The organism is Streptomyces sp. NPDC004721 (assembly GCF_053601495.1).
The window spans coordinates 57,672-113,426 of record NZ_JBSGBZ010000029.1; the positions used below are offsets into that span (position 1 = coordinate 57,672).

The window sequence follows — 55,755 nt, forward strand, 5'->3', positions numbered from 1 at the left end:
CCCGCATCTCGCTGGGCGCGACCATCGCCGAACTGCGCGAGGAGGGGCTGCTGCCGAAGAACGGCGACGGCGGCACGCTGCCGCTGGACGCGCCGATCTCCGTCAAGGAGGCCGTGCTGCCCTGGAGCCGCTTCCGGGACACCTCCGGACGCGGTGTGGACACGGTCCTCGGCCCCGAGATGCGCTCCACCGGCGAGGTCATGGGCATCGACTCCGTCTTCGGCACCGCGTACGCCAAGTCGCAGTCGGCGGCCTACGGTCCGCTGCCGACCAAGGGCCGAGCCTTCATCTCGGTCGCCAACCGGGACAAGCGGTCGATGATCTTCCCGGCCCGTGAGCTGGTCGCCCACGGCTTCGAACTGCTCGCCACCTCCGGCACGGCCGAGGTGCTCAAGCGCAACGGCATCAACGCCACGGTCGTGCGCAAGCAGTCCCAGGGCGCCGGGTCGAACGGCGAGCGGACCATCGTCCAGCTCATCCACGACGGCGAGGTCGACCTCATCGTCAACACCCCGTACGGCACCGGCGGCCGCCTGGACGGCTACGAGATCCGTACCGCGGCCGTGGCGCGCTCCGTGCCGTGCCTGACGACGGTCCAGGCGCTGGCCGCGGCGGTCCAGGGCATCGACGCCCTCCACCGCGGCGAGGTGGGTGTCCGTTCCCTCCAGGAACACGCGGGATTCCTGACCGCGACCCGCGACTAGCGGCCCCGAGGGGGACACCGGAAACGGTGTCCCCCTTCGCACGAGGACCCATGGGGACCCATGAGGCCCCGAGGACACCCGAGGACTCAGTGATGTACAAGCTCTTCTTCCGTCTGTTCTTCCAGCGGATGGACCCGGAACAGGCGCACCACCTGGCCTTCCGCTGGATCCGGCTCGCCGCCCGTGTCCCGGTGCTGCGCACCTTCGCGGCCGCCGTGCTCGCCCCCCGCCACAGGGAACTGCGCACCGAGGCCCTCGGGCTGCGGATGCACGGCCCCTTCGGGCTCGCCGCCGGCTTCGACAAGAACGCCGTGGCGATCGACGGGATGTCGATGCTCGGCTTCGACCACGTCGAGATCGGCACGGTCACGGGGGAGCCGCAGCCCGGCAACCCCAGGAAGCGGCTCTTCCGGCTGGTCGCGGACCGCGCGCTGATCAACCGCATGGGCTTCAACAACGAGGGCTCGCTCGCCGTCGCGGCGCGCCTGGCCTCGCGCACGCCCGTGTTCAGGACCGTCGTGGGCGTCAACATCGGCAAGACCAAGGTCGTCCCGGAGGAGGAGGCCGTCGGCGACTACGTGAAGTCCGCCGAGCGGCTGGCCCCGTACGCCGACTACCTGGTCGTCAACGTCTCGTCACCGAACACACCCGGACTGCGCGACCTCCAGGCCACCGAGGCGCTGCGCCCGCTCCTTGCCGCCGTGCGCGAGGCCGCCGACCGGGTCGTGCCGGGGCGCCGGGTGCCGCTGCTGGTGAAGATCGCGCCGGACCTCGCCGACGAGGACGTCGACGCCGTCGCCGACCTCGCCGTGGAACTGGGCCTGGACGGGATCATCGCCACCAACACCACCATCGCGCGCGAGGGACTCGGGCTGACGTCCGCGTCCTCGCTGGTGAAGGAGACCGGCGGGCTCTCGGGCGCGCCGCTGAAGGCGCGCTCCCTGGAGGTGCTGCGCCGCCTCTACGCGCGCGTGGGCGACCGCATCACCCTGGTCGGCGTCGGCGGCATCGAGAACGCCGAGGACGCCTGGCGGCGCATCCTGGCCGGCGCCACCCTGGTCCAGGGCTACAGCGCCTTCGTCTACCAGGGGCCCTTCTGGAGCCGCGCGATCCACAAGGGGCTTGCCGCACGCCTGCGGACCAGCCCGTACGCCACCCTCGCCGACGCGGTCGGCGCCGACGTAAGGAAGGCAGGGGAGACGGCATGAGCCCGATGGAAAACTTCGGCGCGCGTCTGCGCCGTGCCATGGACGAGCGCGGCCCGCTGTGCGTCGGCATCGACCCGCACGCCTCGCTGCTCGCCGAGTGGGGCCTGAACGACGACGTGGCCGGTCTGGAGCGGTTCAGCCGCACCGTGGTGGAGGCGCTGGCCGACCGGGTGGCCGCCCTGAAGCCGCAGAGCGCCTTCTACGAGCGTTTCGGCTCGCGCGGCCTCGCCGTCCTGGAGAAGTCGGTCGAGGAGGCCAGGGCGGCCGGTGCGCTGGTCGTCATGGACGCCAAGCGCGGCGACATCGGCTCGACCATGGCCGCCTACGCCGAGTCGTTCCTGCGCAAGGACGCGCCGCTGTTCTCGGACGCGCTCACCGTCTCGCCGTACCTCGGCTACGGGTCGCTGAGGCCCGCGGTCGACCTGGCGCGGGAGAGCGGCGCGGGCCTGTTCGTGCTGGCCCTGACCTCCAACCCGGAGGGCGCCGAGGTCCAGCACGCCGTGCGGCCCGACGGCCGCTCCGTCGCCGCGACCGTGCTCGCGCACCTCGCCGAGGAGAACGCGGGGCAGGCCCCGCTCGGCTCCTTCGGCGCGGTGGTGGGGGCCACGCTGGGCGACCTGTCGTCGTACGACCTGGACATGGGCGGGCCGCTGCTCGCGCCGGGGATCGGTGCGCAGGGAGCGACGCCGGCCGACCTTCCGCGGGTGTTCGGCTCCGCGGTGCGCAACGTGGTCCCGAGCGTCAGCCGGGGTGTTCTGCGTCACGGTCCCGAGGTGGGGGCGCTGCGCGGCGCCGCGGAGCGCTTCGCGGAGGAGATCAGGACCGCGGTGACCGGCGGCTGAGTCACCGGGAGGGCGGCCCGGGGCCCGCCTGAGTCTGGATACATCCTCAAATCCAGGGCATTATGTCCTAAATGCCCGGCCTGGCGGAGGCTGACCAGGACTTTTCCGCTGTTCTCGCTGACTCTGGCGGACGGGACCGCTAGTCTCCGTCGAGTGGGGGCGCCTCCCACGCCCTCCAGGTAGTGGGGGAGAACGGGCAAGCGTGTTGCTCGCAGCTCCCCAGGTGTGGGGCGACTAGGTTCCTCACCGGTCCGTATCCGACAGTTCGACATCCGAGGTGACGTAGGCGTGGCTCTTCCGCCCCTAACCCCTGAACAGCGCGCAGCCGCGCTCGAAAAGGCCGCCGCGGCTCGCCGGGAGCGGGCCGAGGTCAAGAATCGACTCAAGCACTCCGGCGCCTCCCTGCACGAGGTCATCAAGCAGGGCCAGGAGAACGACGTCATCGGCAAGATGAAGGTCTCCGCCCTTCTTGAGTCCCTGCCGGGCGTGGGCAAGGTCCGCGCCAAGCAGATCATGGAGCGGCTCGGCATCTCCGAGAGCCGTCGCGTGCGCGGCCTCGGGTCCAACCAGATCGCCTCCCTGGAGCGCGAGTTCGGCAGCACCGGCTCCTGAATCCGGGGGCTTGGGGCCGGAGTCCCGGGCACCGTGCGATTGCTGGAATAATCGGCGCATGGCTGTAACACCCCGGGGCGCGACCCCCGTACCCCCGGACGCACGTCCGCGGCTGACCGTGCTCTCCGGCCCCTCAGGGGTCGGCAAGAGCACGGTCGTCGCCCATATGCGCAAGGAACACCCCGAGGTCTGGCTGTCGGTGTCCGCGACGACCCGCAAGCCCCGCCCCGGTGAGCAGCACGGCGTCCACTACTTCTTCGTCACCGACGAGGAGATGGACAAGATGATCGCCAACGGCGAGCTGCTGGAGTGGGCCGAGTTCGCGGGCAACCGCTACGGCACGCCGCGCGCCGCCGTGCTGGAGCACCTGGAGTCGGGTGTGCCGGTGCTGCTGGAGATCGACCTCCAGGGCGCCCGGCAGGTCCGCGAGTCCATGGCCGAGGGGCGGCTGGTGTTCCTGGCTCCTCCCTCCTGGGAGGAGCTCGTGCGCAGGCTCACCGGGCGGGGGACCGAGCCGCCCGAGGTCATCGAACGGCGGCTGGAGGCGGCGAAGGTCGAACTCGCGGCCGAGCCGGAGTTCGACGAGACCCTGGTCAACACCTCCGTCAAGGACGTGGCTCGCGAGCTGCTAGCCTTGATGGACGTTGTGTGATCGTGACAGTGACCGTGACGGTCGCACCGACTGATTCTTTCCCATCCATCGGAAGGTAGAGCGTGTCCTCTTCCATCTCCGCGCCCGAGGGCATCATCAACCCGCCGATCGACGAGCTCCTCGAGGCCACCGACTCGAAGTACAGCCTCGTGATCTACGCGGCCAAGCGGGCCCGCCAGATCAACGCGTACTACTCGCAGCTCGGCGAGGGCCTCCTCGAGTACGTCGGTCCGCTCGTCGACACCCACGTCCACGAGAAGCCGCTCTCCATCGCCCTGCGCGAGATCAACGCGGGTCTGCTGACGTCCGAGGCCATCGAGGGCCCGGGTCAGTAATTTCTGCGGTTCTTCATATCTGCGGATCGCAGTAGGTTTTTCCACAGGCCCGGCAGCGCGACTGCCGGGCCTGTGGTGTGCTCGGGGGGTGCGGGAGCCGATCCCGCGATGATGCAGCATGGACGCGTACGCCGACGAGCCGCGGCGTGCCGGTTGTCGAGTGCGGGGAGGCCCGGTGAGCAAGCCCAAGGTCGTTCTGGGGGTCGGTGGCGGCATCGCCGCCTACAAGGCGTGCGAGCTGCTGCGCAGGCTGACCGAGTCGGGTCACGACGTGCGTGTGGTGCCGACCGCCTCCGCGCTGCACTTCGTCGGCGCCGCGACCTGGTCCGCCCTGTCCGGCCACCCCGTCTCCACCGAGGTCTGGGACGACGTCCACGAGGTCCCGCACGTCCGCATCGGGCAGCAGGCCGACCTGGTGGTCGTCGCCCCCGCCACCGCCGACATGCTCGCCAGGGCCGCCCACGGCCTCGCCGACGACCTGCTGACCAACACCCTGCTCACCGCCCGCTGCCCAGTGGTCTTCGCCCCCGCGATGCACACCGAGATGTGGGAGCACCCGGCCACCCAGGACAACGTGGCGACGCTGCGCCGCCGCGGCGCCGTCGTCGTCGAACCGGCGGTCGGCCGGCTGACCGGCGTCGACACCGGAAAGGGCCGGCTGCCCGACCCGGCGGAGATCTTCGAGGTCTGCCGCCGAGTGCTCGCGCGGGGCGCGACCGAGCCCGACCTCGCCGGGCGGCACGTCGTCGTCAGCGCCGGCGGCACCCGCGAGCCCCTCGACCCCGTCCGTTTCCTCGGCAACCGTTCCTCCGGCAAGCAGGGCTACGCCCTCGCGCGGACGGCGGCGGCCCGCGGGGCCCGGGTCACGCTCGTCGCCGCCAACACCGCCCTGCCGGACCCGGCGGGCGTGGACCTGGTCCGGGTCGGCACGGCCGTGCAGTTGCGGGAGGCGGTGCTGAAGGCCGCCGCGGACGCCGACGCGGTGGTCATGGCCGCAGCGGTCGCCGACTTCCGCCCCGCGGCCTACGCGGCCGGCAAGATCAAGAAGAAGGACGGCGAGGACCCCGCGCCCATCGCGCTGGTACGCAATCCGGACATCCTCGCGGAGATATCAGCCGAACGGGCGCGGCCCGGACAGGTGATCGTGGGCTTCGCCGCCGAGACCGACGACGTCCTCGCCAACGGGCGCAAGAAGCTCGCGCGCAAGGGCTGCGACCTGCTCGTGGTCAACGAGGTGGGGGAGCGCAGGACCTTCGGCGCGGAGGAGAACGAGGCCGTGGTGCTGGCCGCCGACGGCGGCGAGACCCCCGTGCCGCACGGTCCGAAGGAGGCGCTGGCCGACACCGTGTGGGACCTGGTGGCCGCCCGGCTGGGCTGAGCGCCCCCTGCCCCCGCCCGGCCGGCCCCCTCGAACGTCGAAGCCCGGCGCGTGGCGACTCTGGTCAAGGTCGCCGGGCTTGGGCAGAATGCCCGTGCCGCAGGTCACAGCGCTCCCGAGAGGCGAGACAGGTGGGCCGGTGGCCGAGCGCGACCGATAAACTGTTCTCGGACGACGCCGGGCGCAGCCCCGTGCCCGTCCGCCAATGATCAGCCAGCAGCCGCTGCAACCCCAGGGAGCGTTGTGTCCCGTCGCCTCTTCACCTCGGAGTCCGTGACCGAGGGTCACCCCGACAAGATCGCTGACCAGATCAGCGACACCATTCTCGACGCGCTTCTGCGCGAGGACCCGACCTCCCGGGTCGCCGTGGAGACACTGATCACCACCGGCCTGGTGCACGTGGCCGGTGAGGTCACGACCAAGACCTACGCGGACATCGCGACCCTGGTCCGAGACAAGATCCTCGAGATCGGCTACGACTCCTCCAAGAAGGGCTTCGACGGCGCCTCCTGCGGCGTGTCCGTCTCGATCGGCGCGCAGTCCCCGGACATCGCACAGGGCGTGGACACGGCGTACGAGTCGCGGGTCGAGGGCGGAGCCGAGGGCGACGACTTCGACGAGCTGGACCGGCAGGGCGCGGGCGACCAGGGCCTGATGTTCGGCTACGCCTCCGACGAGACCCCGACGCTGATGCCGCTGCCGATCTTCCTGGCGCACCGGCTGTCCAAGCGCCTGTCGGACGTGCGCAAGAACGGCACGATCCCCTACCTGCGCCCGGACGGAAAGACCCAGGTCACCATCGAGTACGACGGCGACAAGGCGGTCCGCCTGGACACCGTGGTCGTCTCCTCGCAGCACGCCTCCGACATCGACCTGGACTCGCTGCTGGCGCCCGACATCCGCGAGTTCGTCGTCGAGCCGGAGCTGAAGGCGCTGCTGGACGACGGCATCAAGCTGGACACCGAGGGCTACCGGCTGCTGGTCAACCCCACCGGCCGGTTCGAGATCGGCGGCCCGATGGGCGACGCCGGACTGACCGGTCGCAAGATCATCATCGACACCTACGGCGGTATGGCCCGCCACGGCGGTGGCGCCTTCTCCGGCAAGGACCCGTCCAAGGTGGACCGCTCGGCCGCGTACGCGATGCGCTGGGTCGCCAAGAACGTGGTGGCGGCGGGCCTGGCCTCCCGCTGCGAGGTCCAGGTCGCCTACGCGATCGGCAAGGCCGAGCCGGTGGGCCTGTTCGTGGAGACCTTCGGCACCCACAAGGTGGAGCCCGAGAAGATCGAGAAGGCGATCGACCAGGTCTTCGACCTGCGTCCGGCCGCCATCATCCGCGACCTCGACCTGCTTCGCCCGATCTACGCCCAGACCGCCGCCTACGGCCACTTCGGCCGCGAGCTGCCCGACTTCACCTGGGAGCGCACCGACCGCGTGGACGCGCTGCGCGAGGCGGCGGGGCTGTAGGACCGGGGCCGCAGGACCCCGTCCGCCGCGAGACCTGAGCGAGGCCCGGACCCCATGAGGGTCCGGGCCTCGCTCGCCGTCGGTTGTCGGTCCCGTTTGGTAAGAATGCAAGCGTGAGCAGCGAGAACGGGACGGGGGACGGCGGGGCCGAGGGGGCGCCGCCGGAACAGCTTGCGCTCATCCGGGAGAGCGTGCGCAAGGCGAAGGAGCCGCGGGCCAAGCCGCGCACCTGGCGCGGTGCCGCGCTCGCCGGGGAACTGCCCGTGGCGCGCGTACTGGTCGACAAGGGCGCACTGCACCTCGACCGTTACTTCGACTACGCCGTGCCCGCCGAACTGGATGCCGACGCGCGGCCCGGGGTGCGGGTGCGCGTGCGGTTCGGAGCCGGACGGCACCGGGTGCGCGAGGGACGGCGCGAGGGCGGCGGGCTCATCGACGGGTACCTGATAGAGCGCCGGGCCGAGTCCGACTACGCGGGACCGCTCGCCGCGCTCGCCCAGGTCGTGTCGCCCGAGCCCGTGCTCAGCGAGGAGCTGCTCGGCCTGGCACGGGCCGTCGCCGACCGGTACGCGGGCAGCGTCGCCGACGTACTCCAACTCGCCGTGCCGCCGCGCAGGGCCCGCGCCGAGGAACGGCCCTCGCCCGCACCGCTGCCGCCGCCGCCCGTACCCGACGCGGGCTCCTGGGCCCGCTACGAGCGGGGGGCCGCGTTCGTGCAGGCCCTGGCCGCGGGCGGCTCGCCGCGTGCCGTGTGGAACGCGCTGCCCGGGCCCGAGTGGAGCGAGGAACTGGCCCGCGCCGTCGCCGCCGCGCTCGCCTCGGGACGCGGTGCGCTCGTCGTCGTACCGGACGGGCGGGCCGCCGCCCGGGTGGACGCCGCGCTGACGGCCCTCCTCGGCGAGGGACGGCACGCGCTGCTCACCGCCGACGCGGGGCCCGAGAAGCGGTACCGGCAGTGGCTCGCCGTGCGCCGGGGGTCCGTACGGGCCGTCGTCGGCACCCGGGCCGCCATGTTCGCGCCGGTGCGGGATCTCGGGCTGGTCGCGCTGTGGGACGACGGGGACGACAGCCACAGCGAGCAGCACGCGCCGCAGCCGCATGCCCGCGAGGTGCTGCTGCTGCGCGCCGCGCAGGACAAGTGCGGTTTCCTGCTGGGCGGTTGGAGCTGCACGGTGGAGGGGGCACAGCTCGTCGAGAGCGGCTGGGCCCGGCCGCTCGTCGCCGCGAGGGAGCAGGTGCGGCGGGCGGCTCCGCTCGTGCGCACGGTGGGCGACGCCGAACTCGCCCGGGACGAGGCCGCGCGGGCGGCCCGGCTGCCCTCGCTGGCCTGGCAGGCGGCCAGGGAGGGACTGCGGCACGGGCCCGTGCTGGTGCAGGTGCCCCGCCGGGGCTACGTACCGCGGATGGCCTGCGCGCAGTGCCGGGCGCCCGCGCGGTGCCGGCACTGCTCGGGACCCCTCCAGGGGCAGGACGCGGGGGCGCTAGCCTGTGGCTGGTGCGGGCGGGAGGAGTCGGCCTGGCACTGCCCGGAGTGCGGCTCGTTCCGGCTGCGGGCCCAGGTCGTCGGGGCCCGGCGGACCGCCGAGGAACTGGGCCGGGCGTTCCCGTCCGTACCCGTGCGGACCTCGGGACGCGAGCACGTGCTGGACACGGTGCCGGGGACACCCGCGCTGGTGGTGAGCACCCCGGGCGCGGAGCCGGTCGCCGAGGGCGGGTACGCGGCGGCCCTGCTCCTGGACGGCTGGGCCATGCTCGGGCGCCCCGATCTGCGCGCCGGCGAGGACGCGCTGCGGCGCTGGATCGCCGCGGCCGCGCTCGTCCGGCCGCAGCCGGCGGGCGGCACCGTGGTCGTCGTCGCCGAGCCGACCCTGCGGCCCGTGCAGGCGCTGGTGCGCTGGGACCCCGTCGGTCACGCCCTGCGGGAGCTGTCCGAACGCGCCGAGCTCGGGTTCCCGCCGGTGTCCCGGATGGCGGCCGTGTCGGGTCCGGAGGAGGCGGTCTCGGACTTCCTCCCCACCGTCGAACTGCCGCGGGAGGCGGAGGTGTTGGGCCCTGTCCCGTTGCCGGTCACGCCTCCGGGCCGCCCCCGCCGCTCCGGTGCGCCCCCGCCCGGTGAGCACTGGACCCGGGCCCTGATCCGCGTCCCGCCCGGCAGCGGGGCGGCGCTGGCCTCCGCCCTGAAGTCCGCCCAGGCGGCCCGTATGGCCCGCGGAAACCACGACCCGGTGTGGGTACGCGTCGACCCACCGGACATCGGCTGACTCGGCGACGCCCGCGTGGTGAGGGGGCTGCGAACTCCGGCCGCCTGTAGTGCCGTTCACCGGAGGCGCGCGTCCCGGCCGGGACGCGGGCGCGCAGCGGTCCGAGTCTCCGTGCGGCGCGGGTGAGTCGGTGCCCCGCGGTGGACGGATCGCCGGTCAGGTCGGGCGGTTGGGGCTGTGGGGCCGGTGTGCCTGGAGGTGCGCCCGAGGGCTCGGCGCGGCGGCGGAGGCCGTTTCACGTCGTACCGGCACGGGCCTCGCCGGGGTGCGCGGCGGCTGTCGGGCGGGGGCGGGTGAGCGGGCCGCATGGTGTCCGGCTGCGCCCGGGACCGCGTGAGAGGCGGGCCGACGGGCGTCGTCGAGGCCCGGTCGGCGGGGGTGTCAGAACCCTCCCGGATGCCCGCCGGGAGGGGACACGGGAAGGGGTCGTCAGCCGTTGCGGGGGCTGGGGAAGGCGGTGGGGCGGGGCTCGTCGCGCAGGACCGGGCTGCCGGACATCGGCTGGGTCGGCATGGAGCGGGCCGCGGGGACCGTGGCGATGCCGGTGCCGACGTTGACCGTACGGCTGCCCGCCGGCTCCGGGGTCCGCTCGGTCTCGGTGGCCGCCTGGGCCGCCGCACGGCGGGCGCCGTAACGCCGGTGGACCGCCTGCTTGGTGACGCCGAGGGCCGAGCCGACGGCGTCCCACGAGAAGCCGAGCGAGCGGTCGAAGTCCACGGCGGCCGTGACCAGGGTCTCGACGCTGTCCCGCAACTCCTGCGCGAGACGGACGGTCGGGGCTGGGGCGCGTCCGTAGACGACGAAGCCCGTGGAGGGGCCGGAGCGGCGTGGGCGGTAGACGTTGCCCAGCTGGGCGGTGAGCGTGCGCAGCGCGTCCACCTGCCGGCGGACCCGCTCGATGTCCCGCACCAGCAAGTGCAGGCTCGCCCGGGCCTGGGCGTCGTGGGTTGCGTGGTCGGCCATGAACAAGCCTCTCGAACCGGCGTTGAAAGGAATCGGGCCGAGCAGGCGGCCCGCTGTGGTCAACTCTTCCTTGACCAACGCGCTTGCCCTCCACGGGTCACGGTATGGGGGCGTAGGGAAACATTCGTACGCCCCCGGCGCGCCGGGGGCGCGCTGCACAGCCGTCCGACGGCCTCCCCCCGTCATCCGCCGCCCGGCCCCGTCACCTGCTGCCCGGCTCCGTGGTCGCCCGTTCGACCTGTCGTCCGCTGCCTGGCCCGGTCGTCTGCGGCTCGGCTCTGCGGTCCGCCGCCTGCCGCCTGGCCTGGTCGTCTGCGGCTCGGCTCTGTGGTCCGTCGCCTGGTCTGTCGTCCGCTGCCCGCTCCGTGGGCCGCCGCCCGCCGCCCGCCGCCCGCCGCCTGGCCCCGTGGCCCGCCACCCGCCCCGGTCATCTGCCGCCGGGTCCGTCACCCGCCGCCCCGCCCGTCAGCCGCGGCCTTCCGTCCGTGGTCATAGACTGGTGCGCTGCCCGCCGTCCAACCCGCCCGAGAGGCCCAAGCCACCCCATGAAGCTCGTCTTCGCCGGTACCCCCGAGGTCGCCGTTCCCGCTCTGGACGCCCTGCTCGCCTCCGGGCGGCACGAGGTGGCCGCCGTCGTCACCCGGCCCGACGCGCCGGCGGGGCGCGGGCGCAGGCTGGTCGCGAGCCCGGTCGCCGAGCGGGCGGAGGAGGCCGGGATCGAGGTGCTCAAGCCCCTGAAGCCGCGGGACCCGGAGTTCCTGGAGCGGCTGAAGGAGATCGCCCCGGACTGCTGCCCGGTCGTCGCCTACGGTGCCCTGCTGCCCAGGGCGGCCCTCGACATCCCCGCCCGCGGCTGGGTCAACCTGCACTTCTCCCTGCTGCCCGCCTGGCGCGGCGCCGCCCCCGCGCAGCATGCCCTCATGGCCGGGGACGAGATCACCGGCGCGTCCACCTTCCTCATCGAGGAAGGACTCGACTCCGGCCCGGTCTACGGCACCGTCACCGAGCGGATCCGGCCCACCGACACCAGCGGCGACCTGCTCACCCGGCTCGCCCTCGCCGGGGCCGGACTGCTCGCCGCGACGATGGACGGCATCGAGGACGGCACCCTCGAGGCCGTGCCGCAGCCGGCCGAGGGCGTCACCCTCGCCCCCAAGATCACCGTCGAGGACGCCAAGGTCGACTGGACGGCGCCCGCCCTGCGCGTGGACCGCGTGGTACGCGGCTGCACACCGGCGCCCGGCGCCTGGACCACGTTCCGCGGCGAGCGGCTCAAGCTGATCCAGGCCGCCCCGGCGCCGCAGCGCACCGACCTCGCCCCGGGCGCGCTCGCCGTCGGCAAGAACGACGTCCACGTCGGCACCGGTTCGTACGCCGTCGAGCTGCTGTGGGTGCAGGCGCAGGGCAAGAAGCCGATGCGGGCGGCGGACTGGGCGCGCGGGGTGCGCATCGCCGAGGGCGAGACGCTCGGCGGCTGACCGGGCGGCCCGTACCGGGACGTAGGCTGGGTGCACCGCGTGTCCGAGCGCGGCGCACCCAGACAACCGGAGCACCTTTTCCGTGAGCGACTCCCGTCGGCCCCGCAGGCCCGCCAAGCCCTACCGCCGACCCCAGAAGGACCCCGTCCGCATCCTCGCCTTCGAGGCGCTGCGCGCCGTGGACGAGCGGGACGCCTACGCCAACCTGGTCCTGCCCCCGCTGCTGCGCAAGGCACGCGAGAAGGGCGACTTCGACGGCCGGGACGCCGCGCTGGCCACCGAGCTGGTGTACGGCACGCTGCGCCGCCAGGGAACGTACGACGCGATCCTCGCGGACTGCGTCGACCGCCCGCTGCGGGAGGTCGACCCGCCCGTCCTGGACGTGCTGACCCTCGGCGCCCACCAGCTCCTCGGGACGCGCATCCCGACTCATGCCGCCGTGTCCGCCACCGTCGAGCTCGCCCGGGTCGTCCTCGGCGACGGGCGGGCGAAGTTCGTCAACGCCGTGCTGCGCAAGGTCGCGCAGCACGACCTCGACGGATGGCTGGAGAAGGTCGCCCCGCCCTACGACGAGGACCCCGAGGACCACCTCGCCGTCGTCCACTCCCACCCCCGCTGGGTCGTCTCCGCCCTGTGGGACTCCCTCGGCGGCGGACGCGCCGGCATCGAGGACCTGCTGGAGGCCGACAACGAACGGCCGGAGGTGACCCTGGTCGCCCGGCCCGGACGGGCCGGCACCGAGGAACTGCTGCGCGAGGAGGCCGCGGTGCCGGGCCGCTGGTCGCCGTACGCCGTGCGGCTGACCGAGGGCGGCGAACCGGGCGCCGTGGACGCCGTACGGGAGGGCCGGGCCGGCGTGCAGGACGAGGGCAGCCAGCTCGTCGCGCTCGCCCTGGCGAACGCGCCCCTCGACGGCCCCGACGGGAAGTGGCTCGACGGATGCGCGGGCCCCGGCGGCAAGGCGGCCCTGCTGGCCGCGCTCGCGGCCGAGCGCGGAGCCGTCCTGCTCGCCTCCGAGAAGCAGCCCCACCGGGCCGGTCTGGTGGCGAAGGCGCTGGCCGGCAATCCCGGCCCGTACCAGGTGATCGCCGCCGACGGCACGCGCCCCGCCTGGCGGCCGGGCAGTTTCGACCGTGTCCTCGTCGATGTCCCCTGCACCGGGCTCGGTGCCCTGCGCAGGCGCCCCGAAGCGCGGTGGCGGCGCCGCCCGGAGGACCTGGACGGCTTCGCCCCGCTCCAGCGCGGGCTGCTGCGCACGGCCCTGGAGTCGGTGCGCGTCGGCGGCGTGGTCGGCTACGCGACCTGCTCTCCGCACCTCGCCGAGACCCGAGCCGTGGTCACCGACGTGCTCAAGCAGTTCCCCGAGGCCGAACTGATCGACGCCCGCCCGCTGCTGCCGGGAGTCGGGGCCCTCGGCGACGGTCCCGACGTACAACTGTGGCCGCATCTGCACGGGACCGACGCGATGTACCTGGCCCTGATCCGTCGCACCGGCTGACCGGCCCCCTCGCGGGTCCGGCCCGCGCCACCTCGCGAAGCGTCCGTGGAGCGGGCCGGCGGGTCCGCCCCCGGCCGCACCCACGTACGGCGGCCCCGCCCGCGCCCGTGCCTCATGATCGCCGGCATCCTGGCGCCCAGCCGGGTACCGGGGGGAGCCGGCGGGCCCGGGCATGGCACGCTTGGGTCATGGCCGTGCAGATCAACCCCAGCATCCTGTCCGCCGACTTCGCGCGCCTCGCCGAAGAGGCGAAGGCGGTCGAAGGGGCCGACTGGCTCCACGTCGACGTCATGGACAACCACTTCGTCCCGAACCTCACGCTCGGCGTGCCCGTCGTGGAGTCCCTGGCCCGGGCGACGGACACCCCGCTGGACTGCCACCTGATGATCGAGCAGCCCGACCGCTGGGCGCCGCAGTACGTCGAGGCGGGTGCCTCCTCCGTGACCTTCCACGTCGAGGCTGCCGCCGCCCCCGTCCGGCTGGCCCGCGAGATCCGCGCCAAGGGCGCCCGGGCCTCGATGGCCCTCAAGCCCGCCACCCCCATCGAGCCGTACGAGGACCTGCTCCCCGAGCTCGACATGCTCCTGATCATGACAGTGGAGCCGGGCTTCGGCGGCCAGGCCTTCCTGGACATCATGCTGCCCAAGATCCGCCGCACCCGGGAGCTGATCGGCAAGCACGGCCTCCAGCTGTGGCTCCAGGTCGACGGCGGAGTGTCGGCCTCGACGATCGAGCGGTGCGCGGAGGCGGGCGCGGACGTGTTCGTCGCCGGCTCGGCGGTCTACGGTGCGGAAGACCCCGCCGAAGCGGTGCGTGCCCTGCGCGGTCAGGCGGAATCGGCCACCACCAAGGCGTCCTGGGCGTGCGGCCACTGAACAACGGCTACGTGAACGGCTCCTTATCAGGGCTGATCAAGCGCGCCGGATCTGCAAGGATGAACGGTGAATCCAGAATGTGAACAGCAGTGAGGAGATCGCCGTGTCGGGTATGTCGGCGGGCCGGTCAGCCATGCGGATGGGACCCGCTGAGCTGGTGCAGGCGGCGGCCATGGCCCGCCGTTTCTACCTCGAGGGCAAATCGAAGATCCAGATCGCCGAGGAGTTCGGCGTCAGCCGCTTCAAGGTGGCCCGGGTCCTGGAAACCGCTCTCGAACGGGATCTCGTGCGCATCGAGATCCGCGTGCCGGCCGAGCTGGACGCCGAGCGCTCCGACGCGCTCCGCGCCCGCTACGGCCTCAGGCACGCCGTCGTGGTCGAGTCCCCGGCCGAGGCAGAGGAGACGCCCGACCCCGAGAACCTCGGCGAAGTAGCCGCCGATCTGCTCGGCGAGCTCGTCGACGAGGGAGACGTGCTGGGTCTGGCCTGGGGCCGTTCCACCATCCACATGGCCGCGGCGCTGAACCGGCTGCCGCCGTGCACGGTGGTGCAGCTGACGGGGGTGTACGACGCAGGGACCTCCGAGCGCGGTTCGGTGGAGGCCGTGCGCCGCGCCGCCCAGGTCTCGGGCGGCGACGCCCACCCCATCTACGCGCCGATGCTGCTGCCGGACGCGGCCACCGCGGCGGCGCTGCGGCACCAGACCGGGATCGCGCGCGCCTTCGAGTACTTCGACAAGGTCACGGTCGCCTGTGTGTCCATCGGTTCCTGGGAGCCGGGCATCTCGACGGTGCACGACATGCTCAGCGACGAGGAGCGGGCCCACTACGCCTCGCTCGGTGTCTCCGCCGAGATGGCCGCGCACCTCTTCGACGCCGAGGGCCGCCGGATCGGACGGGACCTGGGGGAGCGGTGCATCACGGTCAAGGCCGACCAGCTGCGCCGTATCCCCGAGGTCGTCGCGATCGCGGGCGGGCAGCGCAAGGCGGCGGCGATCGACGCGGTGCTGCGGTCCGGGCTGGTCACCAGCCTGGTCACGGACACCTCGGCCGCGGACTACCTGATGACGGCGGGACCCACCCCCAGGCCCGCTCTCAACAGGGCGGACCCGGACGGCCCCTGACGAGTGCGCGCGGGACGGCCGTGGGAGCATCGACGGCATGCTGCTGCGGTTCGTCCCCCGTGTGCTCGCGGGGCTCCTCGTCACGCTCGCCGTCCTTCTGACGGGCTGCTCGCCCTCCGGGCAGACCGGCTCCGACCCCTCCGCCCCGTCGTGGGCCCGCGGAATGGCCACGATCAGCCAGTCCCGGCTGCCGGCCGAGGCCCGGCAGACCCTGGACCTCGTCGACAAGGGCGGCCCCTACCCGTACCGGCAGGACAACACCGTGTTCGGCAACTTCGAGGGGCGGCTGCCCAAGGAGCCGCGCGGCTACTACCACGAGTACACGGTGCGGACCCCGGGGTCGCGCGACCGCGGGGCCAGGCGCATCGTCACCGGCCAGGGCGGGGAGTTCTACTACACCGATGATCACTACAACACGTTCCGGGCGGTGCTGAGATGAGCGAAGACCTGGCGGGCCGGGTCGTGGTCACGCTGGACCTCGACGGTGTCATGGACAAGGCGGGACTGATGGACCGCGCCGCCCGCGCCCTCGCACTGCCCGGCTGGTTCGGACGGAACTGGGACGCGCTGGCCGACAGCCTCGGCGACGAGACCCTCTGGCCCGCGGAGGCCGTGGAGCGCGGGATGCTGATCGTGGTACGGGGCTGGCAGGCGTACGCGCAGGCCAGGCCGGAGGAGTGGGAGATCGCCGAGGAGGTCTTCGCCGCCTCGGCGGGCGGGCGGCCGGCGCTGGACGTCGCCCTCGCGCTTGGAGGTTCCTCCTAGGGGGCGGGCGGCCGGCCTGGACGTTCCGTCCGGGCATGGCACGGCCCGCGCCATGGGAGAATGAAGTACGTGCTCTTTCCCCCTGACGGACCTGTCCGGGGGTCACCTCTGATCGACTGGGATGTGCGGCACGTGCGTTTCCTCAATGACATCCAGCCCGCGTACGACCTGACGTACGACGACGTCTTCATGGTGCCGAGCCGCAGCGCGGTCGGTTCCCGTCAGGGCGTGGACCTCAGCTCACCGGACGGCACGGGCACCACCATTCCGCTCGTCGTCGCCAACATGACCGCGATCGCCGGGCGCCGCATGGCCGAGACCGTGGCCCGCCGCGGCGGACTGGTGGTCATCCCGCAGGACATCCCGATCGACGTCGTCACCGACGTGATCTCCTGGGTCAAGAGCCGCCACCTGGTCCTGGACACCCCGATCGTGCTGGCCCCGCACCAGACCGTCGCCGACGCCCTGGCCCTGCTGCCCAAGCGCGCGCACAACGCCGGCGTGGTCGTCGACGAGCAGCACCGGCCGGTCGGCGTGGTCACCGACCGGGACCTGACCGGTGTCGACCGCTTCACCCAGCTCGAAGTGGTCATGAGCAAGGACCTGCTCCTGCTGGACGCGGACATCGACCCGCGCGAGGCGTTCAACACCCTGGACGGGGCCAACCGCCGCTACGCGCCCGCCGTGGACGAGGACGGCAGGCTCGCCGGCATCCTCACCCGCAAGGGCGCCCTGCGCGCCACGCTGTACACCCCGGCCACCGACGCCCGGGGCAAGCTGCGCATCGCCGCCGCCGTGGGCATCAACGGCGACGTGGCCGGCAAGGCCGAGCAGCTGCTCGACGCGGGCGTCGATACTCTCGTCATCGACACCGCGCACGGCCACCAGGAGTCGATGATCAGCGCCGTCAAGCTGGTGCGCGACCTCGACCCGCGGGTGCCGGTCGTCGCCGGCAACATCGTCTCCGCCGAGGGCGTCAGGGACCTGATCGAGGCGGGCGCCGACATCGTCAAGGTCGGTGTGGGTCCGGGCGCCATGTGCACCACCCGCATGATGACCGGCGTGGGCCGCCCGCAGTTCTCCGCGGTCCTGGAGTGCGCGGCCGAGGCGAGGAAGTACGGCAAGCACGTGTGGGCCGACGGCGGTGTCCGCCACCCGCGCGACGTGGCGATGGCGCTCGCGGCCGGAGCGTCCAACGTGATGGTCGGCTCCTGGTTCGCCGGCACCTACGAGTCGCCCGGCGACCTCCAGCACGACGCCAACGGCCGCCCCTACAAGGAGTCGTTCGGCATGGCCTCCGCGCGCGCGGTGCGCAACCGCACCTCCGAGGAGTCGGCGTACGACCGCGCCCGCAAGGCGCTGTTCGAGGAGGGCATCTCCACCTCCCGGATGTTCCTCGACCCGGCCATGCCGGGCGTCGAGGACCTGATCGACTCGATCATCGCGGGCGTCCGTTCCTCGTGCACCTACGCCGGGGCCGGCTCCCTGGAGGAGTTCGCCGACAAGGCCATCGTCGGCATCCAGAGCGCGGCGGGCTACGCCGAGGGCAAGCCGCTGCACGCCAGCTGGAACTGAGCCGCCGAGTCCCGAGAAAAGATCCACCCACAGTGCTGAACGATCTCGACGAACGCATCGTGCACGCCCTCGCCGAGGACGCCCGCCGCTCCTACGCGGACATCGGGCAACTGGTCGGCCTGTCCGCGCCCGCAGTGAAGCGGCGCGTGGACCGGTTGCGCGCCACCGGGGCCATCACCGGTTTCACCGTGCGGGTGGATCCGGCCGCGCTCGGCTGGGAGACCGAGGGGTTCGTCGAGATCTACTGCCGGCGCCACACCTCGCCGGAGACCATCCAGCGCGGCCTGGAGCGCTACCAGGAGGTCGTGTCCGCCTCCACCGTCACCGGTGAGGCGGACGCGATCGTCCAGGTCTTCGCCGCCGACATGCGGCACTTCGAGCGGGTCCTGGAGCGGATCGCCGGCGAGCCGTTCGTGGAACGGACGAAGTCCGTGCTGGTGCTCTCGCCCCTGCTGCGCCGCTTCTCCTCCGGCGCGCCGGGCTAGTGCTGTGACCGGAAAGGTTTCCGGAAGGCTCGCGGCGTCCGGTGCGGTGCATCGCAAGGCGGAGTATCGCCCGCGTACTGGATGTACTCGGGTGATGCGACAACGCGGCGTGGGGGTACCCCCGGCCGAAGGCTGGGGGAGTGCCGTGCCGGGCGTCGCGAGCCGGTGAACCTTTCCGGTCGCAGCACTAGATCAAGGGCGGCAGCGCGTCGTCGACCTGCGGTCGATCGCCGACAGCAGGCGCCGCATGCCCATCGCGTGCCCGCCCGTGGCGATCACCAGCCGCCGGTAGAGGCCGCCGGCCGGGCCGGGGAAGGCGGCCCGGGTCTCGGCGCGCAGCCGCGAACGCCCGGGGCCGGCCGGTTCGAGGCGGAACGTCAGCGCGTACGACGAGAAGCGATGGCGTCCGGTGAGCACCAGTTCCCGGCCCGGGTCGGCGGCGACCACCCGGAACCCGGGGAGAGCCGAGCCCTCCGCGAAGGGGCGCGGTCCTGGCGCCGCGCGGTCGGCGCACCCGACCAGGCGGGCGTAGCGGGCCGCACCGGGACCGCGGAACGATTCCTCCAGCGCGGCGCCGAGCCCGCGCCACACGGCGTCGGTGTCCGCCGCTACGACGGTCGTGTGCTCGTCGACGTAGGGCAGCGAGGTGATTCCGGCGGCGTCCATGAAGGCCCCCTTCAGCCGGCCGTCTTGCGTGCCAAGGCGTTGTTCCCTATCGAATTGTGCACGCTGAAACTCACCGCGTCCGGACGGTAGCGGTCGTCCGACCACTCCACGGGGCGCCCCTCACGCGTCGTCGTCACCCGGCGGACCCGCAGCAGCGGGCTCGTGCGGCGGATGCCGAGCAGTTCGGCGTCCTGGGCGCCCGCCGCGACCGCGTCGATGAGGTGTTCGCCATAGGCGAAGACCAGGCCGGTGTCCTCGTAGAGCCGTTGGGTGACGGACGCGCAGTCGGGCTCGATCGCCTCGACGGCGGGGGCGACCCAGTCGGCGTACACGGTCCGCTCCACCAGGACCGGCTCGCCGTCCAGTCCGCGTACCCGCAGAACGTGCAACACCGGTGTGCCCTCGTCCAGTTGCAGCCGGACGGCGTCCTCCTGGGTTGCCGGGCGGTACTCCTGGGCCGCCACGTGCCCCGTCGCCTCCCGCCCCATGGCGCGGGCCCACTGGGCGAAGCTGCGCAGTTCGGCGAAGCTCTGGCTGCGACGGCTGGCCAGCACGACCCGGCGGGCGCCCTGCCGGGAGCCGATCAGCCCCTCGGCGGTGAGGGCCGCGACGGCCTGGCGGACCGTACCGCGTGCGACGCCGTACTGGGCGGCCAGGGCCGTCTCGGTCGGCAGCCGGCTGCCGACGGTGTACTCCTCGCGGTCGATGGCCCGCCGCAGGGCGTCGGCGATCTCCTCGTGTCGTGCCGTCATGCTTCCCCTCTCAGTCGACAGCTGTGTACAGCGTAGGCAGCCTAATCGAGTTTCAGCGTCGATCCGGCCGGACGAAACTGTGCAGGCGAAAGGTCTTCGAGGTTTCGTCGGCGTTCACTTACAGGACATCATCGACGGGCGTACTGAGGCCAACTTGTTCAGACAAGTTCTCCGCTCTGCCTCACCCCTCGTGCGCACCCTTGGAGAGACCGTGACCGTGTTCTTGCCGAGAACAGCCCTCCTGGGCGGCTCCCTCGCCGTCGTCGCCGCGCTCGCCCTGAGCGCCTGTGGCGCCGCCCCCGACAAGGCGTCGGCGACCGCCGACGGCAAGAGCGCCGCCACCGCCACCTCCGCCGCCGACCTCGGCGGGATGGACGCGCTGGTCGCGGCGGCCAAGAAGGAGGGCAGGCTGCACGCCATCGCGCTGCCCCGCGACTGGGCCAACTACGGCGCCCTGATCGACGGCTTCGAGAAGAAGTACGGCATCAAGATCGAGGTCGAGAACCCGGACGGCTCCAGCCAGGACGAGATCAACGCCGTCACCTCCCGCAAGGGCCAGGACCGCGCCCCGGACGTACTGGACCTCGGCAGCTCCTTCGCACTCAGCGCCGCCGCGCAGGGCCTGCTCGCCCCGTACAAGGTGGTCGCGTTCGACGACATCCCGGCCGGCCAGAAGGACCCGCAAGCCCGCTGGTACAACGACTACGGCGGCTATGTCTCCATCGGCTGCGACGCCAAGCGGGTCAAGGAGTGCCCGACCACCTTCAAGGACCTGCTCAAGCCGGAGTACAAGGGTCAGGTCGCCCTCAACGGCAACCCGACCAAGGCCGGCGCGGCCTTCGGCGGCGTCTACGCGGCCGCCCTCGCCGCCGGCGGCTCCTTCGACGACGTCCAGCCCGGCATCGACTTCTTCGGCAAGCTGAAGAAGAACGGCAACTTCACCCCCGTCGAGTCCACCCCCGCCACCGTCGAGCAGGGCGAGACGCCGATCAGCATCGACTGGGACTACCTCAACGCCGGGTACGCCGACGAGTTCAAGTCCAAGGGTGTGGACTGGAAGGTGGCCGTCCCCACTGACGGCCGGTATGCCCAGTACTACTCCCAGGCCATCAACAAGGACGCCTCGCACCCGGCCGCCGCGCGGCTGTGGCAGGAGTACCTCTACAGCGCCGAGGGCCAGAACCTGTGGCTCAAGGGCTACGCCCGCCCGGCCCTGATGCCCGCCATGGAGAAGGCCGGCACCCTCGACCAGGCCGCCGCCGCCAAGCTGCCGGAGGTCGACGGCACGCCCACCTTCCCGTCCGAGGCGCAGCAGGGCAAGGCCAAGGACGTCCTCGCGCAGGGCTGGGGGAAGGCCGTCTCGGGATGACCACCGCCCTCACGCGGGCGGACGTGGCGCCCGCCGCTTCGGTGAAGCGGCGGCGCCGCGTCCCGGGGTGGCTCGCCGTCGTCCCTCTGCTCGCCTTCACCGTGCTCGCCTTCGGACTGCCCGCCCTGGCGATGCTGAACGGCGCGTTCACCGTCAAGGACCCGGCGACGGGCGCCGAGTCCCACACCGCGGCCAACCTGACGACCTCCCTGCACGGCGCCTACCTGACCGCCCTGCTCGGCAGCGTCAAGCTGTCCGCCGTCGCCGCCGGGCTCGCGGCCCTGCTCGGACTACCGCTCGCGCAGGCGGTCGTGACCTCCCGCTCCCGCGTGCTGCGCGAGGCCGTGCTCACCGCCTCCGGAGTGCTCGCCAACTTCGGCGGCGTCCCGCTGGCGTTCGCCTTCGTCGCCACCCTCGGCAACGCCGGTGTGCTGACCCGGCACCTCGGCCTGACCGAGAAGGGCTGGGACCTGTACAGCTTCTGGGGCCTGGTGATCGTCTACCTGTACTTCCTTATCCCGCTGATGGTGCTCACCATCACCCCCGCGCTGGACGGCCTGCGCTCCCAGTGGCGGGAGGCGGCGCAGAACAGCGGCGCCACCGCCGTGCAGTACTGGCGGCACGTCGCCCTGCCCGTCCTCGCGCCGTCCCTGCTCGGCGGGCTGATCCTGCTCTTCGGCAGCGCCTTCGCCGCCTACGCCACCGCCGCCGCCATGGTCGGCAGCTCGGTGCCGCTGGTCACCCTGCAGATCGCCGACGCCCTCTCCGGCAACGTGCTGGTCGGCCAGGAGCACGTGGCCCTCGCCCTCAGCCTCGACATGGTCCTGGTGGCGGGCCTGGTCATGGCCGTGTACCTGCCCCTGCAACGCCGGAGCGCCCGATGGCTCGCCTGAACCCATGGCGGTGGGCCGTCCTCGGTCTCGCCGCGCTGTACTTCCTGATCCCGCTGGCCGCGTCCGTGGTGTTCACGGTCGACGTACCGGGCCGGGGCGTCACCTTCGACGCCTACACGCGGATCGTCTCCACCGAGGGCTTCGTCTCCAGCCTGCTGCTGTCGCTGGAGCTGGCCGCCGCCACCATCGCCGCGGTTCTGCTGCTGATGGTCCCCGCCATGGTCGCGCTCCGGCTCGGCGCGCCCCGACTGCGGCCCGTCGTCGAAGTGGTGTGCCAGCTGCCGCTGGTCGTGCCGCCGATCGCGTACGTCGCGGGGATCGCGACCGTGCTGAAGTGGGGACCCGAGCACCTGTCCCGCACCCCGCTGTTCCAGACGTTCGTGGCCCTGCAGGACCCGGACTTCCCCGTCGTGCTCGTCCTCGCCTACGTCGTACTGGCGCTGCCCTTCGTGTACCGGGCCCTGGACTCCGGGCTCCGCGCGATCGACGTGCGGACCCTCGTCGAGGCCGCCCGCAGCTGCGGGGCCTCCTGGCCGCAGGCACTGATCCGGTCCGTGCTGCCCAATCTGCGCGGGGCGCTGCTGAACGCCGCCTTCCTCACCCTGGCGCTGGTCCTCGGCGAGTTCACCGTGGCCCAGCTGCTGGGCTTCCGGCCCTTCGCTGTGTGGATCTTCAGCATCGGCGGCTCGCAGGCCCAGATGTCCGTCGCCGTTTCCGTGCTCAGTCTCCTCGTGACCTGGGCACTGCTCCTCGCGCTCGCCGGTGCCGGCGGACGCACCCGAACCGCTTCGTCCCGGGGATGAACCATGACCGCCACCACTCTTGAGAAGACCGCCACGACGCAGGCCGCCACCGTCGAATTCCGCGGACTGCGCCGGGAGTTCGGCGCCACCGTCGCCCTCGACGGACTCGACCTGACCGTGCGGCCGGGGGAGTTCCTGGCGCTGCTCGGGCCCTCCGGCTGCGGCAAGACCACCGCGCTGCGCATGCTCGCCGGGTTCGAACACCCCGACTCCGGTGAGGTGCTGGTGGACGGCGCCGACGTCACCCGGGTCCCGGCCCATCGCCGCGACGCCGGGATGGTCTTCCAGTCGTACAGCCTCTTTCCGCACCTGAGCGCCCGCGACAACGTCGCCTTCGGACTGCGGATGCGCAAGGTGCGTACGGTCGAACGCCGGTCCCGTGCCGCCGAGTTGCTGGAGCTGGTCGGCCTCGCCGACAAGGGCGACCGATTCCCGCACCAGCTCTCCGGCGGTCAGCAGCAGCGGATCGCGCTGGCCCGCGCGCTCGCCCTGCGCCCCCGGGTCCTGCTCCTCGACGAGCCGCTGTCGGCCCTCGACGCCAAGGTCCGGCTGACCCTGCGCGAGGAGATCCGCAGGCTCCAGCAGGAGCTCGGCATCACCACCCTGTTCGTGACGCACGACCAGGAGGAGGCCCTGTCGATCGCCGACCGGGTCGCCGTGATGCGCGCAGGGCGGCTCGAACAGTGCGCACCTCCGGCCGAGTTGTACGGCCGCCCCGCGACCGCTTTCGTCGCCGAGTTCGTCGGCACGATGAGCCGGATCCCGGGCCGGCTGTCCGACGGCGGCGTCGAGGTGCTCGGGCAGCGGCTGCCGGTCGACGGCGCGGCGCCCGCCGCGAGCGAGGTGGACGTGCTCGTGCGGCCCGAGGCCGTCCAGGTGCGGGCGGCCGAGGACGGCGGCGCGCGGGTGGTCGCCACTGCCTTCCTCGGTGCGACCGTCCGGATCACCGTCCGGCTGGCGGACGCCACCGAGGTGAAGGCCGACCTGCCCGCGCACGAAGCCGCCGGGCTCGCGGCAGGCACCGCCGTGAGCGTGTCGCTGCCCGGGCGGCCCGTCCTGGTGGCGGAGCGCCCGCAGGGGTCGTGAAGCCCCAGCCGTGAGACAGCCAGTCGTGAAGAACCGGTCCTGAAGAACCCGCTGTGAAAGAGAACCACGTGACCCCCTGCCCCCGGCTCCCCCTCCAGGCCGTCCTCTTCGACATGGACGGCACGCTCGTCGACACCGAGCGGCTGTGGTGGGAGGCGGTGGAACACGTCGCCGGCAGACCCCTGACCGAGGCGGACCAGCCCGAGGTGCTCGGCCGCCCCGTCGAGCACACGGCGGGCTGGCTGGCCGCGGCCTCCGGCGCACCGGCCGCGGACGTGGCCCGGGAACTGCACCGGGAGTTCACCGACCGGGTCCGCACCGGTACCGTGCCCCGCCCCGGCGCCCTCGACCTGCTCGACGCCCTCGCCCGGGAGGGCGTATCCACCGCCCTGGTGACCGCGTCGCCCCGCACCGTCGCCGACATCGTGCTCGACGTCCTCGGCCCCGGGCGCCTGACGGTGTCCGTCACCGCCGACGACACCGACCTCACCAAGCCCGCCCCCGACCCCTATCTCGCCGCCTGCCGCGCCCTTGGTGTCGACCCCGCCGCCTGCGTGGCCGTCGAGGACACGCAGACCGGCGTCAGCTCCGCCGAGGCGGCCGGGTGCGCGGTGCTCGCCGTGCCGTCGCTCGCCCCCATCGACGCGGCACCCGGACGCAGGCTGCGCGAGAGCCTGACCGGGGTCACACCCGAGGAGCTGTCCGCCATGGTGAGCGGCGAACTGCGGGTGATGAGCTGGAACCTCTGGCTGGGCGGGAGCAAGGTCGACGACCACCGGGCCAAGCAGCTCGAGGCGATCCTGGAGTGCGGTGCGGACGTCGTGGGCCTGCAGGAGACCGGGGGCACCGCGGCCCAGGAGCTCGCCGGGGAACTCGGCTGGTACCACCACCGGGCCGGCGAGAACCTCGGCGTCATCAGCCGCCACCCGATCACCGCGCACCTCGGCGACCCGGACGTCGGCTTCTACGGCGCCGCCGGGGTCCGTATCGCGCTCGGGCCGGGCCGCGAGGTCGACGTCTGGACGGCCCACCTGCACTACACGCCCTACGGCCCGTACGAGTCGGCCTTCGACGGGCTCGCGGCGGACCGGCTGATCGCCCACGAGGAGGTGCGACTGGCGCAGATGCGGGACGCCCTGCGCCGGATCGACGAGGAGGGCGACCCCGCCGTACCGGTCGTCCTGGTCGGCGACTTCAACTGCCCCTCCCACCTGGACTGGCCGGACGTCGCCTGGCCGGTGACGAAGGCGGCCGAGGAGGCGGGCCTGCGCGACTCCTACCGAGAGGCCCATCCGGACCCGGCCGTCGACCCCGGGCACACCTGGTCACCGATCCACCCGGTGCACGAGGACGGCAGCGGGCGGCCCGAGCCGCAGGACCGCATCGACTACGTGCTGCACCGAGGGCTGCGGGTGCTCGACTCCCGGACGTACGTCAGGGGCACCCCGCGTCCCTGGCCGGACGTGGCCGGCAACGACTGGCCCTCGGACCACGCGGCGGTCGTGACCGCCTTCGGCGTGCCAGGGTGCCACCGAGACCGGCCCGGCGCGTAGCGAGCGCCCGGGCGGTCGGCCCGGAGCCGCTGAGGGAGGCCGCGGGGCGGCTGCGGGACCTGTGCTGCGACCCCGTCCCGCGGGGCGCAACGAATCGCTGCCCATCCCGGGTTGTACGCAACGAATCGCTCACCGGCGCGCAACGGCTCCGGCTTGTCCGCCGGAGACGGCCGAACGTACGGTCTTACCGACCCCCGAACGCCCCGTACCGCTGAGGAACATCCATGCGCACCGCCCTGCTCCAGAGCTCCGGCCGCCCCGGCTCCGTCGCCGAGAACCTCAAGGTGCTCGACGACGCCGCCGGCCGGGCCGCCGCCGCGGGGGCCGGGCTGCTGGCGACGTCGGAGCTGTTCCTGACCGGGTACGCGATCGGCGACGGCATCGGCCGCCTGGCCGAGCCCGCCGACGGCGACTCGTCGGACGCGGTCGCGGAGCTGGCCCGCCGGCACGGGCTGGCCGTCGCCTACGGCTACCCGGAGCGGGACGGCGAGACGGTCCACAACTCCGTGCAGCTGATCTCCGCCGACGGCACCCGACTCGCCAACTACCGCAAGACCCACCTGTTCGGCGACTTCGAGCACGGCCAGTTCACACCGGGCGAGCAGCCGGTCGTCCAGGCGGAGCTGAACGGACTGACCGTCGGCCTGATCATCTGCTACGACGTGGAGTTCCCGGAGAACGTGCGCGCCCACGCGCTGGCCGGCACCGACTTCCTCGTCGTCCCGACGGCGCTCATGCACCCGTTCCAGTTCGTCGCCGAGTCCCTGGTCCCGGTGCGCGCCTTCGAGAACCAGATGTACGTCGCCTACGTCAACCGGGTCGGTACCGAGGGCGAGTTCGAGTTCGTCGGGCTCTCGGCCCTGGCCGGCCCCGACGGGGTGGCCCGCACCCGCGCCGGCCGGTCCGAGGAACTGGTCCTCGCGGACGCCGACCCCGCCTTCCTCGCCGCCTCCCGCGAGGCCAACCCGTATCTGGAGGGCCGCCGCCCCGGCCTCTACGGGTCCCTCGTCTGACCCCCGGACCTCCCCTCCCTCTCTCCCCACTCCAGTTCTTTCGCGCAAGGAGTCCGCACCCCATGACGTCCACGGTGCCCAACGCCGTCGAGCACGCCGACGAGCAGCAGCCGCCGATCACCATGTTCGGCCCGGACTTCCCGTACGCGTACGACGACTTCCTCGCCCACCCGGCGGGCCTCGGCCAGGTCCCCGCGACCGAGCACGGCACCGAGGTCGCGATCATCGGCGGCGGCCTTTCCGGCATGATCGCCGCCTACGAGCTGATGAAGATGGGCCTCAAGCCGGTCGTCTACGAGGCCGACCGGATCGGCGGCCGACTGCGCACCGTCGGCTTCGAGGGCTGCGACGAGTCGCTGACCGCCGAGATGGGCGCCATGCGCTTCCCGCCGTCCTCGACCGCCCTCCAGCACTACATCGACCTGGTGGGCCTCGAGACCCGGCCGTTCCCCAACCCCCTGGCCGAGGCGACCCCGTCGACCGTCGTCGACCTCAAGGGCGAGTCGCACTACGCCGAGACCATCGACGACCTGCCGCAGGTCTACCGGGACGTGGCGGACGCCTGGAACAGGTGTCTGGAGGAGGGCGCCGACTTCTCCGACATGAACCGCGCCCTGCGCGAGCGCGACGTGCCGCGCATCCGCGAGATCTGGTCCCGGCTGGTCGAGAAGCTCGACAACCAGACCTTCTACGGCTTCCTGTGCGACTCCGAGGCGTTCAGGTCCTTCCGGCACCGCGAGATCTTCGGCCAGGTCGGCTTCGGCACCGGCGGCTGGGACACCGACTTCCCCAACTCCATCCTGGAGATCCTGCGCGTCGTCTACACCGAGGCCGACGACCACCACCGCGGCATCGTGGGCGGTTCGCAGCAACTGCCGCTCAGGCTCTGGGAGCGCGAGCCGGAGAAGATCCTTCACTGGCCCTACGGCACGTCGCTGAAGTCCCTGCACGTGGACGGCGAACCGCGCCCCGCCGTGACCCGGCTGCACCGCACCGCGAACAACCGGATCACGGTGACGGACGCGAACGGCGACATCCGCACCTACGAGGCGGCCGTCTTCACCGCCCAGTCCTGGATGCTGCTGTCCAAGGTCCAGTGCGACGACGCGCTCTTCCCTATCGACCACTGGACCGCGATCGAGCGCACCCACTACATGGAGTCCAGCAAGCTCTTCGTGCCCGTCGACCGGCCGTTCTGGCGGGACAAGGCCGTCGACGACAAGGGCGAGCCGACCGGCCGGGACGTGATGTCGATGACGCTCACCGACCGCATGACCCGCGGCACCTACCTGCTCGACGACGGCCCGGACAGGCCCGCCGTCATCTGCCTCTCCTACACCTGGTGCGACGACAGCCTGAAGTGGCTGCCGCTGTCCGCGAACGAGCGGATGGAGGTCATGCTGAAGTCGCTGTCGGAGATCTATCCGAACGTCGACATCCGCAAGCACATCATCGGCAGCCCCGTGACCGTCTCCTGGGAGAACGAGCCGTACTTCATGGGCGCGTTCAAGGCCAACCTGCCCGGTCACTACCGCTACCAGCGGCGCCTGTTCACCCACTTCATGCAGGACCGGCTGCCCGAGGACAAGCGGGGCGTCTTCCTCGCCGGCGACGACATCTCCTGGACGGCCGGGTGGGCCGAGGGCGCCGTGCAGACCGCGCTGAACGCGGTCTGGGGCGTCATGCACCACCTCGGCGGCGGCACCGACCCGGCCAACCCCGGCCCCGGCGACGTCTACGACGAGATCGCTCCGGTCGAACTCCCGGAGGACTGACAGGAGTCCAGGGCGGTCACACCCCGGCCGCCCGTGCCTTCTCGAACACCTCCGCCGCGACGTCCTTGAGTTCCTCGGCGTCCCGCAGGCGGCCCTGCACGTCGATGAGGATCTCCTCCAGGCCGATCGCCGCGTACGGGAGGAGGTCCTCGACGATCTGGTCCGCGTCGCCCTGGAAGGGCCGGCGGCCGGTGCTTTCGTACGCCTTCGCCGAGTACGCCGCGTTCACCCGCAGCACCGTCTGGATCGGCTGCTGCCGGCCCCGCTCGGCGGCCAGGTCCCGCAGCGCGTCCCACTGGCTCGCGACCTGCTCGGCGCCCATGGCCACCGGCAGCCAGCCGTCGGCGTGCTCGACGAGCCGCTCCCGGGCCTTGCGGGTGCTCGCGGCCAGCAGGATCGGGATCGGCCGGGCCGGCTTGGGGCCCACCACGGCCGACTCGATCTTCGTGATACGGCCGTCGTAGCGCACCGGGTCGGGCCCCCACACGGCCCGGCAGACGTCGATCACCTCGTCCAGCACCCGGCCGCGCTCCTTGATCGGCCGGATCCCCGCCGCCGCGTACTCGTCCAGGGACCAGCCCGTGCCGAAGCCGGCGATCACCCGGCCGCCGCCGGCCGCGTCCAGCGAGGCGAGGGACCTGGCGAGCTGGAACGGCACGTGCAGCGGCGCGACCAGCACGCTGCTGCCCAGCCGGACCCGCTCGGTGACCGCCGCGGCCAGGGTGAGCGTGACCAGCGGGTCGGCCACGTGCCGGTACGAGTCGGGCCAGGGCACGCCCTCGATGCCGTACAGCCCCTGCGTGGCGGGTTCCGGGAACAGGGCCCGCTCGTACACCCACACGCTGTCGTAGCCGATGCGCTCCACGGCGCGTGCCACGTCGGGCACGTCCCTGCCGAGGTCGTACTGCCGGTTCTGCGGAAGACCGATTCCCAGACGGGTCGCCATGACGGTGCGCTCCTTCGTGATCGTCCGTGTTCCACGGTCAACGTACAGTGATCGCGGGAGAGTTCCGTGAAGGTGCCGGGCGGATGTCCGGGATCAGTCCGGCAGCGGCGTGAGCATCATGCGGCAGTCGAAGCCGACCGCGGCGTCCAGCCGCCGGCCGAACTCCTCGGCCACGTCGGGCAGTCGGCGCAGCGCCCACAGCGCCCGCGCGGCCGACCAGCTCGCCTCCCGGGCCCGCTCCAGGTCCCACGAGCCGAGCAGGTGGGTGAGCGGATCGGTGATGCGGAGCAGTTCGGGGCCGGGCGTCAGGTCCTCGCGGACACGCTCCTCCAGCGACAGGAGGAAGTCGCCCAAGCGGTCGAACTCGCCCTCCAGTTCGGACGGTTCGCACTGCGCCTCCCGGCAGGCGTCCACCACGGCGAGGGCCAGGTCGTGGCCGATGTGCGCGTGGATGCCCGCCAGCGCGAACTGCGCCGGCCGGACCCCGGGATGGCGGCGGAACTGGAACACCGGCCGCCAGCAGGCGGGCGGCCGCCGCCCTTCGGCGGCCGCGTCCACGGCGGCGAGGTACCGCCCGGCGAGCGGTGCGTCCAGTGTGGTCGCGGGCCACCGGCCGGCCGCCTCGGCGGCGGCGAGGTAGACATGGTGGAAGACCGCGACCCCGTCGCGCTCGGGCAGCCCGGCGGCCAGTTCGCGCATTGTGGCGGCCAGCGCGTCCACGGTGTCCGGGCCATGGGTGAGTTGTGCCGATTGCCCCATGGGGGCAGCGTCCCAGGCCCGGGACGGCCCGGGCGCCGACGGGCCCGGCGCTTCCCCGGAACGGGGGAACGCGCCCGCCGGCGAACGGGGCGGAGGGGGCCTGCGAGGCAGGCCGGGCGGAGGGGGACCTACGAAGCCGGCCCGGTGCCCTGAGCCTCCCCGCCGTACGACGACGTGCCCTCGTCCAGCAGTGGCTCCTGCTTCTTGAGGTGGGCGGGCGCGAACGCGCGCAGCGCGTGGTAGCCGGTGATGACGACCAGGGTGCCGAGTGCGATGCCGCTGAGGGAGAAGGTGTCGCTGAACTTCAGGTTGACGTTGCCGACGCCGATGATGATGCCCGCCGCGGCCGGCACCAGGTTCAGCGGGTTGCGCAGGTCGACCTTGGCATTGATCCAGATCTGCGCGCCGAGCAGGCCGATCATGCCGTACAGGATGACGGTGATGCCGCCGAGGACGCCGCCCGGGATCGCGGCCACGATCGCGCCGAACTTGGGGCAGAGGCCGAACAGCAGCGCGAAGCCCGCGGCGGCCCAGTACGCGGCCGTCGAGTAGACGCGGGTCGCGGCCATCACGCCGATGTTCTCGGAGTAGGTGGTGTTCGGCGGGCCGCCCACCGCGGTCGACAGCATGGAGGCCACACCGTCGGCCGAGATCGCGGTGCCGAGCTTGTCGTCCAGCGGGTCGCCGGTCATCTCGCCGACCGCCTTCACGTGCCCCGCGTTCTCCGCGACCAGCGCGATGACGACCGGCAGTGCCACCAGGATCGCCGACCACTGGAAACTGGGCCCGTGGAAGGACGGCAGCCCGATCCAGTCGGCCTTGCCCACGCCCGAGAGGTCCAGGCGCCAGTGGTCGGTGATCCTGCCGCTCGCGTCGACCGAGTGGATCCTGCCGAAGACCTGGTCGAAGACCCAGGAGGCGGCGTAGCCGAAAACCAGGCCGAGGAAGATCGCGATCCGGGACCAGAAACCGCGCAGGCACACGACGGCCAGCCCGGTGAACAGCATCACGAGCAGGGCCGTCCACTGGTCCTGCGGCCAGTAGGTGGAGGCGGTCACTGGAGCGAGGTTGAAGCCGATCAGCATGACGACCGCGCCGGTGACGATGGGCGGCATCGCGGCGTGGATGATCCGAGCCCCGAAGCGCTGCACGGCGAGGCCGACCAGGAACAGCGCGACACCGACGACGAAGACCGCGCCGGTCACGGTGGCGCTGGTGCCGCCCTGCGCCCGGATGACCGCGGCGACGCCCACGAAGGAGAGCGAGCAGCCCAGGTAGCTGGGCACCCGGCCGCGGGTGGCGAGCAGGAAGATCACGGTCGCGACGCCCGACATCATGATCGCGAGGTTGGGGTCGAGACCCATGAGCACGGGGGCGACGAAGGAGGCGCCGAACATGGCCACGACGTGCTGGGCGCCGAGTCCTGCCGTGCGGGGCCACGAGAGCCGTTCGTCGGGCCGGACCACTGCTCCGGGTGCGGGCGTGCGCCCGTCACCGTGCAGCTTCCAGCGCACGCCGAGGTTCATGGTGGGATTTCGCTTTCTCTGTACGTGGAGCTTGTCCGCACCATTGTCGGGGGTGCCCGGAGGTCCCGTACCCACCCGCCCCTGCTCAGACGCCGCTCAGGCCCTGCTCAGGGGCGTGGGTCGGGAACCGCGGTGCTCGTGGGGCCGACCTTCGTCCGGTCCCGGTCGCCCGCCCTGAGCACCCCCGCGAAGGCGACCAGACCGCACGCCAGCAGGGTCACCAGACCGAAGGACACCACCAGGCTGGTCGCCTGGGCCAGCCCGCCGATCGCGCTCGGGGCGACCAGCCCGGAGGTGTACGTGATGGTCGCGACACCGGCGATGGCCTGGCTGGGGTTCGGGCCGCTGCGGCCGGCCGCGGCGAAGCACAGCGGTACGACGACGGCGATACCGAGGCCCATCAGCGCGAACCCGGTCATCGCCACCGCCGGATGGCCCCCGGCGACGACGAGCAGGCCACCCACGACCGCCAGCACGCCGCTCGCCCGCACCGTGCGCACGGCGCCGAACCGGTCCACCACCCGGTCGCCCGCGATCCGCGCGACCGCCATGGTGAGGGTGAAGCCCGTGGTGCAGGCCGCCGCGAGGCCGGCCGAGGTCTCCAGTTGGTGCCGCAGGTAGACCGCCGACCAGTCCAGGCTCGCGCCCTCCGCGAACACCGCGCAGAACCCGATCGCGCCGATCAGCAGCGCCGACTTCGGCGGCAGCGCGAACCGCGGCGGCGGCTCCTCGTCCTGGGCGGGCTGGAGGTCCAGCACCCAGGTGCAGGCGGCCACGCCCAGCACGGTCAGCACGGCGGCCGCCAGCAGGTGGTGCAGCCGCGCGTCCGAGCCCAGGTGCGCGGCGACCGTGCCGGCCGCCGAGCCGACCAGGGCTCCCGTGCTCCACATGCCGTGCAGTCCGGACATGATCGAGCGGTCGAGCCGGTTCTCGACCTCCACCCCGAGGGCGTTCATCGCGACGTCCGCCATGCCCGCCGTGGCGCCGTAGACGAACAGGCTGAGGCACAGGGTCAGGAGGTTCGGCGCGAGGGAGGGCAGGACGAGGGCGAGCGTCCACAGGGCGATCAGGCCGCGCAGCGCGTTGCGGGCGCCGAAGCGGTGGCTGATGCCGCCCGCGAGCGGCATCGCGACAGACGCGCCGAGCGCCGGGAAGGCCAGCGCGAGCCCCAGCTGCCCGGGGCTGACCCCGGCGTGGTCCTGGATCCACGGCACGCGGGTCGCGAACGAGCCGGTGACGGCGCCGTGTACGGCGAAGACGGCCGCCACGGCGTACCGGGCGCGCCGCACCTCGCGCTGTTCGTAGACCACTGCACTCATTGTCCGGCCCCTCCCGGGCTGACCGCTGTTGCCCCTCGCGCCGTCGCGCCGACGTAAACTATCAGGGAACCTGCCTGATAGATAGCGGCTATCACGGACGGCAGCAGCCCGCAGATCTGGGAGGATTCCCGGCATGCCCGCATCCCCGAGCACCGCCAGGGCCATCAACGACCGGCTCGCCCTGCGGCTGCTTCAGCAACAAGGGCCGCTGACGGCAGGGCAGTTGAAGCAGCTCACCGGTCTGTCCCGGCCCACCGTCGCCGACCTCGTCGAACGGCTGACGGCCTCCGGCCTGATCACCGTGGTCGGCGAGTCCGGCGAGCAGCGGCGCGGGCCGAACGCGCGGCTGTACGGCATCGTCGCCGATCTCGCCCACCTGGCCGCCCTCGACGTGCGCACCGAGAGCGTGTCCGTGATCGTCGCCGATCTGTTGGGCCGGGAGCTGGCCGCGGAGTCCGTGCCGATCGGCGGGGACACCGGCACCGGGCCCGCGCTGGAGCAGGCGGTCGGTCTGGTGGAGCGGGTGGTCAAGGAGGCGGGGGCGGAGCGGCTGCACACGGTCGGCATCGGCGCGCCGGGGCTGATCGATCCGGTCACCGGCGAACTCCGCGACTCCACGGGACTGCCCGAATGGCACCGCAGGCTGGTGGCGGCGCTGCAGGAGCGGCTGCCACGGGCCCGGGTCACCGTCGAGAACGAGACCAACCTCGCGGCGCTGGCCGAGCAGCGCGCCGGGGCCGCCCCGGGCCGGGACACGTTCGTCCTGCTGTGGCTCGGCCACGGCACGGGTGCGGCCGTCGTCCTGGACGGAACCCTGCGCCGCGGCGCCTCCGGAGGCACCGGCGAGATCGGCTTCCTGCCCGTCCCGGGCACCGACGGCCTCCCCTCGGCGACGGACTGCGCGGGCGGCTTCCACTCCCTGGCCGGCGCGGCGGCGGTGACGGAACTGGCCGCGCGGTACGGACTGTTGGCGGACCGGGGCGGGTGGGAGGGGGCCGGGCCGGAGGGGGCGGGTTCGGAGCCGGTCGCCGCGGAACTGGTACGGGCGGCGGTACGGGCGACCACGGGGGCGGCTGCCTCCGCTGCGGAGGACCCTGCTGCGGCCTCGGACTTCCTCGATGCCCTGGCCGACCGTGTCGCCCTCGGGGCCGCCTCGGTGGTGGCCGTCCTCGATCCCGGATGCGTGGTCCTCGGGGGCGAGATCGGGCAGGCCGGCGGTGAGGCGCTCGCCGCGCGCGTGGCGGAGCGCGTGGCGCGGATGTCCCCGCTGCGCACCGAGGTGAGGGCGGGCGCGCTCGGCGGCCGGGCGGTGCTGCGCGGCGCGCTCGTGACCGCCCGCGACCGGGCCCAGGACGACTTGTTCGCCCCGCCGGAGCGCTGACGCCGCGAGGAGGCCGGCCCGGCGCCGCACGGAATTCGGCCTGACGCCGTACGGAATGCGGCCCTGCGCCGTACGGAATGCGGCCCTGCGCCGTACGGGATTCGGCCTGGCGCCGTACGAACTCCACAGCTCGCGTCGGACGTTCGGCCCGGCGCGGCGGAACTTGCATGCCCCACGCACCTGTTGACCTGCATGGTCTAGTCCTCTTAGTGTCTGACTTCCGTGCAGACCGGTCCGGCGGCGGTGACGACGGCCCTTGCCCGCCGCCGGACCTCCACGCCCGCGCACGGCACGGCGGGCGGTACGTTCTGTGAGCCACCCCACACGCTTCGTCCGCAGCCGCGCCGATCAGGCGTGGCACACTGGCTCTGTACCAGTAGCAGCGCACTCCGGGGTCGGTGAAAGTCCGAACCGGCGGTTACAGTCCGCGACCCGGTCGCTTCCAGCGGCCGGTTGACCAGGTGGAATTCCTGGACCGACGGTTAAAGTCCGGATGGGAGGCAGTGCGCGGCGAGCGAGCACACCCGTGTGCGCCGCCGTCTCTGGGCTCGCCCTCCACGGGCGGGTCCCGTCCGGCGTCGCCCTCCGAGTGTCCTCGTTCGTGCAGTCTGTCGACGTCGGCAGCCCCCGGAGTCCGTGCCCGAAGAGGCAGGAGGACCCGGGAAGTGTTCACCGGAATCGTCGAAGAGCTGGGCGAAGTCACCGCCGTGGAGGACCTTGGCGACGCCGCCCGCTTCCGGCTCCGCGGCCCCGTCGTGACCGAGGGCGCACGGCACGGCGACTCCATCGCCGTGAACGGGGTCTGTCTCACCGTCGTCGAGCACGAGGGCGACGAGTTCACCGCCGACGTCATGGCGGAGACCCTCAAGCGCTCCAGCCTCGGCGTCCTCACCACCGGCTCCCGCGTCAACCTCGAACGCCCCACCGCCGTGGGCGCCCGCCTCGGCGGCCACATCGTGCAGGGGCACGTCGACGGCACCGGCACGATCCTGGACCGCACCCCCTCCGAGCACTGGGAGATCGTGAAGATCTCGCTGCCGCCGGACCTCGCGCGCTACGTCGTCGAGAAGGGCTCCATCACCGTCGACGGCATCAGCCTCACCGTCGTCGAGGCCGGAGACGAACACTTCACCGTCAGCCTCATCCCCACCACCCTGGCGCTGACCACCCTCGGCCTGAAGCAGCCCGGCGACCCGGTCAACCTCGAGGTGGACGTCGTCGCCAAGTACGTCGAGCGACTGCTCGGCGACCGTGCGCGGGGAGCCGGACGGTGAACTGGCTCAACTCCGAGGCGTTCAGCCTGCTCGGCCAGCACATCAAGTGGTCGGACATGACCGGCAACGTCATCGGCCTGCTCGGCCTGGCGTTCGGCTGGCGGCGCTCCATCTGGAGCTGGCCGACCCAGTTCCTGTCCGGCCTGATCCTGTTCGCGGCGTTCGCCACCGCCCATCTCTCGGGCAGCGCCGGCAAGCAGATCGTCGTCATGGTCGTCGCCGTCTTCGGCTGGTGGCAGTGGAACCGCGGCAAGGGCCGGGCGGCGGACGGCCACATCGCCGTACGGTTCGCCACCTGGCGTGAGCGTGCCGTGCTGCTCGGCGCCGCCGCGGTCGGCACGGTCGCCGTCGCCGGACTGTTCCAGGCCTACCCGTCGCTGTCTTGGGACCCCTGGCCCGACGCCTACATCTTCGTCGGCACCGTCGTCGCCATGTACGCGCAGGCGCGCGGCATGGTCGAGTTCTGGTTCGCCTGGCTGCTCGTCGACGTCGTCGGCGTACCGCTCAACTTCGCCAACGGCTTCGCCTTCTCCGGCTTCGTCTACATCGTCTACGGCGCGCTGGTCCTGTGGGGCATGCGCGACTGGTGGCTGCGCACCCGGACGGACGCGCGGCCGACCCTGGAAGGAGCGCCCGCATGACCGCGGCAACCGTCCTCTACAGCACCGACAACGTCGAGGACTTCACACTCGACCCGATCGAGCAGGCCGTCGCCGACATCGCGGCCGGCCGCCCGGTCGTGGTCGTCGACGACGAGAACCGCGAGAACGAGGGCGACCTCGTCATCGCCGCCGAGAAGGCGACCCCCGAGATCGTCGCCTTCATGATGAGCGAGTGCCGTGGCCTGATCTGCGCGCCCATGGAGGGCGAGGAGCTGGACCGGCTGAGGCTGCCGCAGATGGTCGAGGAGAACACCGAGTCGATGAAGACCGCCTTCACGGTCTCCGTCGACGCCGGTGCCGCCCACGGCGTCACCACCGGCATCTCCGCCTCCGACCGCGCCACCACCCTCCAGCTGCTGGCGAGCGGCACCGCGGAGCCCACCGACCTCGTCCGGCCCGGCCACGTCTTCCCGCTGCGCGCCCGTTCCGGCGGGGTGCTCGTCCGCCCCGGCCACACCGAGGCGGCCGTCGACCTCGCCCGGCTCGCGGGGCTGCGTCCGGCCGGCGCGATCGTCGAGATCGCCGGTGATGACGGCCGGATGCTCCGCCTGCCCGAACTGATCGTCTTCGCCCGCAAGCACGGCCTGACGATCATCTCCATCGAGGACCTGATCGCGCACCGGCGCTCGCCCGGACTCCAGGGCTCGCCCGAGCAGGCACTGCCGTCCCAGCCCGCGGTCCGCCGCGAGGCCGAGGTCCGCCTGCCCACCGCGCACGGCGTCTTCACCGCGTACGGCTACCGCTCCACCGCCGACGGCGTCGAGCACGTGGCCCTGGTGCACGGCGAGATCGGCGACGGCGAGGACGTCCTGGTCCGCGTCCACTCCGAGTGCCTCACCGGAGACGTCTTCGGCTCCCAGCGCTGCGACTGCGGCCCCCAGCTCGACACCTCCCTGGAGCGCATCCAGAAGGAGGGCCGGGGAGTGGCGGTCTACCTGCGCGGCCACGAGGGACGCGGCATCGGCCTGATGTCCAAGCTGCGCGCCTACGAGCTCCAGGAGCGCGGCCGGGACACCCTCGACGCCAATCTCGAACTCGGACTGCCGGCCGACGCCCGCGACTACGGCGCCGGCGCGCGGATCCTTCAGGACCTCGGGGTCAGGAGCGTGCGCCTGCTGACCAACAACCCCGACAAGACCGACGCCCTGCTCCGCCACGGCCTGAAGGTCACCGGACGGGAGCCGATGCCCGTCCAGGCCGGCGAGCACAACCTCCGCTACCTGCGCACCAAGCGGGACCGGATGGGGCACGACCTGCCCTGGCTGGACACGACCGCCGTGTCCACCTGCGGCAACCAGTAAGCGAAAAGACTCGAGGAGACACGTGAGCGGCAAGGGTGCACCGGAACTGTCCGTCCGGAACGTCGGAGACCTCAGGGTCGCCGTCGTCGCGGCGCTGTGGCACGAGAAGGTGATGGACGGACTGGTGGACGGGGCCCTGCGCGCCCTGCACGAACTGGGGATCGACGAGCCGACTCTGCTCCGGGTGCCGGGCAGTTTCGAGCTCCCGGTGGTGGCGAAGGTCCTGGCCGGGCGCGGATACGACGCGGTCGTCGCCCTCGGCGTCGTCATCCGCGGCGGCACCCCCCACTTCGACTATGTGTGCCAGGGCGTCGCCAACGGCCTGACCCAGGTGTCGGTGGAGACCGGCGTTCCCGTCGGCTTCGGCGTGCTCACCTGCGACACCGAGGAGCAGGCCCTGGACCGGGCCGGCCTGGCGGGATCCAGCGAGGACAAGGGCCACGAGGCGGTCACCGCGGCGGTCGCGACCGCCGCCACGCTGCGCTCGGTATCCGAACCCTGGCGGTGAGCAGCCGCCCGGAGCGCGTAGGGTTGGCACCACCATGTCCAAGAAGACGTTCGAGGAGCTCTTCACCGAGCTCCAGCACAAGGCCGCCAACGGCGACCCCGCCACCTCCCGCACCGCCGAGCTGGTCGGCAAGGGCGTCCATGCCATCGGCAAGAAGGTCGTCGAGGAGGCCGCCGAGGTCTGGATGGCCGCCGAGTACGAGGGCAAGGAGGCGGCCGCCGAGGAGATCTCGCAGCTGCTGTACCACGTCCAGGTGATGATGGTCGCCCGCGGCATCTCCCTGGACGACGTCTACGCCCATCTCTGAGCACTCCGAACACTCCGAGCACCAGCAACCGCACACACCGCCGTACAAGACGAACGAAGGAAGCCGACCTCATGCTGCGCATCGCCGTCCCCAACAAGGGTTCACTCTCCGGCCCTGCGGCGGACATGCTGCATGAGGCCGGCTACCAGCAACGGCGGGAGTCCAAGGAGCTGCGGATCGTCGACCCGGTCAACGAGGTCGAGTTCTTCTACCTCCGCCCCCGCGACATCGCGATCTACGTCTCCACCGGCCGCCTGGACATCGGCATCACCGGCCGCGACCTGCTCATCGACTCCGGCGCGGGCGCCGAGGAGATCCTGCCGCTCGGCTTCGCCCGCTCCACCTTCCACTACGCGGCCAAGCCCGGCTCGGTCGGCGGCGTCGAGGACCTGAACGGCAAGACGGTCGCCACGTCCTACGAGGGCATCGTCAGCAAGCACCTCGCCGACAGCGGTATCGACGCCTCCGTCGTCCACCTGGACGGCGCCGTCGAGACCGCCATCGAGCTCGGTGTGGCCGAGGCCATCGCCGACGTCGTCGAGACCGGCACCTCCCTGCGCAACGCCGGACTGGAGATCGTCGGCGAGTCGATCATGAAGTCCGAGGCGATCGTCGTCCGCCGCACCGGCGCCGACGCCGAGGAGCCCAAGGTGCAGCAGTTCCTGCGCCGCCTCCAGGGCGTCCTGGTGGCCCGGACGTACGTGATGATGGACTACGACTGCCGGGTCGAGCAGCTGGAGAAGGCCGTCGCGCTCACCCCGGGCCTGGAGTCCCCGACCGTCTCCCCGCTGCACAACGAGGGTTGGGTCGCCGTGCGCGCCATGGTCCCCGCCAAGGAGGCGCAGCGGATCATGGACGATCTGTACCAGCTCGGCGCCCGGGCCATCCTCACCACGGCCATCCACGCCTGCCGTCTCTGAGGGACGAGGAGGCACACCGAGATGTCCGATCTGCCCGCACTTCCCGTCACCTTCCGGCCGGGCCGCACCCGGGCCGTCCTGCTCACCGCCGGAGCGGCCATCTTCGTGGTGATCACGACCGTGGGGCTGCTGCTGGAGCAGCTCAGCCCCGGCGAACGGGTGAGTTTCGCCTTCACCGGCGCGCTCCTGGCCGGGGTCCTGGTCCTGCTCGCCCGCCCGAAGGTGGTCGCCGACGACTCGGGTGTCACCGTCGTCAACATCGCCGGCCGGCGCCGTCTGGCGTGGGCCGAGATAATTCAGGTCAATCTGCGCCCGGGTGATCCGTGGGTGTTCCTGAACCTCAGCGACGGCACCAGCCTGGCCGCGCTGGGCATCCAGCCGGGCATCGCGAAACAGCAGGCCATCGCCGATGCACGCGCCCTGCGCGCGCTCGTCGAAGCCCGTTCGGTCTCGAGCCCCGAGGGGTCCTCGGACGCACCTCAGGGCTGACTCGGGGACGTCCGCCCTGCCGCATCTGCCGGTGTCTTGATTAATCTGGTTACGGACGCGTTTTCGCTGCGCCTCCGCCCCTGGGTTCCACGACCGGTGCCAGGGGCTCCTGCTACCCGAGGAGTGACTCCCTCCGGCGATGGACGGATCGTCCTGCAGTACCTGCGCCGCCCCCTGCCGACATAGCGCGGACCTGTTCCGCGTATATGCGGAGGCGGCGGCATCATGACCATCCCCCTGCTGCTCCTCGGAGCGGCGTTCCTGCTCATTCTCGCCAACGGCTTCTTCGTCGCGGCCGAGTTCGGCCTGGTCACGGTCGAGCGCCCGGACGCCGAGAAGGCCGCCGAGGAGGGCGACAGACGGGCCCTCAGGGTCGTCGAGTCCCTCAAGGAGCTGTCCTTTCAGCTCTCCGGCACCCAGCTCGGCATCACCATCACCTCCCTGGTCGTCGGCATGCTCGCCGAGCCGGCGCTGGCCGGGCTGCTGCGCGGCCCGTTCGCGGCGGCCGGTGTCCCCGGCGGAGCCGTCTCCGGGGTCGCCGTCGTCGTCGGCATGCTGCTGGCCTCGGCGGTCCAGATGGTGATCGGCGAGCTCGTACCCAAGAACTGGGCGGTCTCGCGGCCCCTCCAGGTGGCGCGCTTCGTGGCCGGCCCGCAGCACCTCTTCTCGCGCCTGTTCCACCCGGTGATCGCGGCGCTCAACACGGTCGCCAACCGGCTGGTGCGCGCCCTGGGCGTCGAACCCACGGAGGAGCTGGCCTCCGCCCGTACCCCCGGCGAGCTGGTCTCGCTGGCCCGCCACTCGGCCCGGGCCGGCGCCCTCGAACAGGACACCGCGGACCTCTTCGTGCGCACCCTGTCCCTGGGCGACCTGACCGCACAGCACGTCATGACCCCGCGGGTGAAGGTCAGCGCGCTGCAGTCCTCGGCGACCGCCGAGGACGTGGTGAACCTCACCCGCGCCACCGGCCTGTCCCGCTTCCCCGTCTACCACGAGAAGATCGACGAGGTCGTCGGCATGGTCCACCTCAAGGACGCCCTCGCGGTGCCGTCCGACGAGTGGCTGCGCACCCCGGTGGGCCGTATCGCCCGCCCGGCGCTGCTGGTCCCCGAGACCCTGCCGGTGCAGCCGCTGCTCGCCCAGTTGCGCAACGAGCAGCCGATCGCGGTCGTCGTCGACGAGTACGGCGGCACCGCGGGCGTCGTCACCCTGGAGGACATCGTCGAGGAGCTCGTCGGCGAGGTCCGCGACGAGCACGACGCCACGGACGTGCCGGAACTCGCGCCGGCCCCGCCCGAGGGCGGCAGCCCCGCCTGGGACGTCGACGGCGGCTGCCGTGTCGATCTGCTCCGGCGGATCGGCCTGGACGCGCCCGAGGGCCCGTACGAGACCGTCGCCGGCCTGGTCGCCGACCTGCTCGGCCGCATTCCGGCCCCCGGCGACAGCGCCGAGCTGCCGGGCTGGCGGCTGGCCGTGCGCCAGGTCGGGCACTACCGCGCGGAGCGGGTCCGGCTGGTCCGCACCGTTTCCATGACCGACCCGGTCCCGGCCGTGGCGGAGGCCGCCCGATGAGCGTGATCCAACTGCTTTTCGCCGCGCTGCTGGTGCTCGCCAACGGCTTCTTCGTCGGCGCCGAGTTCGCCCTCGTCTCCGTCCGCCGCAGCCAGATCGAACCGCTCCGCACGGCCCGGGCCCGCCAGGTGCTGCACGGTCTGGAGCGGCTGCCGCAGATGATGGCCGCCGCCCAGTTCGGCATCACCATCTGCTCGCTGACCCTGGGCGCCGTCGCCGAGCCGACGGTGGCCCGTCTGCTGGAGCCGGTGTTCGCATGGCTCCACATGCCCAGCGGCATGGTCCACCCGCTCGGCTACGTCATCGCGCTGGCGGCCGTGGTCTTCTTCCACCTCGTCATCGGCGAGATGGTGCCGAAGAACCTCGCGATGGCCGCTCCGGAGAAGGCCGCGCTGTGGCTCGGCCCCGGTCTGGTCGCCTTCGCCCGGCTGTGCCGGCCGATCACGGTGGCGCTCGGCGCCTGCGCCAAGGGTGTCCTGCGGATCTTCCGCGTCGAGCCCAAGGACGAGGTCGAGGCCGCCTTCACCAGCGTGCAGCTGGGCCGGCTGGTGGAGGACTCCCGCCAGGCGGGGCTGCTCGACCCCGAGGAGCAGGAGCGTCTGGAGGACGCCCTGGAGCTGGGCTCCCGCCCGGTGACCGACGTCCTGCTCCAACGCGAGGCGCTGGTCACGGTCGGCCCGTCGGTCACCTCGGCCGAGATCGTCGCCCTCACCGCCCGGACGGGTTACTCCCGCTTCCCGGTGGCTGCGGGCAACGGTGCCTTCCTGGGCTACGTGCACGTCAAGGACGTGCTCGACGTGGAGGACGCCGAGCAGGCCGTACCGCAGCGGACGTGGCGCCCGATGACGACCCTGCGGGCCGAGCTGCCGCTGGACGACGCCCTGACCGTCATGCGCCGGGCGGCCACCCATCTGGCCCAGGTGGCGGACGCCTCCGGCAAGGTGCTGGGCCTGGTGGCCCTGGAGGACGTACTGGAACTGCTCGTGGGTGAGGTGCGCGACCCCGCGCACCGCGCGGCGACGGAGGTACGGCTGACCGAGCCGCGGGGGAGCGGGGAGCCGGAGGAGGCACTGGCCACCCGGGTCCTGTAAGGAACGCGGACGAGAGGCCCCGGGATCCGTCACAAGGCCGACGGATCCTGGGGCCCTCGTCCGGACAGCACCTCCCCGTACGCCTGCATCAGGTCCGGCAGTCTCAGGGTCGACAAGTCGTCCCGGGTCGGCGTTGCCGGGTACGTCGACAGCCGCAGGTCCCGGTAGGCGCAGCTCTTCTCGTACAGGGTCCGCAGGAACCGGCCGTTGCCGAGTTCGTCGATCCAGCCCTGGTCGACCACGTGCCCGGCGATCGAGTGCAGCTCGTCCCGGGCCTCGTCGTCCCACAGGTCGCCGTTCTCCGTGGCGAGCACCTTGCCGATCTCGGTGAGTTCCCCGGGCCGGTACGACGGGAAGTCCACCCGGGTGGTGAAGCGCGACGACAGCCCGGGGTTCGCGGCGAGCAGGCGGTCCATGCCCTCGGGGTAGCCGGCGAGGATCACCACCAGGTGGTCGCGGTTGTCCTCGGCCCGCTTGAGCAGCACCTGCAGGGCCTCGTCGCCGTACGCGTCGCCCTTGCCGTAGCCCGAGTTCGACAGGGAGTAGGCCTCGTCGACGAAGAGCACGCCGCCGATCGCGGAGTCGATCAGCTCGTTGGCCTTGACGGCGGTCTGCCCCAGGTACTCGCCGACCAGGTCCGCCCGCTGCGCCTCCACCAGGTGGTCGCCGCCGAGCAGGCCGAGCGCGTAGAAGACACGGCCGAGGATGCGGGCGACGGTGGTCTTGCCGGTGCCCGAGGGGCCGGAAAAGACGAAGTGGCGTTTGGGCGGCTGCACGGGCAGCCCCTGCCCGGCCCGCAGCCGCGCCATGTTCAACTGTGCCGACAGGGCCTTGACCTGCCGCTTCACCGGTTCGAGCCCCACCATGCGCTCGAGTTCGGAGAGTGCTTCCTCCAGCAACGCCGGATCGGTGGGCCCGGTGGGCAGCGGCACGTCGGCTGCCGGGGTGCGCCGGCGCACCGCCGGATCGGTCACCGACGGCAGTGGACCGGTCACCGGCAGGTCGGTCCCGGACAGCTTCAGGTCCCGGCCCTCGGTGCCGAACAGCGGGTCCAGCAGATCCGGGCCGTCCATGATGTCCTGCCCGAGGCCGGTGAGGGTGATCGCGGCGAGGCCGGCCGTGTCCTCGTACCCGTCGCCCTCGGCGATCGCCGCGAGCCGCGCCGAGGTGTCCATGAAGGCCGGATCGACCCGGTGCACCGCCCGGTACAGGGGCAGCGCCGCCGCGCTGCGGCCGGTGCCCTCGTGGGCCCGCGCTAGCCAGTACCTGAGTTCCTTGCGCTGAGGCTGCTCGCTGCGGCAGCGCATCAGCGCGGCCGACAGCAGCGGCTCGGCCTGCCCGTACATCTCCAGGCGCACCCGGGCCATGCCGCCGAACAGTCCGGCCTCGATGCCGAGCAGCGGATCGTCGAGCAGCGTGTCGGTGTGCCGGACGAGCTGTTCCCAGTCCTTGACGAGGTAGGCGCGGCAGGCGTGCAGAAAGCGGACCTGGGGGTCGGTGTCCACCGGCGGCAGCCCGGCCAGCGCGCGGTCCAGCTCGGGGACATGGCGGCCGTCCAGCCAGTGCGAGGCGTGCGCGAGCAGCAGGTCGCGCGGGCTCTCCAGCACGGGCTGCACCCACCAGCCCAGCCAGTACCAGGAGTTGAGGGTGCGGCGGTGCCGGGTGCGCTGTTCGCCGAAGCGTTCGCGGTGCCGGAACATCCTCAGCAGCGCGGTCGTCGTGTCGACGCGCAGCGCGTGCAGGCCGAGCCAGCCGTCGGCCATCCCCGGGTCCAGCCGCACCGCGGCCCGGAACTCCTCCTCCGCCTGCGGATAGGCGCCCACGGTGTAGGCGTCCACGCCTCGCAGCCACGCGAGGTCGGCCGGGGCCTTCGGGCCCTGCGTGCCGAAGTCCATCACGTCCCCCACAAACCGTGCCCCCGAAGGTTCGCCGCCAGGCATCCACCCGACGGCTTCCTGTGGTCGAACCGCTGTACCGCGGACCGGAGTTGCAGGTGCGCGAAGCAGTCGTTCAAAGGTCGCACCGAGGGCATCGTACCTGCGGGGCCGCCGCTCGCCGAAGGGTGCCGCACAGGCCGTTGCGCGAGGTGGCGGCGCACAGGACGCATCCGGTGTGGTGACCGAGGGTGAGCAAATGACGTCGGGCAGCGTCCGGAAAACGCGAAGAGGGCAGAACGAAGCCCCCGATCACGGGGGAACAACCGGGGGCTTCGTGACTGCGGGCGGTGCGCAATGACCGCTCATTCAGAACGTAAGACCTGTACGGCCCCCGGGTCAAGCGGAGTTGAGGGACTCCGGAAAGTTACCCGGCAAGGGCCTTCACAAGTTCAGCACACTGCCGACGGCCCGTCACCGTGGGTGACGAACTGGTCCGGTCCAACGGCCCCGGCAGGCCCCGGCAACACCGCGTATCCCTCTGGCAACTGCCGAACCAGAAGATCCGCGAAGGGTAGCGAGGGGTCCTCGGCGAAGTGCCGCCGCTCGGCCTCGACCCACCCGGACCAGAACTCCCGCTGCTCCTCACCGTCGCGCGACCGGCCCCGCGCCCAGGCCTCCTCGCGCGGCAGATCCATCCACAGCAGGTGCGCCAGATACGGACGCAGCGCCCGCCGTCCGGCGCCCACGCCCTCGACGAGGACCACGGGCGCCGGCGGCAGCGCCCGTGCGGCAGCCCCGAACCGCCGCGCCCGCCAGTCGTAGGGGGCATAGCGCGCCGTCGCCCCCCGCCCGAGGGGCTCGACGACCTCGCTCAGCAGCCGACCCTCCCACGCGAACAGCTCCTCATGGCTCGCGACGTCGTCCAGGTGCAGCACGGGCGCACCCCCCAGCGCCCTGGCCAACTCCCCGGTGAACGTGGACTTCCCGGATCCCGCGTACCCGTCGACGCCGACCAGCCGCACGGTCCCGCAGGACGGCGGCGCATCACGAAGGAGGGCGGCGAGGGCGCGGATGGCGATTCCCGGAGTGTGCAGAGGGGCGTGTTCTCCCTGGTCATTCTAGTGGCCGCTCCCCGCGCCGCCGGTGGCCGCGGCGGGCCGCGCGGGCGGGCCGCCTGCCCGGCGGAGCGGGGACTCGGCGCAGGTCATGCCAGTGGTGGAGACCAATATTGGTAGGCGTGACGTATGCCGAAGTGCTGGCAGGAGGCGGGCGTCACGGCCATAGTGGGCGCAGCCACGGACCCGCCCGACTTCGGACACCTGGGGGTCATCCACCCATGAGCAGAGCCGAACAGCCGTCCCGCAGATCCGTCCTGGCCGTCGCGGTCGCCGCGGCGGCGATGGCGGGTGGCGCGGCCCCGGTGGCCGCCGCGACCACGGCCGCCCCCGCCACCGGCGCCAAGGACGCCGGAGCCGCCCCGGCCCGCCCGGTCGACTACCGCGCCTGGACCACGTACACCGACTGGCGCGCGGGCACGGCCCGCGGCACCCGCGCCGTCGCGGGTGCCCGGCCCGGACTGGAGATCGCGCAGCCCGCGGGCACCACCGACTACACCGACCCGCACACCGGCACGACCGCGACCTGGGAGTACGCGACCTGGACAAGCCCGGTGCACCGGCTGTCCGTGCCGGCCACGGAGGTGGTCGCCTCCTGGAACGCGCACACCCCGGCCGGCACCTGGATCCAGGTCGAACTACGCGGCACGTACTCCGACGGCACGGACACCCCGTGGTACGTGATGGGCCGCTGGGCGGCCGGCGACCAGGACGTCAAACGGACCTCCGTCGACGGCCAGAGCGACGGCCGCAGCACCATCTGGACGGACACCTTCTCCCTGGACGCCCCGGCCTCCGGGCTGCGTCTCACCTCCTACCGGCTGCGGCTCACGCTCCACCGCAGGCCCGGCACCCGGCTCACGCCCACCGTCTGGCGGATCGGTGCCATGGGCTCCGACGTCCCCGACCGCTTCACCGTCCCGGCCTCCGCACCCGGGGTGGCCAAGGAGTTGACCGTCCCGCGCTACTCGCAGTCGATCCACTCCGGCCAGTACCCCGAGTACGACAATGGCGGCGAGGCCTGGTGCAGCCCCACCTCCTCCCAGATGATCATCGAGTACTGGGGCGGACGGCTCACCCCCGAGCAGTTGTCCTGGGTCGACCCGTCCTACGCCGACCCGCAGGTCTGCAGCGCGGCCCGGTACACGTACGACTACCAGTACGAAGGCTGCGGCAACTGGCCGTTCAACGCCGCCTACGCGGCCACCTTCAAGGACCTCCAGGCAGTGGTGACCCGGCTCGGCTCGCTCACCGACCTGGAGACGCTGATCGCGGCCGGCATCCCGGCCATAACGTCCCAGTCCTTCCTCAGCACCGAGTTGACCGGCGCCGGTTACGGTACCAACGGCCACCTCATGACCGTCATCGGCTTCACCGCCGACGGTGACGTGATCGCCAACGACCCGGCCTCGCCGAACGACGCGGCGGTACGGCGTGTCTACCGGCGCCGGGAGTTCGAGAACATCTGGCTCAGGACCAAGCGCTACAACGCCTCCGGCAAGGTCGCCTCCGGCTCCGGCGGCATCTGCTACCTGTACTTCCCGACCCACCTCACGGGCCACCAGCGCAAGGCGCTCGCCGCCGTCGGCGTGAGCTGACCGGAACTCCGCGCCTGTACGAAGGCCCCGGTCGACCGGGGCCTTCGAGGCGACCTGCCTCCGGGCCATGCCGGCCTGCCATACTGCGGTCGTCCGACCGCCAGTTGGAGGCCAGGGTCGAATTGAATATCAGTCAACCGCGTGAGACCGCCCGCCCCCAAGCTCTGAACTCCCTTCGGGCAGGGGGGACCCCCAGCCGGGTGCGCGGCACCGAGCGCTCCGAGGGGCGTCGCGCCGAACTCCTCGCCGTCGGACGGAGGTTGTTCGCCGACACGTCCTACGACGCCCTCTCGATGGACGACATCGCCCGGCAGGCCCATGTGGCCAAGGGACTGATCTACTACTACTTCCGGTCCAAGCGCGGCTACTACCTGGCGATCATCGAGGACTCCGTCGCCGACCTGGTCACCTCCGCGGCGCGGGGCCTGGAGATGCCGGCCGTGGACCGGGTGCACCGCACCATCGACGGCTACCTGCGCTACGCGGAGCTCAACCAGGCCGCCTACCGCACCATCGTCAGCGGCGGCGTCGGCTTCGACACCGAGGTGCACGCCATCCGGGACGGCGTGCGCGAGGCCATCGTCGCGACCATCGCGGAGGGTGCCTACGGCCGTACCGCCATCGCCCCGGTGGCCCGCATGGGGCTGCTCGCCTGGGTGTGCAGTGTCGAGGGCGCCACCCTCGACTGGATCGGCCGGCCCGGACTCTCCCGGGAGACCGTGCGCGAGTTGCTGGTGAAGACCCTCGGCGGCGCACTGCGCGCCATCGAGGAGATCGATCCGACCCACCCGGCCCCCGCACCCGCCCGCCGCGACGACCGAGAGACAGGGGCCCAGGAGGGGTGAGGAGGAGAGGCGGAGGGGGCCTCGCCCTCCGCCCCGCCTCCTCGGATGCGGCGCTACTTGATCGCCTTGATCAGCTCACCGCTCGCGGTGTCCCCGCTCAGCTCCCAGAAGAACGTCCCGCCCAGGCCCTGGTCGTTCTTGTAGTTCATCTTGGTCGCGATGGTCGCTGGAGTGTCGTAACTCCACCATTGGCTGCCGCACTTGGCGTACGCGGTGCCGCCCACCGTGCCGGTCGCCGGGCACTTGGTCCTGAGCACCTTGTAGTCGTCGATGCCCTGTTCGTACGTGCCCGCCGCCGGTCCGGTCGCCGTGCCGCCGGGGGCGGACTGGGTGACGCCGGTCCAGCCGCGGCCGTAGAAGCCGATGCCGAGCAGCAGCTTCGAGGCGGGGATCCCGAGGCCCTTGAGCTTGGCGATGGTCGCCGAGGTGGTGTACTCCGTCTTCGGAATGCCGGAGTAGGAGGTCAGCGGCGAGTGCGGAGCCGTCGGTCCGGCCGCGTCCCAGGCGCCGAAGTAGTCGTAGGTCATGGGGTTGTACCAGTCGACATACGCCGCGGCGCCCGCGTAGTCGGCCGCGTCGATCTTGCCGCCGCCACTGGCGTCCGCCGGGATCGCGGCGGTGACCAGCGCACCGCCGAACTTGGCGCGCAGCGCCGCCATCAGGTTCTTGTAGGCCGCGCGGCCGCTGGTGTCGCAGGTGTTGCCGCAGGCGTTGGGGTACTCCCAGTCGATGTCGATGCCGTCGAAGACGCCCGCCCACCTGGAGTTTTTGACCAGGTCGTAGCAGGACTGGGCGAAGGCGGCCGGGTTCTTCGCGGCCTCACCGAAGCCGCCCGACCAGGTCCAGCCGCCGAACGACCACAGCACCTTCAGGCCCGGGTGCTTCTTCTTCAGCTTCAGCAGCTGGTTGAAGTTGCCGCGCAGCGGCTGGTCCCAGGTGTCGGCGACCCCGTCCACCGACTCGTCGGCGGTGTAGGCGCGGTCGGTCGCCGCGTACGCGTCGCCCATGGCGCACTTGCCGCCGGTGACGTTGCCGAAGGCGTAGTTGATGTGAGTGAGCTTCGCCGCGGAGCCGGAGGTCTCGATGTTCTTGACGTGGTACTTGCGGTCGTAGACGCCCCATTCGGTGAAGTAGCCGACCACCTTGGAGCCCGCGGCGGCCGGCTGGGCGGCGGACCGGGTGGGAGTGGCGGTGGCGGTTGCCGTGCCCGCGCCGGCGAGCAGTCCGGCGCCGAGCGCGACGGTACAGGCGGCGGACAGCAGCGCCCGGAGGCGGTGCGGAGTGTGCATCGGTGTCTCCTCGTGGGGGAGAGGGGATCGTGCCGATTGGCATGAACGCGGTAAGCGTTGGTTCGGGCACCCTAGGAGGACTAGACCAGTGCGGTCAATGGTTCGGACCAATTTCGGGCCCCCGGGATTTCTTGAAGTAAGCGGTCGTTAACCGGTGACGAGATGCCTCGGATCGGGCATACTCACAGCGCACAGCCGCTGGTCAGCAGCTTCCGTGACCCGGGATCGCCGACACCGGCTGGGCCCGAGAAAGACCCCGGCGGAGCCGCCCCACCCAAGGCGCACATCCGCCGATGTGCCCGAAAGGGAGGAGAGCGTCGCCATGCCCGACCGCGCCCCGCAGCCGGTGGACCGGCAACTGCCCACGGAGGAGGCCCGGGATCTGATCTCGCTCGTCCGCGACATCGCGCAGCACGAGATCGCCCCGAAGGCGGCCGAGGAGGAGGACGCGGGACGCTTCCCGCGCGAGGTCTTCACCCTGCTCTCCTGCTCCGGCCTGCTCGGCCTCCCCTACGACTCCGAGTACGGCGGCGGCGACCAGCCCTACGAGGTCTATCTCCAGGTCCTGGAGGAGCTGGCCGCGGCCCGTCTCACCGTCGGCCTCGGCCTGAGCGTGCACACCCTCGCCTCCTACGGGCTCGCCGCCTACGGCACCAAGAAGCAGCAGGTCGAGCATCTGCCCGCGATGCTGGGCGGCGGCCTGCTCGGCGCGTACGCCCTCTCCGAGCCGGCCTCCGGCTCCGACGCCGCCTCGCTCAGCACCAAGGCGGTCCGGGACGGCGACGGCTGGGTGCTCACCGGGACCAAGTCCTGGATCACCCACGGCGGGATCGCCGACTTCTACACCGTGATGGCCCGCACCGGAGAGCGGGGCCCGCGCGGGATCACCGCCTTCCTCGTGCCGGGCGACGCCGAGGGCCTGAGCGCCGCGGCCCCGGAGAAGAAGATGGGCCTGAAGGGCTCGCCCACCGCGCAGATCCACCTCGACGGTGTGCGGGTCGGCGACGACCGGCGCCTGGGGGAGGAGGGGCAGGGCTTCGCCATCGCCCTGTCCGCGCTCGACTCCGGACGCCTCGGCATCGCGGCCTGCGCCATCGGCCTCGCTCAGGCCGCGCTGGACGAGGCGGTCGGCTACGCCGCCGGACGGCAGCAGTTCGGGCGGCCGATCTCCGACTTCCAGGGACTGCGCTTCATGCTCGCCGACATGGCCACGCAGATCGAGGCGGGCCGCGCGCTGTACCTGGCGGCGGCGCGGCTGCGGGACGCGGGCCTGCCGTTCGCGCGGCAGGCGGCCATGGCCAAGCTGTTCTGCACAGACGCGGCCATGAAGGTGACCACGGACGCCGTCCAGGTGCTCGGCGGATACGGCTACACCACGGACTTCCCTGCCGAGCGCTACATGCGCGAGGCCAAGGTCCTGCAGATCGTCGAGGGCACCAACCAGATCCAGCGGATGGTCATCGCCCGTCACGTCGCGGGTCCCGAGACCCGCTGAGCTGCGCGAGGCCGGCCGGCGGCGCCGCCAGCCGGACCCACTCCGGGTCGTGACGTCCCGGCAGGGTGCGGCCCCGGTCGGCCCAGGTGCGCATCAGGTCGCGGTAGATCGGCGGGTCCGTGGGCTGCGACGGCGCGGACGGAACCGATTCTGCGGGCGGCGGCGGCACGAAGAAGCGCCGCCGTCGTCCGGCTGCCGGATGCGTGGTGGTCATACCCGGGCAACGCGGAGTACGGCGGGCAGGTCACCGCCCGGTGGAATCGAGCGTGAGTTCACCGGCGTCCGGCCTGCGGCCTGCGGGGAGCCGGGGGTGCTGTTCGGGCACCACGGCGGCCTGTGCGCCCCGGCCGTGGTGCACGGCCGGACGCGGGTGCCACGCGGGTGCCCGGCGGTGCGGCGCCGCTCAGGCGGCCAACCGGCGCAGCTGCGGCACGCGCATCGGGCGGGAGCCCGGGCCGCCCACGTGCGAGAAGGGCTGCATGCGCCAGTCGAGGCTCTGCGGGAGCGTCAACAGCAGCGCGGTGTCCTGCTCCTGGGGGTCGGCGGACTCGTCCGCGGGCCGGGCCTCGGACGCCCAGTGCCCCGTACCTGCACAGACCGTGAGCCCGAACGGGTTCCACGGCGAGACGCACAGCGCGTGCTCCGGCAGCACCTCCTCGTCCGCCAGCAGGGCGATGGGCTGCGCGCACTCCGGGCAGAACACCCGGTACATCTCGAAGGTGTCGTCGGCGTCGGATTCCGCGCCGTCCACGTCGTCGTCGACGTCGGGTTCCAGGTTCTCCGGCTGGAACTCGATGACCGACTGGCGTCGCCTGGGCACAGAACGACCAGGGCGCTTGAGGCTCTGCATGGGATTCTCCCCCTAAGGCTGGGCCGTGAAGGCGCTGCGGCCTCGACCACAGCAAGCACTTCCCGTCCGCTCTCGCCGGTAATCACGAGAACATCACGGAGAGGCTTCGGGGCGTGTGGTGTTGGTCACATGCCGCTCGCAGGTGCCCGCCGTGGTGGGTTTGTCCGCCGGTGGGACGCGACCCGGGCCGCTCGGCTGTCCCGGGAGATCAGGCGCACTGTAGGTTCTTGCGCCATGGAGGAGCTGGACCGACAGATCGTGCAGCTGCTCGTCAAGGACGGGCGGATGAGCTACACCGACCTGGGCAAGGCCACCGGTCTGTCCACGTCGGCCGTGCACCAGCGGGTGCGACGGCTGGAGCAGCGCGGTGTCATCCGCGGATACGCCGCCGTCGTCGACGCCGAGGCGGTGGGGCTGCCCATGACCGCCTTCATCTCGGTCAAACCCTTCGATCCCAGCGCCCCCGACGACATCGCCGACCGGCTGGCCGGCGTCCCCGAGATCGAGGCCTGCCACAGCGTCGCCGGCGACGAGAACTACATCCTCAAGGTCCGCGTCTCCACGCCGCACGAGCTGGAGGAGCTGCTGGCCCGCGTACGCACGTTGGCGGGCGTCTCGACCCGTACGACGGTGGTCCTCTCCACCCCGTACGAATCCCGCCCGCCCCGTATCTGACCCGATCCGGCGCAGAAGGCACGTCCCGGGGCGCGGGGTGGGCTCGCCGGGGGCGCCTGCGGTGGAGTTCCGGAGCGTGTCCGGGTGACCTGCGTGCCGGAGGGTTCGGGGCAGGCGGGAGACTGGGGGCATGAGTGAGCGTGCTGCCGAGGTCCGGACCGTCCTTCTCCGGAGGGGCGAGGTCCACAGTCCCGCCGACCCGTTCGCGACCGCCATGGTCGTGGAGGCGGGCCAAGTGGCCTGGGTCGGCTCGGAGGGGGCGGCCGACGCCTTCGCCGACGGTGTCGACGAGGTGGTCGACCTGGACAGCGCCCTCGTCACCCCGGCGTTCACCGACGCCCATGTGCACACCACCGCCACCGGACTCGCGCTCACCGGTCTCGACCTGTCCGACGCCCCCTCCCTGGAGGCGGCGCTCGCCCGGGTACGGGACTTCGCCGCCGCCCGCCCGGACGACCGCGTCCTGCTCGGCCACGGATGGGACGCGGCCCGCTGGCCCGGCGGACGTCCCCCGACGCGCGCCGAACTCGACGAGGCCACCGGCGGCCGGCCGCTCTACCTCAGCCGTATCGACGTGCACTCCGCGGTCGTCACCACGGCGCTGCTCGACCTCGTACCGGAGATCCACGGGCCCGCGGACGGCCCGCTGACCGCCGACGCCCACCACGCCGTACGGGCCGCCGCGTTCGCCGCCGTCACCCCCGCCCAGCGCGCCGAGGCGCAGCGCGCGGCGCTCGCCCGTGCCGCCTCGCTCGGCATCGGATCGGTGCACGAGTGCGGCGGCCCGCGCATCTCCTCCGAGGACGACTTCACGGGCCTGCTGCGGCTCGCCGCCGAGGAACCCGGCCCCCGGGTCGTCGGATACTGGGCCGAGCAGGACGTCGACAAGGCACGCCGGCTGGGCGCCGCCGGCGCCGCCGGTGACCTCTTCGTCGACGGCTCCATCGGCTCGCACACCGCCTGCCTGCACGCGCGCTACACCGACGCCGCCCACACCGGCACCGCCTACCTGGACGCGGCCGCCGTCGCCGCCCACGTAGCCGCCTGCACCGAGGCGGGCCTCCAGGCGGGCTTCCACGCCATCGGCGACGCCGCCGTCGCCGCGGTCGTCGACGGCGTGCGCGCCGCCGCGGAGAAGGTCGGCCTGGCCCGCGTCCGCGCCGCCAGGCACCGCGTCGAGCACGCCGAGATGCTCACGCCGGAGACCATCGCCGCCTTCGCCGAACTCGGTCTCACCGCGTCCGTGCAGCCCGCCTTCGACGCCCTGTGGGGCGGCGAGGAGGGCATGTACGCCCAGCGCCTGGGCGTCGAGCGGGCCCGGACGCTGAATCCCTTCGCGGCCCTGCTGCGCGCCGGCGTCCCCCTCGCCTTCGGCTCCGACAGCCCTGTCACCCCGCTGGACCCGTGGGGCACGGTCCGGGCGGCGGCCTTCCACCGCACCCCCGAGCACCGCGTCTCCGTCCGCGCCGCGTTCACCGCGCACACCCGCGGCGGCTGGCGGGCGGTCGGACGGGACGACGCGGGCGTCCTGGTGCCCGGCGCCCCCGCGGACTACGCCGTCTGGCGCACCGGCGATCTCGTCGTGCAGGCCCCCGACGACCGGGTCGCGCGCTGGTCGACCGACCCGCGCTCGGGAACGCCCGGGCTGCCCGACCTCACCCCGGGCGGTGACCTGCCCGTCTGCCTGCGGACCGTGGTGGGCGGGCGGACGGTGTTCGTACGGCCGGGCGAGTGACTTCCCGGGGACGCGCTGCGCCGCCCCGTGCCCGCCGCTGGGTCGTGCGACCTGCGCATCCTCCGCCCCGACCCTGCGGTCATGGACGTTTGTACAGGTCAAGGCACTGGTTGACAGGCGACGGCAGCGGGCCGATAGGTTCTGCCGGGTCCACCACCGGACGCCCGGCCGGGGAACTTCCGTACCCGCGTCGCGGCGCCGCTGCGTCAGGGACGGTGTGCCGCACCGGGTCACCGTCGCTGGGAGCCAGGCTCAGCGCCCGCGTCCGCGGGGGAACGTTCCGGACGGTCGGCAAGGTGTGACCCGGGTGGGGCCCGGGCGCTCAGTAGACAACGGCTTTCGGTAGACCCGCAGCCAGCGGGTCCCAGGTCGGCCCGAAGGGCGCCGGGCCCCCATCCGCCGGACGGGCGGATCCATGACACGATCGAGGCGAGGGCTCTTACCCCGCTCTTGCCGAATCGACACCCCCGTACGCCTGCGATGTCACGTCCTCGCAGGCCGGGGCCACTATGGTGGTTCCCTGCTTACGGACATGAAGGGGCAGTAGTGAACGACGGCGACGGCACCCCCGCGGCCGGCTCCCGAGCCCGGGACAGGCGACTCGGCCCGCTCGGCACGGCCTTGGTGATCATTCCGACCTACAACGAGGCGGAGAACATCAAGACGATCGTGAGCCGGGTGCGCACGTCCGTCCCCGAGGCGCACGTCCTCGTGGCCGACGACAACAGCCCCGACGGCACGGGCAAGCTCGCCGACGAGCTGGCGGCCGATGACGGGCACGTGCACGTGCTGCACCGCAAGGGCAAGGAGGGTCTCGGCGCCGCCTACCTCGCGGGCTTCCGCTGGGGCCTGGAGCGCGACTACGGCGTCCTGATCGAGATGGACGCCGACGGCTCCCACCAGCCCGAGGAACTGCCCCGGCTGCTGACCGCCCTCAAGGGCGCCGACCTGGTCCTCGGCTCCCGCTGGGTGCCGGGCGGACGCGTGGTGAACTGGCCGAAGTCCCGCGAGTTCCTCTCGCGCGGCGGCAGCACCTACTCCCGGATCGCCCTGGACCTCCCCCTGCGGGACATCACCGGCGGCTACCGCGCCTTCCGCAGGGAGACGCTGGAGGGCCTGGGCCTGGACGAGGTCGCCTCGCAGGGCTACTGCTTCCAGGTCGACCTGGCCCGCCGCGCCGTGAAGGCCGGCTACCACGTCGTCGAGGTCCCCATCACCTTCGTCGAGCGCGAGCACGGCGACTCCAAGATGAGCCGCGACATCCTCGTCGAGGCGCTGTGGAGGGTCACCGCGTGGGGCGTGGGGGAGCGGGTGACCAAGATCACCGGCCGGGGCGACAAGCCCCGGGCATAGTGCTTATCCGGGATTGAGCAGCCGCCAGGCACACTGGGAGCATGACGACTGGCGCTCCGACCTCTTCGTACTCCGCCCGGCCCCGGCGTTCCCGGCCCCGCCGGTACCTGCCACTGAGCCTCGCGGTGTGGATCGTGCTGGAGATCTGGCTGCTGACGGTGGTCGCGGGAGCGGCGGGCGGGTTCACGGTCTTCCTGCTGCTGGTCGCCGGCCTCGTCCTCGGCGCGGTGGTGATCAAGCGGGCGGGCCGCCGTGCCTTCCAGAACCTCAACGAGGCGCTCCAGCAGGGCGGCGCCCCCTCCTCGCGCCGCGGTGGCAACGGCCTGATGATGCTGGGCGGCCTGCTGCTGATGATCCCCGGCCTGATCTCGGACGCGGTGGGCCTGCTCCTGCTGCTTCCGCCGGTCCAGCAGGCCGTGAGCCGCTACGCGGAGCGGACCGTCGACCGCAGGCTGCGCGAGGCCACCCCCGGCACGCTCGGCGACGCCTTCCAGCAGGTCCGCATCCACCGCCCCGACGGCAAGGTGGTCCAGGGCGAGGTGATCAGGGACGAGTCGGCGGACGCGGCAGGGCCGGCGGACGCGTCAGGGGAGCAGCGCCCGCCGCTGACCCGGTGAGACCGGCGCATCGCGCCACTCGTGCCACCGAGAACGAACATGGCAGCGGGCAGGTCGTCGAAGACGTCCATGCGCGAGCGCACATCGGCGACCGCGGCACGCGCGCGCGTGGCCCAGCCG

53 protein-coding genes and 1 riboswitch (1 of these 54 cut by a window edge) are annotated in these 55,755 nt (G+C 72.5%); of the genes, 41 read left to right on the forward strand and 12 right to left on the reverse strand.

What is annotated here, in order from left to right; genetic code table 11:
• The 9 genes from carB to ACWEK3_RS25450 all read left to right on the forward strand — a co-directional run.
• Positions 1-704, forward strand: the end of a protein-coding gene (gene carB, locus ACWEK3_RS25410; RefSeq protein ID WP_453250660.1) for a carbamoyl-phosphate synthase large subunit. The gene continues 2,605 nt to the left of window position 1, outside the view; the window shows 704 of its 3,309 coding nt (coding positions 2,606-3,309); its start codon lies beyond the left edge, outside the window; it ends in the stop codon at positions 702-704.
• 92 nt (positions 705-796) lie between these two features.
• Positions 797-1,912 carry a quinone-dependent dihydroorotate dehydrogenase gene (locus ACWEK3_RS25415; RefSeq protein ID WP_450542061.1) on the forward strand — a complete coding sequence of 372 codons (1,116 nt, stop codon included), beginning with the start codon at positions 797-799 and terminating at the stop codon, positions 1,910-1,912.
• Positions 1,909-2,754, forward strand: coding sequence for an orotidine-5'-phosphate decarboxylase (gene pyrF / locus ACWEK3_RS25420; protein ID WP_450542063.1), 846 nt, complete (start codon positions 1,909-1,911; stop codon positions 2,752-2,754). Before ACWEK3_RS25415 ends, pyrF begins: the two co-directional genes overlap by 4 nt.
• Positions 2,755-3,042: 288 nt before the next feature.
• Positions 3,043-3,366 carry an integration host factor gene (locus ACWEK3_RS25425; RefSeq protein WP_003977346.1) on the forward strand — a complete coding sequence of 108 codons (324 nt, stop codon included), beginning with the start codon at positions 3,043-3,045 and terminating at the stop codon, positions 3,364-3,366.
• Between the two features lie 58 nt (positions 3,367-3,424).
• Positions 3,425-4,018 carry a guanylate kinase gene (gmk, locus tag ACWEK3_RS25430; RefSeq protein ID WP_450542064.1) on the forward strand — a complete coding sequence of 198 codons (594 nt, stop codon included), beginning with the start codon at positions 3,425-3,427 and terminating at the stop codon, positions 4,016-4,018.
• A 62-nt stretch (positions 4,019-4,080) separates the two neighbouring features.
• Positions 4,081-4,353 carry a DNA-directed RNA polymerase subunit omega gene (gene rpoZ, locus ACWEK3_RS25435; RefSeq protein ID WP_030577387.1) on the forward strand — a complete coding sequence of 91 codons (273 nt, stop codon included), beginning with the start codon at positions 4,081-4,083 and terminating at the stop codon, positions 4,351-4,353.
• Positions 4,354-4,528: 175 nt separating this feature from the next.
• Positions 4,529-5,731, forward strand: coding sequence for a bifunctional phosphopantothenoylcysteine decarboxylase/phosphopantothenate--cysteine ligase CoaBC (gene coaBC / locus ACWEK3_RS25440; protein ID WP_450542066.1), 1,203 nt, complete (start codon positions 4,529-4,531; stop codon positions 5,729-5,731).
• 243 nt (positions 5,732-5,974) lie between these two features.
• Entirely contained in the window at positions 5,975-7,198 is a 1,224-nt protein-coding gene (gene metK / locus ACWEK3_RS25445) for a methionine adenosyltransferase (RefSeq protein WP_376398834.1), read from the forward strand.
• A 113-nt stretch (positions 7,199-7,311) separates the two neighbouring features.
• Positions 7,312-9,459, forward strand: a complete 2,148-nt coding sequence (locus ACWEK3_RS25450) for a primosomal protein N' (RefSeq protein WP_453250661.1) — start codon at positions 7,312-7,314, stop codon at positions 9,457-9,459.
• A 429-nt stretch (positions 9,460-9,888) separates the two neighbouring features.
• On the opposite strand, the gene ACWEK3_RS25455 is transcribed toward ACWEK3_RS25450, so the two are convergent.
• Positions 9,889-10,422 (reverse strand): hypothetical protein, encoded by a 534-nt coding sequence (locus ACWEK3_RS25455; protein ID WP_450541566.1) that lies wholly within the window; start codon positions 10,420-10,422, stop codon positions 9,889-9,891.
• 545 nt (positions 10,423-10,967) lie between these two features.
• On the opposite strand from ACWEK3_RS25455, the gene fmt reads away from it, so the two are divergent.
• From fmt to ACWEK3_RS25495, 8 genes are all read left to right on the forward strand, one after another.
• A complete protein-coding gene (gene fmt, locus ACWEK3_RS25460) occupies positions 10,968-11,900 on the forward strand; it encodes a methionyl-tRNA formyltransferase (RefSeq protein ID WP_450541564.1) in 933 nt (310 codons plus the stop codon).
• 82 nt (positions 11,901-11,982) lie between these two features.
• Entirely contained in the window at positions 11,983-13,398 is a 1,416-nt protein-coding gene (locus ACWEK3_RS25465; protein ID WP_450541562.1) for an RsmB/NOP family class I SAM-dependent RNA methyltransferase, read from the forward strand.
• A gap of 188 nt (positions 13,399-13,586) precedes the next feature.
• The gene (gene rpe / locus ACWEK3_RS25470) at positions 13,587-14,273 is read left to right on the forward strand and encodes a ribulose-phosphate 3-epimerase (RefSeq protein WP_361417062.1); all 687 of its coding nucleotides are present in this window, start codon (positions 13,587-13,589) and stop codon (positions 14,271-14,273) included.
• A gap of 79 nt (positions 14,274-14,352) precedes the next feature.
• Positions 14,353-15,396 (forward strand): sugar-binding transcriptional regulator, encoded by a 1,044-nt coding sequence (locus ACWEK3_RS25475; protein WP_361417065.1) that lies wholly within the window; start codon positions 14,353-14,355, stop codon positions 15,394-15,396.
• Between the two features lie 37 nt (positions 15,397-15,433).
• Entirely contained in the window at positions 15,434-15,835 is a 402-nt protein-coding gene (locus ACWEK3_RS25480; RefSeq protein WP_361417068.1) for a ribonuclease domain-containing protein, read from the forward strand.
• Positions 15,832-16,161 carry a barstar family protein gene (locus ACWEK3_RS25485; protein ID WP_453250662.1) on the forward strand — a complete coding sequence of 110 codons (330 nt, stop codon included), beginning with the start codon at positions 15,832-15,834 and terminating at the stop codon, positions 16,159-16,161. The genes ACWEK3_RS25480 and ACWEK3_RS25485 overlap by 4 nt, the downstream gene beginning before the upstream one ends.
• A 132-nt stretch (positions 16,162-16,293) precedes the next feature.
• Positions 16,294-17,736, forward strand: coding sequence for a GuaB1 family IMP dehydrogenase-related protein (locus ACWEK3_RS25490; protein ID WP_365775554.1), 1,443 nt, complete (start codon positions 16,294-16,296; stop codon positions 17,734-17,736).
• A 32-nt stretch (positions 17,737-17,768) separates the two neighbouring features.
• The gene (locus ACWEK3_RS25495; RefSeq protein WP_141362818.1) at positions 17,769-18,221 is read left to right on the forward strand and encodes an Lrp/AsnC family transcriptional regulator; all 453 of its coding nucleotides are present in this window, start codon (positions 17,769-17,771) and stop codon (positions 18,219-18,221) included.
• Positions 18,222-18,413: 192 nt separating this feature from the next.
• On the opposite strand, the gene ACWEK3_RS25500 is transcribed toward ACWEK3_RS25495, so the two are convergent.
• On the reverse strand, positions 18,414-18,887 hold the full coding sequence (locus ACWEK3_RS25500) for a hypothetical protein (RefSeq protein WP_453250663.1): 474 nt from the start codon (positions 18,885-18,887) through the stop codon (positions 18,414-18,416).
• 11 nt (positions 18,888-18,898) lie between these two features.
• The gene (locus ACWEK3_RS25505; RefSeq protein WP_390727482.1) at positions 18,899-19,639 is read right to left on the reverse strand and encodes a GntR family transcriptional regulator; all 741 of its coding nucleotides are present in this window, start codon (positions 19,637-19,639) and stop codon (positions 18,899-18,901) included.
• A 211-nt stretch (positions 19,640-19,850) separates the two neighbouring features.
• Here ACWEK3_RS25505 and ACWEK3_RS25510 point away from each other — a divergent pair, with 211 nt between their 5' ends.
• The 7 genes from ACWEK3_RS25510 (at position 19,851) to ACWEK3_RS25540 (ending at position 28,131) form a co-directional block, all read left to right on the forward strand.
• Positions 19,851-21,008 (forward strand): ABC transporter substrate-binding protein, encoded by a 1,158-nt coding sequence (locus tag ACWEK3_RS25510; protein ID WP_453250664.1) that lies wholly within the window; start codon positions 19,851-19,853, stop codon positions 21,006-21,008.
• Positions 21,005-21,901 (forward strand): ABC transporter permease, encoded by an 897-nt coding sequence (locus tag ACWEK3_RS25515; protein WP_453250665.1) that lies wholly within the window; start codon positions 21,005-21,007, stop codon positions 21,899-21,901. The genes ACWEK3_RS25510 and ACWEK3_RS25515 overlap by 4 nt, the downstream gene beginning before the upstream one ends.
• Positions 21,889-22,704, forward strand: a complete 816-nt coding sequence (locus ACWEK3_RS25520; RefSeq protein WP_453250666.1) for an ABC transporter permease — start codon at positions 21,889-21,891, stop codon at positions 22,702-22,704. The genes ACWEK3_RS25515 and ACWEK3_RS25520 overlap by 13 nt, the downstream gene beginning before the upstream one ends.
• Before the next feature lie 3 nt (positions 22,705-22,707).
• Positions 22,708-23,790: an ABC transporter ATP-binding protein gene (locus ACWEK3_RS25525; protein WP_450542001.1), complete on the forward strand. Its 1,083-nt coding sequence runs from the start codon at positions 22,708-22,710 to the stop codon at positions 23,788-23,790.
• 68 nt (positions 23,791-23,858) lie between these two features.
• Positions 23,859-25,343 (forward strand): HAD-IA family hydrolase, encoded by a 1,485-nt coding sequence (locus tag ACWEK3_RS25530; protein ID WP_450541999.1) that lies wholly within the window; start codon positions 23,859-23,861, stop codon positions 25,341-25,343.
• Between the two features lie 224 nt (positions 25,344-25,567).
• Positions 25,568-26,356 carry a carbon-nitrogen hydrolase family protein gene (locus ACWEK3_RS25535; protein ID WP_450541997.1) on the forward strand — a complete coding sequence of 263 codons (789 nt, stop codon included), beginning with the start codon at positions 25,568-25,570 and terminating at the stop codon, positions 26,354-26,356.
• Between the two features lie 62 nt (positions 26,357-26,418).
• Positions 26,419-28,131: a flavin monoamine oxidase family protein gene (locus tag ACWEK3_RS25540; protein WP_450541995.1), complete on the forward strand. Its 1,713-nt coding sequence runs from the start codon at positions 26,419-26,421 to the stop codon at positions 28,129-28,131.
• Positions 28,132-28,147: 16 nt separating this feature from the next.
• Here ACWEK3_RS25540 and ACWEK3_RS25545 read toward each other — a convergent pair whose 3' ends face one another.
• The 4 genes from ACWEK3_RS25545 to ACWEK3_RS25560 form a co-directional block, all read right to left on the reverse strand.
• Positions 28,148-29,077, reverse strand: coding sequence for an LLM class F420-dependent oxidoreductase (locus ACWEK3_RS25545; protein WP_390873057.1), 930 nt, complete (start codon positions 29,075-29,077; stop codon positions 28,148-28,150).
• A gap of 93 nt (positions 29,078-29,170) precedes the next feature.
• Positions 29,171-29,836: a DUF5995 family protein gene (locus ACWEK3_RS25550; RefSeq protein WP_450541993.1), complete on the reverse strand. Its 666-nt coding sequence runs from the start codon at positions 29,834-29,836 to the stop codon at positions 29,171-29,173.
• 128 nt (positions 29,837-29,964) lie between these two features.
• Complete coding sequence (locus ACWEK3_RS25555; protein ID WP_450541991.1) at positions 29,965-31,362, reverse strand: uracil-xanthine permease family protein; 1,398 nt, start codon at positions 31,360-31,362, stop codon at positions 29,965-29,967.
• A 107-nt stretch (positions 31,363-31,469) separates the two neighbouring features.
• Positions 31,470-32,681: an MFS transporter gene (locus tag ACWEK3_RS25560; RefSeq protein WP_453250667.1), complete on the reverse strand. Its 1,212-nt coding sequence runs from the start codon at positions 32,679-32,681 to the stop codon at positions 31,470-31,472.
• Between the two features lie 133 nt (positions 32,682-32,814).
• Between ACWEK3_RS25560 and ACWEK3_RS25565 the strand changes: the two genes are divergently transcribed.
• The 10 genes from ACWEK3_RS25565 (at position 32,815) to ACWEK3_RS25610 (ending at position 42,186) form a co-directional block, all read left to right on the forward strand.
• Entirely contained in the window at positions 32,815-34,062 is a 1,248-nt protein-coding gene (locus tag ACWEK3_RS25565; protein ID WP_450541987.1) for an ROK family transcriptional regulator, read from the forward strand.
• A 380-nt stretch (positions 34,063-34,442) separates the two neighbouring features.
• Positions 34,443-34,573, forward strand: a riboswitch (FMN riboswitch).
• 154 nt (positions 34,574-34,727) lie between these two features.
• Positions 34,728-35,336, forward strand: coding sequence for a riboflavin synthase (locus tag ACWEK3_RS25570; protein WP_141362849.1), 609 nt, complete (start codon positions 34,728-34,730; stop codon positions 35,334-35,336).
• Complete coding sequence (locus ACWEK3_RS25575; RefSeq protein WP_390727470.1) at positions 35,333-35,977, forward strand: nicotinamide mononucleotide transporter family protein; 645 nt, start codon at positions 35,333-35,335, stop codon at positions 35,975-35,977. The genes ACWEK3_RS25570 and ACWEK3_RS25575 overlap by 4 nt, the downstream gene beginning before the upstream one ends.
• Entirely contained in the window at positions 35,974-37,299 is a 1,326-nt protein-coding gene (locus ACWEK3_RS25580; RefSeq protein WP_453250668.1) for a bifunctional 3,4-dihydroxy-2-butanone-4-phosphate synthase/GTP cyclohydrolase II, read from the forward strand. The genes ACWEK3_RS25575 and ACWEK3_RS25580 overlap by 4 nt, the downstream gene beginning before the upstream one ends.
• Positions 37,300-37,321: 22 nt before the next feature.
• Positions 37,322-37,807 (forward strand): 6,7-dimethyl-8-ribityllumazine synthase, encoded by a 486-nt coding sequence (gene ribH, locus ACWEK3_RS25585; RefSeq protein ID WP_384083564.1) that lies wholly within the window; start codon positions 37,322-37,324, stop codon positions 37,805-37,807.
• A 34-nt stretch (positions 37,808-37,841) separates the two neighbouring features.
• Positions 37,842-38,114, forward strand: a complete 273-nt coding sequence (locus ACWEK3_RS25590; protein ID WP_031486114.1) for a phosphoribosyl-ATP diphosphatase — start codon at positions 37,842-37,844, stop codon at positions 38,112-38,114.
• A 71-nt stretch (positions 38,115-38,185) separates the two neighbouring features.
• Entirely contained in the window at positions 38,186-39,034 is an 849-nt protein-coding gene (gene hisG / locus ACWEK3_RS25595) for an ATP phosphoribosyltransferase (protein WP_361417131.1), read from the forward strand.
• 21 nt (positions 39,035-39,055) lie between these two features.
• Positions 39,056-39,523: a PH domain-containing protein gene (locus ACWEK3_RS25600; RefSeq protein WP_453250669.1), complete on the forward strand. Its 468-nt coding sequence runs from the start codon at positions 39,056-39,058 to the stop codon at positions 39,521-39,523.
• A 225-nt stretch (positions 39,524-39,748) separates the two neighbouring features.
• Positions 39,749-41,095: a hemolysin family protein gene (locus tag ACWEK3_RS25605; RefSeq protein ID WP_390727466.1), complete on the forward strand. Its 1,347-nt coding sequence runs from the start codon at positions 39,749-39,751 to the stop codon at positions 41,093-41,095.
• The gene (locus ACWEK3_RS25610; protein WP_450541981.1) at positions 41,092-42,186 is read left to right on the forward strand and encodes a hemolysin family protein; all 1,095 of its coding nucleotides are present in this window, start codon (positions 41,092-41,094) and stop codon (positions 42,184-42,186) included. Before ACWEK3_RS25605 ends, ACWEK3_RS25610 begins: the two co-directional genes overlap by 4 nt.
• 29 nt (positions 42,187-42,215) lie before the next feature.
• On the opposite strand, the gene ACWEK3_RS25615 is transcribed toward ACWEK3_RS25610, so the two are convergent.
• Together ACWEK3_RS25615 and ACWEK3_RS25620 are read right to left on the reverse strand one after the other, a co-directional pair.
• Positions 42,216-44,081, reverse strand: coding sequence for an AAA family ATPase (locus ACWEK3_RS25615; protein WP_450541979.1), 1,866 nt, complete (start codon positions 44,079-44,081; stop codon positions 42,216-42,218).
• A 431-nt stretch (positions 44,082-44,512) separates the two neighbouring features.
• Positions 44,513-45,136, reverse strand: coding sequence for a uridine kinase family protein (locus ACWEK3_RS25620; RefSeq protein WP_450542009.1), 624 nt, complete (start codon positions 45,134-45,136; stop codon positions 44,513-44,515).
• Positions 45,137-45,399: 263 nt separating this feature from the next.
• On the opposite strand from ACWEK3_RS25620, the gene ACWEK3_RS25625 reads away from it, so the two are divergent.
• Together ACWEK3_RS25625 and ACWEK3_RS25630 are read left to right on the forward strand one after the other, a co-directional pair.
• Positions 45,400-46,776, forward strand: a complete 1,377-nt coding sequence (locus ACWEK3_RS25625) for a peptidase C39 family protein (protein WP_453250670.1) — start codon at positions 45,400-45,402, stop codon at positions 46,774-46,776.
• 122 nt (positions 46,777-46,898) lie between these two features.
• The gene (locus tag ACWEK3_RS25630) at positions 46,899-47,621 is read left to right on the forward strand and encodes a TetR/AcrR family transcriptional regulator (RefSeq protein ID WP_450541976.1); all 723 of its coding nucleotides are present in this window, start codon (positions 46,899-46,901) and stop codon (positions 47,619-47,621) included.
• A 53-nt stretch (positions 47,622-47,674) separates the two neighbouring features.
• Here ACWEK3_RS25630 and ACWEK3_RS25635 read toward each other — a convergent pair whose 3' ends face one another.
• Positions 47,675-48,910, reverse strand: coding sequence for a glycoside hydrolase family 18 protein (locus ACWEK3_RS25635; RefSeq protein WP_450541974.1), 1,236 nt, complete (start codon positions 48,908-48,910; stop codon positions 47,675-47,677).
• Positions 48,911-49,232: 322 nt separating this feature from the next.
• Here ACWEK3_RS25635 and ACWEK3_RS25640 point away from each other — a divergent pair, with 322 nt between their 5' ends.
• Positions 49,233-50,405, forward strand: a complete 1,173-nt coding sequence (locus ACWEK3_RS25640; protein WP_453250671.1) for an acyl-CoA dehydrogenase family protein — start codon at positions 49,233-49,235, stop codon at positions 50,403-50,405.
• Here ACWEK3_RS25640 and ACWEK3_RS25645 read toward each other — a convergent pair.
• Together ACWEK3_RS25645 and ACWEK3_RS25650 are read right to left on the reverse strand one after the other, a co-directional pair.
• Positions 50,368-50,619, reverse strand: a complete 252-nt coding sequence (locus ACWEK3_RS25645; protein WP_450541972.1) for a hypothetical protein — start codon at positions 50,617-50,619, stop codon at positions 50,368-50,370. The two genes, ACWEK3_RS25640 and ACWEK3_RS25645, sit on opposite strands and share 38 nt — an antisense overlap.
• 189 nt (positions 50,620-50,808) lie before the next feature.
• The gene (locus ACWEK3_RS25650) at positions 50,809-51,255 is read right to left on the reverse strand and encodes a hypothetical protein (protein WP_453250672.1); all 447 of its coding nucleotides are present in this window, start codon (positions 51,253-51,255) and stop codon (positions 50,809-50,811) included.
• Between the two features lie 234 nt (positions 51,256-51,489).
• On the opposite strand from ACWEK3_RS25650, the gene ACWEK3_RS25655 reads away from it, so the two are divergent.
• The 4 genes from ACWEK3_RS25655 (at position 51,490) to fxsA (ending at position 55,635) form a co-directional block, all read left to right on the forward strand.
• The gene (locus ACWEK3_RS25655) at positions 51,490-51,930 is read left to right on the forward strand and encodes an Lrp/AsnC family transcriptional regulator (RefSeq protein ID WP_141362887.1); all 441 of its coding nucleotides are present in this window, start codon (positions 51,490-51,492) and stop codon (positions 51,928-51,930) included.
• A gap of 130 nt (positions 51,931-52,060) precedes the next feature.
• On the forward strand, positions 52,061-53,665 hold the full coding sequence (locus ACWEK3_RS25660; RefSeq protein ID WP_450541968.1) for an amidohydrolase: 1,605 nt from the start codon (positions 52,061-52,063) through the stop codon (positions 53,663-53,665).
• Positions 53,666-54,211: 546 nt separating this feature from the next.
• Positions 54,212-55,018 (forward strand): polyprenol monophosphomannose synthase, encoded by an 807-nt coding sequence (locus ACWEK3_RS25665; protein WP_361417183.1) that lies wholly within the window; start codon positions 54,212-54,214, stop codon positions 55,016-55,018.
• Between the two features lie 41 nt (positions 55,019-55,059).
• Positions 55,060-55,635 carry an FxsA family membrane protein gene (fxsA, locus tag ACWEK3_RS25670; RefSeq protein ID WP_450541966.1) on the forward strand — a complete coding sequence of 192 codons (576 nt, stop codon included), beginning with the start codon at positions 55,060-55,062 and terminating at the stop codon, positions 55,633-55,635.
• Positions 55,636-55,755: the final 120 nt, after the last annotated feature.

Bases quoted from the DNA above. Each gene is read 5' to 3' on its own strand.
- ACWEK3_RS25555 (WP_450541991.1), bottom strand. From the start codon at position 31,362: ATGAACCTCGGCGTGCGCTGGAAGCTGCACGGTGACGGGCGCACGCCC.
- ACWEK3_RS25455 (WP_450541566.1), bottom strand. From the start codon at position 10,422: ATGGCCGACCACGCAACCCACGACGCCCAGGCCCGGGCGAGCCTGCAC.
- ACWEK3_RS25515 (WP_453250665.1), top strand. From the start codon at position 21,005: ATGACCACCGCCCTCACGCGGGCGGACGTGGCGCCCGCCGCTTCGGTG.
- ACWEK3_RS25415 (WP_450542061.1), top strand. From the start codon at position 797: ATGTACAAGCTCTTCTTCCGTCTGTTCTTCCAGCGGATGGACCCGGAA.
- ACWEK3_RS25545 (WP_390873057.1), bottom strand. From the start codon at position 29,077: ATGGCGACCCGTCTGGGAATCGGTCTTCCGCAGAACCGGCAGTACGAC.
- ACWEK3_RS25645 (WP_450541972.1), bottom strand. From the start codon at position 50,619: ATGACCACCACGCATCCGGCAGCCGGACGACGGCGGCGCTTCTTCGTG.
- hisG (WP_361417131.1), top strand. From the start codon at position 38,186: ATGCTGCGCATCGCCGTCCCCAACAAGGGTTCACTCTCCGGCCCTGCG.
- ACWEK3_RS25485 (WP_453250662.1), top strand. From the start codon at position 15,832: ATGAGCGAAGACCTGGCGGGCCGGGTCGTGGTCACGCTGGACCTCGAC.
- ACWEK3_RS25635 (WP_450541974.1), bottom strand. From the start codon at position 48,910: ATGCACACTCCGCACCGCCTCCGGGCGCTGCTGTCCGCCGCCTGTACC.
- ACWEK3_RS25560 (WP_453250667.1), bottom strand. From the start codon at position 32,681: ATGAGTGCAGTGGTCTACGAACAGCGCGAGGTGCGGCGCGCCCGGTAC.
- gmk (WP_450542064.1), top strand. From the start codon at position 3,425: ATGGCTGTAACACCCCGGGGCGCGACCCCCGTACCCCCGGACGCACGT.
- ACWEK3_RS25650 (WP_453250672.1), bottom strand. From the start codon at position 51,255: ATGCAGAGCCTCAAGCGCCCTGGTCGTTCTGTGCCCAGGCGACGCCAG.
- ACWEK3_RS25610 (WP_450541981.1), top strand. From the start codon at position 41,092: ATGAGCGTGATCCAACTGCTTTTCGCCGCGCTGCTGGTGCTCGCCAAC.
- ACWEK3_RS25640 (WP_453250671.1), top strand. From the start codon at position 49,233: ATGCCCGACCGCGCCCCGCAGCCGGTGGACCGGCAACTGCCCACGGAG.
- fmt (WP_450541564.1), top strand. From the start codon at position 10,968: ATGAAGCTCGTCTTCGCCGGTACCCCCGAGGTCGCCGTTCCCGCTCTG.
- ACWEK3_RS25625 (WP_453250670.1), top strand. From the start codon at position 45,400: ATGAGCAGAGCCGAACAGCCGTCCCGCAGATCCGTCCTGGCCGTCGCG.
- ACWEK3_RS25550 (WP_450541993.1), bottom strand. From the start codon at position 29,836: ATGGGGCAATCGGCACAACTCACCCATGGCCCGGACACCGTGGACGCG.
- ACWEK3_RS25615 (WP_450541979.1), bottom strand. From the start codon at position 44,081: ATGGACTTCGGCACGCAGGGCCCGAAGGCCCCGGCCGACCTCGCGTGG.
- ACWEK3_RS25600 (WP_453250669.1), top strand. From the start codon at position 39,056: ATGTCCGATCTGCCCGCACTTCCCGTCACCTTCCGGCCGGGCCGCACC.
- ACWEK3_RS25655 (WP_141362887.1), top strand. From the start codon at position 51,490: ATGGAGGAGCTGGACCGACAGATCGTGCAGCTGCTCGTCAAGGACGGG.
- ACWEK3_RS25520 (WP_453250666.1), top strand. From the start codon at position 21,889: ATGGCTCGCCTGAACCCATGGCGGTGGGCCGTCCTCGGTCTCGCCGCG.
- pyrF (WP_450542063.1), top strand. From the start codon at position 1,909: ATGAGCCCGATGGAAAACTTCGGCGCGCGTCTGCGCCGTGCCATGGAC.
- ACWEK3_RS25580 (WP_453250668.1), top strand. From the start codon at position 35,974: ATGACCGCGGCAACCGTCCTCTACAGCACCGACAACGTCGAGGACTTC.
- rpe (WP_361417062.1), top strand. From the start codon at position 13,587: ATGGCCGTGCAGATCAACCCCAGCATCCTGTCCGCCGACTTCGCGCGC.
- ACWEK3_RS25525 (WP_450542001.1), top strand. From the start codon at position 22,708: ATGACCGCCACCACTCTTGAGAAGACCGCCACGACGCAGGCCGCCACC.
- ACWEK3_RS25500 (WP_453250663.1), bottom strand. From the start codon at position 18,887: ATGGACGCCGCCGGAATCACCTCGCTGCCCTACGTCGACGAGCACACG.
- fxsA (WP_450541966.1), top strand. From the start codon at position 55,060: ATGACGACTGGCGCTCCGACCTCTTCGTACTCCGCCCGGCCCCGGCGT.
- ACWEK3_RS25590 (WP_031486114.1), top strand. From the start codon at position 37,842: ATGTCCAAGAAGACGTTCGAGGAGCTCTTCACCGAGCTCCAGCACAAG.
- ACWEK3_RS25540 (WP_450541995.1), top strand. From the start codon at position 26,419: ATGACGTCCACGGTGCCCAACGCCGTCGAGCACGCCGACGAGCAGCAG.
- ACWEK3_RS25660 (WP_450541968.1), top strand. From the start codon at position 52,061: ATGAGTGAGCGTGCTGCCGAGGTCCGGACCGTCCTTCTCCGGAGGGGC.
- ACWEK3_RS25565 (WP_450541987.1), top strand. From the start codon at position 32,815: ATGCCCGCATCCCCGAGCACCGCCAGGGCCATCAACGACCGGCTCGCC.
- ACWEK3_RS25505 (WP_390727482.1), bottom strand. From the start codon at position 19,639: ATGACGGCACGACACGAGGAGATCGCCGACGCCCTGCGGCGGGCCATC.
- ACWEK3_RS25535 (WP_450541997.1), top strand. From the start codon at position 25,568: ATGCGCACCGCCCTGCTCCAGAGCTCCGGCCGCCCCGGCTCCGTCGCC.
- ACWEK3_RS25605 (WP_390727466.1), top strand. From the start codon at position 39,749: ATGACCATCCCCCTGCTGCTCCTCGGAGCGGCGTTCCTGCTCATTCTC.
- ACWEK3_RS25480 (WP_361417068.1), top strand. From the start codon at position 15,434: ATGCTGCTGCGGTTCGTCCCCCGTGTGCTCGCGGGGCTCCTCGTCACG.